Source organism: Stenotrophomonas sp. YJH_SMC_79, from assembly GCF_059367995.1.
The window spans coordinates 1-55,019 of the sequence record NZ_JCAFRK010000001.1 but is presented as its reverse complement, the minus strand read 5'-3'; the positions used below and the strand labels follow the sequence as shown (position 1 = coordinate 55,019).

61 protein-coding genes are annotated in these 55,019 nt (G+C 65.8%); 12 read left to right on the top strand and 49 right to left on the bottom strand.

The annotated features are described in order from the left end of the window. The first annotated feature begins 41 nt into the window (after positions 1–41). Positions 42–1,499 carry a T6SS phospholipase effector Tle1-like catalytic domain-containing protein gene (locus AC5P57_RS00305; protein ID WP_099551273.1) on the top strand — a complete coding sequence of 486 codons (1,458 nt, stop codon included), beginning with the start codon at positions 42–44 and terminating at the stop codon, positions 1,497–1,499. Positions 1,500–1,566: 67 nt separating this feature from the next. Here AC5P57_RS00305 and AC5P57_RS00300 read toward each other — a convergent pair whose 3' ends face one another. The 7 genes from AC5P57_RS00300 to AC5P57_RS00270 all read right to left on the bottom strand — a co-directional run bounded on the left by AC5P57_RS00300 (position 1,567) and on the right by AC5P57_RS00270 (position 10,210). Continuing rightward, entirely contained in the window at positions 1,567–2,391 is an 825-nt protein-coding gene (locus AC5P57_RS00300) for a ferritin-like domain-containing protein (protein ID WP_099551274.1), read from the bottom strand. 9 nt (positions 2,392–2,400) lie between these two features. After that, positions 2,401–3,867, bottom strand: coding sequence for an amidophosphoribosyltransferase (purF, locus tag AC5P57_RS00295; protein WP_005408246.1), 1,467 nt, complete (start codon positions 3,865–3,867; stop codon positions 2,401–2,403). Between the two features lie 30 nt (positions 3,868–3,897). Next, entirely contained in the window at positions 3,898–4,677 is a 780-nt protein-coding gene (locus AC5P57_RS00290; RefSeq protein WP_099551275.1) for a CvpA family protein, read from the bottom strand. A 46-nt stretch (positions 4,678–4,723) separates the two neighbouring features. After that, complete coding sequence (locus AC5P57_RS00285; protein WP_099551276.1) at positions 4,724–5,764, bottom strand: SPOR domain-containing protein; 1,041 nt, start codon at positions 5,762–5,764, stop codon at positions 4,724–4,726. Positions 5,765–5,845: 81 nt separating this feature from the next. Further along, positions 5,846–7,117: a bifunctional tetrahydrofolate synthase/dihydrofolate synthase gene (gene folC, locus AC5P57_RS00280; protein ID WP_099551277.1), complete on the bottom strand. Its 1,272-nt coding sequence runs from the start codon at positions 7,115–7,117 to the stop codon at positions 5,846–5,848. 40 nt (positions 7,118–7,157) lie between these two features. After that, positions 7,158–7,802 (bottom strand): histidine phosphatase family protein, encoded by a 645-nt coding sequence (locus tag AC5P57_RS00275; protein WP_010483945.1) that lies wholly within the window; start codon positions 7,800–7,802, stop codon positions 7,158–7,160. A 245-nt stretch (positions 7,803–8,047) separates the two neighbouring features. Continuing rightward, entirely contained in the window at positions 8,048–10,210 is a 2,163-nt protein-coding gene (locus AC5P57_RS00270) for a S46 family peptidase (protein ID WP_495219407.1), read from the bottom strand. A gap of 292 nt (positions 10,211–10,502) precedes the next feature. On the opposite strand from AC5P57_RS00270, the gene tdh reads away from it, so the two are divergent. Then, a complete protein-coding gene (tdh, locus tag AC5P57_RS00265) occupies positions 10,503–11,525 on the top strand; it encodes an L-threonine 3-dehydrogenase (protein ID WP_010483949.1) in 1,023 nt (340 codons plus the stop codon). 121 nt (positions 11,526–11,646) lie between these two features. Here the strand turns inward: tdh and AC5P57_RS00260 are convergent, their stop codons facing one another. Then, complete coding sequence (locus AC5P57_RS00260) at positions 11,647–12,342, bottom strand: TorF family putative porin (protein WP_099551279.1); 696 nt, start codon at positions 12,340–12,342, stop codon at positions 11,647–11,649. A 206-nt stretch (positions 12,343–12,548) separates the two neighbouring features. On the opposite strand from AC5P57_RS00260, the gene kbl reads away from it, so the two are divergent. After that, the gene (gene kbl / locus AC5P57_RS00255; protein WP_099551280.1) at positions 12,549–13,757 is read left to right on the top strand and encodes a glycine C-acetyltransferase; all 1,209 of its coding nucleotides are present in this window, start codon (positions 12,549–12,551) and stop codon (positions 13,755–13,757) included. An 88-nt stretch (positions 13,758–13,845) separates the two neighbouring features. On the opposite strand, the gene AC5P57_RS00250 is transcribed toward kbl, so the two are convergent. The 4 genes from AC5P57_RS00250 to AC5P57_RS00235 all read right to left on the bottom strand — a co-directional run bounded on the left by AC5P57_RS00250 (position 13,846) and on the right by AC5P57_RS00235 (position 16,924). Then, on the bottom strand, positions 13,846–14,181 hold the full coding sequence (locus AC5P57_RS00250; RefSeq protein ID WP_005412356.1) for a hypothetical protein: 336 nt from the start codon (positions 14,179–14,181) through the stop codon (positions 13,846–13,848). A gap of 85 nt (positions 14,182–14,266) precedes the next feature. Continuing rightward, on the bottom strand, positions 14,267–15,076 hold the full coding sequence (locus AC5P57_RS00245) for a pseudouridine synthase (RefSeq protein ID WP_142807330.1): 810 nt from the start codon (positions 15,074–15,076) through the stop codon (positions 14,267–14,269). Between the two features lie 20 nt (positions 15,077–15,096). Further along, positions 15,097–15,603, bottom strand: a complete 507-nt coding sequence (locus AC5P57_RS00240) for a hypothetical protein (RefSeq protein ID WP_010483956.1) — start codon at positions 15,601–15,603, stop codon at positions 15,097–15,099. A 220-nt stretch (positions 15,604–15,823) separates the two neighbouring features. Then, a complete protein-coding gene (locus tag AC5P57_RS00235; protein ID WP_005412354.1) occupies positions 15,824–16,924 on the bottom strand; it encodes an OmpA family protein in 1,101 nt (366 codons plus the stop codon). Positions 16,925–17,281: 357 nt separating this feature from the next. Between AC5P57_RS00235 and AC5P57_RS00230 the strand changes: the two genes are divergently transcribed. The 5 genes from AC5P57_RS00230 to AC5P57_RS00210 all read left to right on the top strand — a co-directional run bounded on the left by AC5P57_RS00230 (position 17,282) and on the right by AC5P57_RS00210 (position 22,841). Continuing rightward, a complete protein-coding gene (locus AC5P57_RS00230; protein WP_099551217.1) occupies positions 17,282–18,301 on the top strand; it encodes a zinc-binding alcohol dehydrogenase family protein in 1,020 nt (339 codons plus the stop codon). A 185-nt stretch (positions 18,302–18,486) separates the two neighbouring features. Further along, positions 18,487–19,119 (top strand): membrane protein YczE, encoded by a 633-nt coding sequence (gene yczE, locus AC5P57_RS00225; protein WP_495219406.1) that lies wholly within the window; start codon positions 18,487–18,489, stop codon positions 19,117–19,119. A gap of 238 nt (positions 19,120–19,357) precedes the next feature. After that, on the top strand, positions 19,358–21,388 hold the full coding sequence (locus AC5P57_RS00220) for an NADPH-dependent 2,4-dienoyl-CoA reductase (RefSeq protein ID WP_099551219.1): 2,031 nt from the start codon (positions 19,358–19,360) through the stop codon (positions 21,386–21,388). Between the two features lie 298 nt (positions 21,389–21,686). After that, on the top strand, positions 21,687–22,145 hold the full coding sequence (locus AC5P57_RS00215) for a cell wall hydrolase (protein ID WP_004154513.1): 459 nt from the start codon (positions 21,687–21,689) through the stop codon (positions 22,143–22,145). Between the two features lie 84 nt (positions 22,146–22,229). Beyond that, the gene (locus tag AC5P57_RS00210) at positions 22,230–22,841 is read left to right on the top strand and encodes a glutathione S-transferase N-terminal domain-containing protein (RefSeq protein WP_134529199.1); all 612 of its coding nucleotides are present in this window, start codon (positions 22,230–22,232) and stop codon (positions 22,839–22,841) included. Positions 22,842–22,908: 67 nt separating this feature from the next. Here the strand turns inward: AC5P57_RS00210 and AC5P57_RS00205 are convergent, their stop codons facing one another. From AC5P57_RS00205 to AC5P57_RS00180, 6 genes are all read right to left on the bottom strand, one after another. Then, entirely contained in the window at positions 22,909–23,964 is a 1,056-nt protein-coding gene (locus AC5P57_RS00205; protein ID WP_142807325.1) for a suppressor of fused domain protein, read from the bottom strand. A 46-nt stretch (positions 23,965–24,010) separates the two neighbouring features. Then, positions 24,011–24,514, bottom strand: coding sequence for a hypothetical protein (locus AC5P57_RS00200; protein WP_142807324.1), 504 nt, complete (start codon positions 24,512–24,514; stop codon positions 24,011–24,013). A gap of 215 nt (positions 24,515–24,729) precedes the next feature. Beyond that, positions 24,730–26,610 carry a propionate--CoA ligase gene (gene prpE / locus AC5P57_RS00195; protein WP_262235957.1) on the bottom strand — a complete coding sequence of 627 codons (1,881 nt, stop codon included), beginning with the start codon at positions 26,608–26,610 and terminating at the stop codon, positions 24,730–24,732. Positions 26,611–27,242: 632 nt separating this feature from the next. Next, entirely contained in the window at positions 27,243–27,857 is a 615-nt protein-coding gene (locus AC5P57_RS00190; RefSeq protein ID WP_099551224.1) for an RluA family pseudouridine synthase, read from the bottom strand. A gap of 122 nt (positions 27,858–27,979) precedes the next feature. Next, entirely contained in the window at positions 27,980–28,966 is a 987-nt protein-coding gene (locus AC5P57_RS00185) for a malate dehydrogenase (RefSeq protein WP_004153634.1), read from the bottom strand. Between the two features lie 118 nt (positions 28,967–29,084). After that, a complete protein-coding gene (locus tag AC5P57_RS00180) occupies positions 29,085–29,576 on the bottom strand; it encodes a peptidylprolyl isomerase (protein WP_005408225.1) in 492 nt (163 codons plus the stop codon). A gap of 273 nt (positions 29,577–29,849) precedes the next feature. Here AC5P57_RS00180 and typA point away from each other — a divergent pair, with 273 nt between their 5' ends. Genes typA through AC5P57_RS00165 form a run of 3 tightly spaced genes read left to right on the top strand, consistent with a single transcriptional unit; the run spans position 29,850 to position 33,840 of the window. Then, positions 29,850–31,697 (top strand): translational GTPase TypA, encoded by a 1,848-nt coding sequence (gene typA, locus AC5P57_RS00175; protein ID WP_032129766.1) that lies wholly within the window; start codon positions 29,850–29,852, stop codon positions 31,695–31,697. An 11-nt stretch (positions 31,698–31,708) separates the two neighbouring features. Continuing rightward, entirely contained in the window at positions 31,709–32,176 is a 468-nt protein-coding gene (locus AC5P57_RS00170; protein ID WP_005415426.1) for a DUF2127 domain-containing protein, read from the top strand. A 41-nt stretch (positions 32,177–32,217) separates the two neighbouring features. Beyond that, a complete protein-coding gene (locus AC5P57_RS00165; RefSeq protein ID WP_262235956.1) occupies positions 32,218–33,840 on the top strand; it encodes an amidase in 1,623 nt (540 codons plus the stop codon). Positions 33,841–33,896: 56 nt separating this feature from the next. Here AC5P57_RS00165 and AC5P57_RS00160 read toward each other — a convergent pair whose 3' ends face one another. Next, complete coding sequence (locus AC5P57_RS00160) at positions 33,897–35,039, bottom strand: mechanosensitive ion channel family protein (RefSeq protein WP_099551250.1); 1,143 nt, start codon at positions 35,037–35,039, stop codon at positions 33,897–33,899. A 652-nt stretch (positions 35,040–35,691) separates the two neighbouring features. Beyond that, positions 35,692–37,083, bottom strand: a complete 1,392-nt coding sequence (locus AC5P57_RS00155) for a class II 3-deoxy-7-phosphoheptulonate synthase (protein ID WP_099551227.1) — start codon at positions 37,081–37,083, stop codon at positions 35,692–35,694. A 221-nt stretch (positions 37,084–37,304) separates the two neighbouring features. On the opposite strand from AC5P57_RS00155, the gene AC5P57_RS00150 reads away from it, so the two are divergent. Further along, complete coding sequence (locus AC5P57_RS00150; protein ID WP_262235954.1) at positions 37,305–39,431, top strand: TonB-dependent receptor; 2,127 nt, start codon at positions 37,305–37,307, stop codon at positions 39,429–39,431. 64 nt (positions 39,432–39,495) lie between these two features. Here AC5P57_RS00150 and AC5P57_RS00145 read toward each other — a convergent pair whose 3' ends face one another. The 29 genes from AC5P57_RS00145 to AC5P57_RS00005 form a co-directional block, all read right to left on the bottom strand. Then, positions 39,496–40,002, bottom strand: a complete 507-nt coding sequence (locus tag AC5P57_RS00145) for a disulfide bond formation protein B (protein WP_010483974.1) — start codon at positions 40,000–40,002, stop codon at positions 39,496–39,498. A 232-nt stretch (positions 40,003–40,234) separates the two neighbouring features. Next, positions 40,235–40,618 (bottom strand): 50S ribosomal protein L17, encoded by a 384-nt coding sequence (gene rplQ / locus AC5P57_RS00140; protein WP_005408217.1) that lies wholly within the window; start codon positions 40,616–40,618, stop codon positions 40,235–40,237. A 191-nt stretch (positions 40,619–40,809) separates the two neighbouring features. Continuing rightward, complete coding sequence (locus tag AC5P57_RS00135) at positions 40,810–41,808, bottom strand: DNA-directed RNA polymerase subunit alpha (RefSeq protein WP_005408216.1); 999 nt, start codon at positions 41,806–41,808, stop codon at positions 40,810–40,812. Positions 41,809–41,863: 55 nt separating this feature from the next. Further along, positions 41,864–42,493, bottom strand: coding sequence for a 30S ribosomal protein S4 (gene rpsD, locus AC5P57_RS00130; protein ID WP_004145446.1), 630 nt, complete (start codon positions 42,491–42,493; stop codon positions 41,864–41,866). A 15-nt stretch (positions 42,494–42,508) separates the two neighbouring features. Continuing rightward, complete coding sequence (rpsK, locus tag AC5P57_RS00125) at positions 42,509–42,898, bottom strand: 30S ribosomal protein S11 (RefSeq protein WP_004145443.1); 390 nt, start codon at positions 42,896–42,898, stop codon at positions 42,509–42,511. Between the two features lie 11 nt (positions 42,899–42,909). Beyond that, on the bottom strand, positions 42,910–43,266 hold the full coding sequence (rpsM, locus tag AC5P57_RS00120; RefSeq protein WP_004154500.1) for a 30S ribosomal protein S13: 357 nt from the start codon (positions 43,264–43,266) through the stop codon (positions 42,910–42,912). Positions 43,267–43,613: 347 nt separating this feature from the next. After that, positions 43,614–44,981: a preprotein translocase subunit SecY gene (gene secY / locus AC5P57_RS00115; protein WP_049447091.1), complete on the bottom strand. Its 1,368-nt coding sequence runs from the start codon at positions 44,979–44,981 to the stop codon at positions 43,614–43,616. Positions 44,982–44,988: 7 nt separating this feature from the next. Next, positions 44,989–45,432: a 50S ribosomal protein L15 gene (gene rplO / locus AC5P57_RS00110; protein WP_004154498.1), complete on the bottom strand. Its 444-nt coding sequence runs from the start codon at positions 45,430–45,432 to the stop codon at positions 44,989–44,991. Between the two features lie 6 nt (positions 45,433–45,438). Next, entirely contained in the window at positions 45,439–45,630 is a 192-nt protein-coding gene (gene rpmD / locus AC5P57_RS00105; protein WP_004154497.1) for a 50S ribosomal protein L30, read from the bottom strand. Beyond that, positions 45,623–46,165: a 30S ribosomal protein S5 gene (gene rpsE, locus AC5P57_RS00100; RefSeq protein WP_004145411.1), complete on the bottom strand. Its 543-nt coding sequence runs from the start codon at positions 46,163–46,165 to the stop codon at positions 45,623–45,625. The genes rpmD and rpsE overlap by 8 nt, the downstream gene beginning before the upstream one ends. A gap of 161 nt (positions 46,166–46,326) precedes the next feature. Next, entirely contained in the window at positions 46,327–46,686 is a 360-nt protein-coding gene (gene rplR / locus AC5P57_RS00095; RefSeq protein ID WP_024957318.1) for a 50S ribosomal protein L18, read from the bottom strand. 80 nt (positions 46,687–46,766) lie between these two features. Then, positions 46,767–47,291, bottom strand: coding sequence for a 50S ribosomal protein L6 (gene rplF / locus AC5P57_RS00090; RefSeq protein WP_099551229.1), 525 nt, complete (start codon positions 47,289–47,291; stop codon positions 46,767–46,769). A gap of 18 nt (positions 47,292–47,309) precedes the next feature. Then, the gene (gene rpsH, locus AC5P57_RS00085; RefSeq protein WP_005408210.1) at positions 47,310–47,708 is read right to left on the bottom strand and encodes a 30S ribosomal protein S8; all 399 of its coding nucleotides are present in this window, start codon (positions 47,706–47,708) and stop codon (positions 47,310–47,312) included. A 257-nt stretch (positions 47,709–47,965) separates the two neighbouring features. Continuing rightward, the gene (rpsN, locus tag AC5P57_RS00080; protein ID WP_005408209.1) at positions 47,966–48,271 is read right to left on the bottom strand and encodes a 30S ribosomal protein S14; all 306 of its coding nucleotides are present in this window, start codon (positions 48,269–48,271) and stop codon (positions 47,966–47,968) included. A gap of 18 nt (positions 48,272–48,289) precedes the next feature. After that, positions 48,290–48,832: a 50S ribosomal protein L5 gene (rplE, locus tag AC5P57_RS00075; protein ID WP_004154491.1), complete on the bottom strand. Its 543-nt coding sequence runs from the start codon at positions 48,830–48,832 to the stop codon at positions 48,290–48,292. An 11-nt stretch (positions 48,833–48,843) separates the two neighbouring features. Next, a complete protein-coding gene (gene rplX / locus AC5P57_RS00070) occupies positions 48,844–49,161 on the bottom strand; it encodes a 50S ribosomal protein L24 (protein WP_004154490.1) in 318 nt (105 codons plus the stop codon). Positions 49,162–49,177: 16 nt separating this feature from the next. Continuing rightward, positions 49,178–49,546: a 50S ribosomal protein L14 gene (rplN, locus tag AC5P57_RS00065; protein WP_004145357.1), complete on the bottom strand. Its 369-nt coding sequence runs from the start codon at positions 49,544–49,546 to the stop codon at positions 49,178–49,180. Positions 49,547–49,558: 12 nt separating this feature from the next. Then, positions 49,559–49,828 carry a 30S ribosomal protein S17 gene (rpsQ, locus tag AC5P57_RS00060; protein ID WP_004154489.1) on the bottom strand — a complete coding sequence of 90 codons (270 nt, stop codon included), beginning with the start codon at positions 49,826–49,828 and terminating at the stop codon, positions 49,559–49,561. 11 nt (positions 49,829–49,839) lie between these two features. After that, positions 49,840–50,025, bottom strand: coding sequence for a 50S ribosomal protein L29 (rpmC, locus tag AC5P57_RS00055; protein ID WP_004154487.1), 186 nt, complete (start codon positions 50,023–50,025; stop codon positions 49,840–49,842). Beyond that, entirely contained in the window at positions 50,025–50,438 is a 414-nt protein-coding gene (gene rplP / locus AC5P57_RS00050) for a 50S ribosomal protein L16 (RefSeq protein ID WP_004154486.1), read from the bottom strand. The genes rpmC and rplP overlap by 1 nt, the downstream gene beginning before the upstream one ends. A 5-nt stretch (positions 50,439–50,443) precedes the next feature. Then, positions 50,444–51,178 (bottom strand): 30S ribosomal protein S3, encoded by a 735-nt coding sequence (gene rpsC, locus AC5P57_RS00045; protein WP_004145350.1) that lies wholly within the window; start codon positions 51,176–51,178, stop codon positions 50,444–50,446. A gap of 18 nt (positions 51,179–51,196) precedes the next feature. Further along, positions 51,197–51,532, bottom strand: a complete 336-nt coding sequence (gene rplV, locus AC5P57_RS00040) for a 50S ribosomal protein L22 (protein ID WP_004145348.1) — start codon at positions 51,530–51,532, stop codon at positions 51,197–51,199. 12 nt (positions 51,533–51,544) lie between these two features. Next, a complete protein-coding gene (rpsS, locus tag AC5P57_RS00035; RefSeq protein ID WP_004154485.1) occupies positions 51,545–51,814 on the bottom strand; it encodes a 30S ribosomal protein S19 in 270 nt (89 codons plus the stop codon). 6 nt (positions 51,815–51,820) lie between these two features. Beyond that, positions 51,821–52,648: a 50S ribosomal protein L2 gene (rplB, locus tag AC5P57_RS00030; RefSeq protein ID WP_004145339.1), complete on the bottom strand. Its 828-nt coding sequence runs from the start codon at positions 52,646–52,648 to the stop codon at positions 51,821–51,823. A gap of 10 nt (positions 52,649–52,658) precedes the next feature. Further along, complete coding sequence (gene rplW / locus AC5P57_RS00025) at positions 52,659–52,958, bottom strand: 50S ribosomal protein L23 (protein ID WP_004145338.1); 300 nt, start codon at positions 52,956–52,958, stop codon at positions 52,659–52,661. Next, complete coding sequence (gene rplD, locus AC5P57_RS00020; RefSeq protein WP_049432779.1) at positions 52,955–53,560, bottom strand: 50S ribosomal protein L4; 606 nt, start codon at positions 53,558–53,560, stop codon at positions 52,955–52,957. Before rplD ends, rplW begins: the two co-directional genes overlap by 4 nt. Positions 53,561–53,572: 12 nt before the next feature. Next, complete coding sequence (gene rplC / locus AC5P57_RS00015) at positions 53,573–54,223, bottom strand: 50S ribosomal protein L3 (RefSeq protein WP_004145336.1); 651 nt, start codon at positions 54,221–54,223, stop codon at positions 53,573–53,575. Between the two features lie 11 nt (positions 54,224–54,234). Continuing rightward, entirely contained in the window at positions 54,235–54,546 is a 312-nt protein-coding gene (gene rpsJ / locus AC5P57_RS00010) for a 30S ribosomal protein S10 (protein WP_005408208.1), read from the bottom strand. Between the two features lie 332 nt (positions 54,547–54,878). Continuing rightward, a partial coding sequence (locus AC5P57_RS00005; protein WP_487247787.1) for an EF-Tu C-terminal domain-related protein occupies positions 54,879–55,019 on the bottom strand: 141 nt, incomplete at its 5' end.

The following is a 55,019-nucleotide window of genomic DNA, read 5'->3' as shown; positions in this document are numbered from 1 at the left end:
GCTTTCGCGCTACCGTGACGTAGCCACGACGGGACATGCACATGGCACCATCGCAGGACACGGACGAAGATGTCGGCTTGCTGCGGATCGGCCTGTTCTTCGACGGCACCCGCAACAACGCGCACAACCTGGCGCGCGGTCGCCCGCAGGTCCCGCAGCCGCGGCCGGCGCAGCTGCGCGCGGATGATGATTCGACCTACCAGAGCCGGCTGACCAGCAGCTACGACAACGGCCTGACCAACATCGCGCGCCTGCAGCAGCTGTATCCGGACAGTCGCCGTAATGCGGTGGCCGCGCCCTCGCTGTCGATCTATATCGAAGGCGTGGGTACCCGCGATGATGCCGACGACGATCTGATCGGGCTGGCCTTCGGCATCGGTGCCAGCGGCGTTCGTGCGAAGGTCCAGCGCGCGCTGCAGGTGCTGCTGCCGGCGGCACTGGCCGAGCTGTCCGCACGCTGGCAGCGACCGCTGCAGGGTGTGCAGCTGGACCTGTTCGGTTATTCACGCGGTGCTGCTGCCGCACGTGACATCGCCCACCAGTTGCAGGGCTGGAACAGCGCGCGCTGGCGCCAGCTACTGCAGGGCGCCGGCCTGTCCTGTACCGCGAACTTCGCCCCCGCCACACCGGTGCTGCGCTTCATCGGACTGTTCGACACCGTGGTCGCAGTCAATGGCGGCCGCGCCGATGAGCAGCCGCAGCTGGCCCTGCACAGCGGCATCGCCGGTCGCGTCGTGCAGCTCACTGCACGCGATGAACATCGCCAGCACTATCCGCTGACCAGCGTGGCACCGCCGTTCACCGAGATCGCCCTGCCCGGCGTACACGCCAACATCGGTGGTGGTTACAACCAGCTGGAGGAAGGCCCAAAGCTGCTCAGTCGTCCACGCCGGCAACAGCTGCGTCGGCCAGCAGTGGCTGACTACCAGACGCCACCGCTGGCCCTGCTGCAGGCGACCACGGTCTACGCTGAAACACAGGCCGATGCCGAGCGCTGGCGGCAGCAGCTGGGCGTTGGGGAAAAAGAGATCTGGGTGGATGTCTGGCACCAGTGGCAGCAGCAGCGTCGTGCCGGCAGCCGCAGCGTGCTGCTGTCACCGGTGCTGTACGTGACCGCCGCAGTGGTACTGCGCAGACGCATCGACTGGCGCTACCAGCTGATCGCACTGCAGGTGATGCAGCAGCAGGCCATCGAGGCCGGCGTGCAATGGACCGCCAATGCCGCCGAAGTTCCCGGCTGGGAGCTGCCGTCGGCCCTGCAGCCGATCGCGCGGCGGCTGGTGGACGGACAGGCATTGACCCAGACCCAGGAAGCATTGCTGCGGCGGCGCTACCTGATGCAGTCGGCACACTGGAATTTCGATGCGTTGGGCGACACCGCACTGACCTACGCCGCCGATGCCGGCGTCAGCGAACTGCCGTACCGGCCGGGTCCCGGCTTGTTCTACATCAACCGGCCGACGGTGGATGGCAAGCGCGTGGTGTTGCCAAACGCCTGAAAAAGGGGACGGAGGGGATCAAGTGGTTTGTGCCACAAACGACTTAATCCCCTCCGTCCCCTTTTCTTCAACCGGCCTGCTCGACCAGGTTGGCGAGCTCATCCGCATCGAAACCGGCCAGCAGGCGCGCTTCCATGTTGAACGGCCCGTGCAGGTAGCCGCCGGCGTACTCCACCAGCAGTTCCTTGAAACGTGCGCGCGGCTCGACGCCGGCGCGGTCGCAGTACCAGCGGTACCAGCGCGAACCGGCAGCCACATGTGCCACTTCCTCGCGCAGGATCACTTCCAGCACATCGGCGGTCTCGCCATCACCGACGTTGCGCAGCTTCTCGATCATGCCCGGGGTGACGTCCAGGCCGCGCGCTTCCAGCACGCGCGGCACCAGTGCCATGCGTGCCAGGCCATCGTGCGCGGTCTTTTCGCACATTTCCCACAGGCCGTTGTGCGCGGGGAAATCGGCGTAATCGTGGCCGTGTGCCTGCAGGCGCTCGCGCAGCAGCATGAAGTGCCGCGATTCGTCGTCGGCACAGCTGACCCAGTCGGCATGGAACGCCGGCGGCAGGCCACGGAAGCGGTACACCGCATCCCAGGCCAGGTCGATCGCGTTGAGTTCGATGTGCGCGATGGCGTGGATGAAGGCAGCACGCCCTGCCACGCCCCCCAGCCCGCGCCGGGGTACTTCGCGCGGATGCACCAGCACCAGCTGCGCCGGACGGCCCGGCATGCAGATCGGCTCCGGCGGCGGCACATCGGCCGCGACCTTCAGGCGGCCGGCGCGGAACGCAGCAGCGTAGGCCTGGGTCAGCGCAACCTTGCGCAGCGGGTCGGCTTCAGCCAGGCACTGCTGCGCCGCGCGCAGCAGGTCGCCTCCAACGTCGGGCACGTCAACCACGCTTGGACCTCAGGCGCGGCGCTTGTGCTTGGCATCGTCCGAACGCAGCTGCTGGATGCGCTCGAAGTAGCCCGGCTCGATACCGGTCGGGTAGTGGCCGTTGAAGCACGACGAATCGAAGTTGCGCAGCGCCGGGTTGCCCTCGCTCACCGCCGCTTCCATGTCTTCCAGATCCTGGTAGATCAGCCAGTCGCAGCCCAGGTGGGCTTCGATCTCTTCCACGGTGCGGTTGTGCGCGACCAGTTCCTCGGCCGCCGGCATGTCGATGCCGTAGATGTTCGGGTAGCGCACCGGCGGCGCCGCGCTGGCCAGGTAGACCTTGCGCGCGCCCGCGTCACGGGCCATCTGCACGATCTGCTGGCTGGTGGTGCCACGCACGATCGAGTCGTCCACCAGCAGCACCACACGGTTGCGGAACTCCAGGTGGATCGGGTTGAGCTTGCGGCGCACCGACTTCACGCGTTCGCCCTGCCCCGGCATGATGAAGGTGCGGCCGATGTAGCGGTTCTTGATGAAGCCTTCGCGGTACTTCACGCCGAGCACGTTGGAGATCTCCAGCGCGGCATCGCGCGAGGTGTCCGGGATCGGGATGATGGTGTCGATGTCGTGATCCGGGCGCAGGCGCAGGATCTTCTCGCCCAGCTTGATGCCCATGCGCATGCGCGCCTTGTGCACCGAGACGTTGTCGATCATCGAATCCGGGCGCGCGAAGTACACGTACTCGAAGATGCACGGGGTGTGCTCGGCCGGCTCGGCGCAGATCTCCGAGAACAGCTCGCCACGCGCGGTGATCACCAGTGCTTCGCCCGGCTGCACGTCGCGCACGCGCTGGAAGCCCAGCACGTCCAGCGCGGCCGATTCGGAGGCCACGATGTACTCGTCGCCCTCGGCATGGCTGCGCTTGCCCAGCACCAGCGGACGGATGCCATGCGGGTCGCGGAAGGCAACCAGGCCCAGGCCCAGCACCACGCTGACCACCGCGTAGCCGCCCTTGCAGCGGCGGTGCACGCCGGCCACGGCACGGATGGCCGCTTCCGGGCTGAGCTGGCGCTGCTGTTCCAGTTCGTAGGCGAACACGTTCAGCAGCACTTCGCTGTCCGAATCGGTGTTGACGTTGCGGCGGTCCTGCTCGAACACCTGCTGGCGCAGCGCTTCGGTGTTGATCAGATTGCCGTTGTGGGCCAGCGCGATGCCGTACGGCGAATTGACGTAGAACGGCTGCGCCTCGTCCATGCCTTCCGAACCGGCGGTCGGGTAACGCACATGAGCGATGCCGACGCTGCCTTCCAGGGTGGACATGGTGCGGGCATCGAACACATCGCGGACCAGGCCGGTGGCCTTCTGCACGCGCAGGCGGCTGCCATTGGCGGTGGCGATGCCCGCCGCGTCCTGGCCACGGTGCTGGAGGACGGTCAAGCCGTCATACAACTGCCCGGCGACGTTCTGGTTGCCGACGATTCCGACGATGCCACACATGGTGCGAGGTCTCCGCTGGGCTGTGCCCAGTTACAAGGAAGGTGGCCGTGCCTGGCCGCGGTGGTCGCCGCGCCTGCGGTCGACATTGGCCGGATCGCCCGGCTCGATACTGTCCGGCAGTGCTGGGGCGTCCGGACGCACTTCGGCCGGATCGTAGGAATCGCCCTGTTCCGCTTTCGCAGGCCGCAGCCATCCGCTGCCTGCCACTACCTGGTTGAGGATGCCATTATCGCCTGCCGCGCCCGGCTTTCCCAACCCGGCGCCTGCGTTCTTGCCCAACTCCATCAATGCAGATGGGGACAGCGCGTCGGTCGGCAAGGCCTTGGGCAGCAGATCGGCCCCGGGAACCTCCCAGTGCGGCAGCTTGCTGTTCATCCAGGCAACGGTGGGGTTCAGCAGTGGGCGCACCGCCGAACGCTGCCAGGAAGGCTCGGCAGTCAGCGGGGTGAAACTGCCCAGCAGCAGCAGGATCGCGGCGATCAGGCCGCCACGGACCACGCCCAGCACGCCACCCAGCAGGCGGTCCAGGCTGGTCAGCATGCTGCGGTGGACCAAGGCCTTGATGACCATGCCGACCACGGCGACCACGATCATCACGCCGATGCCCACCCCCAGGTAGCCACCGACGAAGTGTTCGCCACCGGGGGCCGCCGGGGCAGCCCACCAATGGGCAGCATCATTGCCGAAGGCGAAGGCCGCCCACGCGGCCAGCAGCCACGACAGGGTGCCGATGACGATTCCCACGAAGCCGCGCAGCATCCCCAGCAAGGCCGAGGCGGCGATCACGATCAGCAGCACCACGTCGATCATGGCGCCCCGCTCCTTCGGCGGCGCTGGCAACGGGGCTGCGCGTGGGTCATGGGTGCGGTCGCACCATGCCGGCCACGCCGACCTTGGCGGCGACCTGGGCCTTCAGCTGCTCGGCATCGGCGCGGTTGGCCACCGGCCCGACGCGGACGCGATGCAGAGTGCCCTTTTCAGTGCGCACCTGCTCGACAAAGGCGCTGAAACCAGCGGCGCGCACCTTGTCGCGCAGGGCGTTGGCATCGTTGGCCTGGCCGAACGCGCCCAGCTGCACGGCAAAGCCGACGCCGCTGGCCGCCGGTGCTGCTGGCGTGGTCGGGGCCGTTGCCGGCTTGCTGGCGGCATCCGGCTTCGGCTCCGGCTTCGGGGTTTCGGGCTTCGGCGCCGGCTTCGGCGGCTCGGGCTTGGCAGCCGGAGCGGTCGTTGCGGTCGGCGTACTCGGCGGCAGGCTTTCGCTGCGCACCGGGTTGCTACCGGCCGACGGCGCGGTGGCTGCGGACGGGGTGCTGGCGCTTGGCGTGGCCGCTGCCGGGGTGGCGGCCACCGGGGCGCTGCTGGCCGCTGCGGCATCCAGGGTGATCACTTCAGCCTTCACATCGGCACGGATCTTCACCGCCTGCAGGCGGGCGGCCTCGGCCTGTGCGCGGTCGGCGTACGGCCCCACGCGCACGCGCCATGCCTGACGGCCATTGATGGTGGCCGTTTCAGCGAAGCCCGGCAGCTGCGAGCGCTTCAGGTAGGCGATCACTGCGTCGGCATCGGCCTTGCTGCCGTAGGCACCGAAGGTGACCGCATAGTTGCCGGCGGCAACCGCCGGCGAGGTGTCGACGGTCGGCGGTGTGGCAGGTGCCGCGGCATCCGCAAGCGGCTTGGCCTGGCCGGTCTGCAGCCCCGTGGCGCCGCCCGCAGGGGCCACCAGCGGCAGTTCACGGGTTTCGAACTGGCCATCGGCCGGTGCATCCGGCGCGGCGATCGGCACATTGGCGACGCCGCTGTCCGGTGCAGGTCCCTTGACCAGCATCGGCAGGAAAATCACGGCCAGTGCCACCAGCACGATGGCACCAATCAGACGCTGTTTCAGAGGCGTATCCACGTGAGGCAGGCAACTGTCCGGAGATTGCCATCGATTATACGGGTGCCGGACCGGACGGCGTCGGCGTTGGCTGAACGCGGATCAGGCATCGCCCTGCAGCATCTGCAGGGCCGCTGCGGCGGTATGGAAGGAGCCGAACACCAGCACGCGGTCGCCGCGCTCGGCCTGGGCCAGCACCTGCGCCAGTGCCTGTTCGACGGTATCGGCCAGCTGCGCCTTGGCCGCGGCCGTGCCGGCCAGGCGCGCCTGCAGCTGGGCGGCGCTCTGCCCACGCGGGCCATCCAGCCCAGCCAGGATCCATTCGCCCACCACATCCTGCAGCGCCTGCACCACGCCCACCGCGTCCTTGTCCTGCAGCGCGGCGTACACCGCCAGGGTGCGTCCGGCCGAGACCTCGGCCTTCAGCGTGCGCGCCAGCTGGCCCGCCGCCTGTGGGTTGTGGCCGACATCCACGCGGATCTGCACGCCCTCCCGCTCGAATGCCTGCATGCGGCCGGAAATGCGTGCTGCCGCGATACCGGCAGCCCAGGCCGCGCGCGGCACCGGCTTGTCCAGCGCACGCATCGCAGCGATGGCGGCACCCGCATTGGCCAGCTGGATCGGGCCGGCCAGCGCCGGGGTCGGCAGCTCCATGCGCAGGCCGACATCACGCCAGCGCCAGCGCTGGGCATCGATCGGTTCGTAGAAATAATCGCTGCCGCCGCGGATCGCGTTGGCACCCACCAGATAGGCACGCGCCAGCACGCTGGACGGCGGATCGGTCTCACCCAGGATCACCGGCTTCCAGCCGCGGATGATGCCGGCCTTCTCGGTGCCGATCGCTTCGCGGTCCTCGCCCAGCCACTCGGCATGGTCGATGTCCACGGTGGTGATCACCGCCACGTCGGCGTCGACGATATTGACCGCATCGAGGCGGCCGCCCAGGCCCACTTCCAGTACCGCCAGGTCCAGCCCGGCGTCGGCGAACAGCTGCAGCGCAGCCAGCGTGCCGTACTCGAAATAGGTCAGCGTGATTTCGCCACGCGCGGCCTCGATGGCGTTGAACGCGGCGACCAGCGCCGCATCGTCCACGTCCTGCCCGTCGATGCGCACGCGCTCGTTGTAGCGCAGCAGGTGCGGCGACGTGTAGGCACCGACCTTCCAACCGGCAGCACGGCCGATGGCCTCGATGAAGGCCACGGTGGAGCCCTTGCCGTTGGTGCCACCGACCACGATGGTGCGCGTGGCCGGCGCGCCCAGGCCCATCGCCGTGGCCACGGCGCGCACGCGCTCCAGGCCCATGTCGATGGTCGCCGGGTGCTGGCGTTCAATGTAGTCCAGCCAGTCGGCCAGGGTGGTCGGGGTGTTCGTCACGGCAGCGGTTCCAGCAGAAGCAGTTGATGCGGGGGATGGATCAGAGGGCGCGGTGCTTGGCTTCGCCGAAGAACGGCGTGTGGTGGGCGCAGTCGTTCAGGCGCACCACTTCCAGGCTGTCCAGGTCGGCGCCTTCGAGCAGGTTGAGCGTGGTCGGTGCCTGGCGGAAGGTCCACAGGCGGGAGATCGGCAGGCCCAGCACCTTGCACAGGATCACGCGGTTGACCGCGTCATGGGCGACCACCAGCAGGGTGTCGTGCTCGCCGAGGCCTTCGGTGGCGCGCGCCAGCCCACGCCAGCTGCGCTCCAGCACCAGGCGCAGCGATTCACCGCCGGGCATCAGCACGGTATCGGGTTCCTCGCGCCAGGCCTGCAGGCGCGACGGATCCTTTTCGTTGATTTCGCTGGCCAGCAGGCCCTCCCACTCGCCGTGGGCGATTTCCTGCAGCTCCGGCTCGGTCAGCAGCATGTCGGCACGGGCGGCACCGAGTGCCAGCTGCGCGGTGCGCTGCGCGCGCGACAGCGGCGAGGCGACGGCACGGGTGATGTCGACCGAGGCCAAGCGGGCACCCAGTGCCTGGGCCTGGGCTTCACCGATCGGCGAAAGCGGAATATCGATCTGGCCCTGGTAGCGGCCTTCGGCGTTCCACGGCGTTTCGCCGTGGCGGGCAAGCAGGATGCGCATGCGTGCAAGGGGTCCTGGGGGGAGGAGGTTTCCGCGTTTCGTTCACATCCTGTGAAGTACGCGGAACACGGATGATACCTGTTCGGCGCACCGGGCCGGGCCGGGCCGGGCATGAAAAAACCCCGCGACGTGGGTCGCGGGGTTTCAGGTTTCCTACGGATTCCGCCGGGCATGGCCCGGCGCTGCCGGAGGCGGCCAGTAGAGCCACGCCATGCGTGGATAGACCGCCAGCGACCGCAAACGGATCATTTCGCCAGGTTCAATTCCTTCAGCAGCTGCGGCGCCGGCGCCACTTCCTGCATGATCCACTGCATGTAGCGGCTGTCGACGGCGATCATGCGGGTCATCACCGGGTCGAACACCCAGTTGGAGCTGACCGATTCCCAGTTGCCGTCGAATGCCAGGCCGACCAGCTTGCCATTGGCGTCCAGCACCGGCGAACCCGAGTTGCCACCGGTGATGTCCAGGTTGGACAGGAAGTTCACCGGCACCGAACCAATGCGTTTGTCTTCCAGGCCGCCGTAACGCTTGGCCTTGACCGCATCGAGCAGCGCCTTCGGCGAATCGAACGGATCCTCACCGGTTTCCTTCGCCGCCACGCCTTCCAGGGTGGTGAACGGGGTGTACTTCACGCCGTCCTTGCCATAGCCCATGACGTTGCCGAAGGTGATGCGCAGCGACAGGTTGGCGTCCGGGTAGACGAACTCACCCTGGCTCTTCTTGTAGTCGGCCACGGCCTGCAGGTACAGCGGACGTGCGGTCAGCGATTCGCCTTCGCGGATCTTCTTCTGCTCTTCCTGCTTCAGCAGTGCCGGCATGACAGCCACGGCGTACTGGATGGCCGGATCGCTGCTGGCTTCAAACGCGGCACGGTCGGCCTTGAACCACTTCAGGCGGGTGTCCAGGCTGCCCAGTTCGGTACCGCCCAGCTTGGCCACCAGCGACTTCACCGCAGCAGCATCGCTGCCGGCCAGCCACTTGTTCAGCACTTCGTTGTCGCGCTGTGCGGCCGGCAGGGCCACGTACTGGTCCAGCCAGTAGGTCTGCAGCTGCTGGTCCATCTTCGCCACGTAGCGACGATCCATCTGCTTCAGGCCACCTTCGATGGTGGTCAGGTCGCGCTCCTGGTAACCGGCTTCGCGCTCGGCATCCGGCTTGCTGCGCTCGATCGACAGGCGGTACAGGGTGATCGCTGCGCCAACGGCCGAAGTGTTGTTGAACTGACCGACGAACAGGTCGCGTTCGCGGGTCGACTTGCTGGTATCCAGATGCTTGAGCAGCTGCGCGTGTGCAGCCAGGGCCGGCTTGCCGGCAGCGCCCTGCTTTTTCAGCCAGGCCAGCACGGCGGCTTCCTCAGCCTGCTTCTGGCCAGCGGCGTCGATGCGCTTGAAGCCTTCCAGCTGGCCCAGGTAGTTCTTGGCCACGTTGTTCATGCTGGCCGCGGTGGCGGCGTACTTCACCTTGACGTCGGCGTCGGCCTTGCCGGCATCGGCGATCATCTTCAGCACCGCGTTGTAGTGCTTGGCGATGGTCGGGTAGGTGAAGCTGGCGGTTTCGTTGAACTCACCAGCCAGGGCATAGCGGTTGGTGCGGCCCGGGTAGCCGGCCACCATCACGAAGTCGTCGGCGCCCAGCGGCTGGTCGGCGAACTTCAGGAAGTGCCTGGGCTGGTACGGCACGTTGTCGGCGGTGAAGGCGGCCGGCTTGCCGTCCTTGCCGACGTAGGCGCGGTAGAACGAGAAATCGCCGGTGTGGCGCGGCCACATCCAGTTGTCGACGTCGCCGCCGAACTTGCCGACGCTGCCCGGGGGCGCGTAGACCAGGCGCACGTCCTTGATTTCCATGTTGCGGAACAGGCGGTAGGTATTGCCGCCGGAGAAGCTGTACAGGCGGCAGCGGAAGCCGGCATCGGCTTCACAGGCGGCGACCTGGGCCTTGTCGAAGGCGTCCAGCGCGCGGCTGCGGGCCAGCGGGTCGTTGCCGGCGCCGGCGATGGCGGCCTTGGCCTGGGCGGTGACGTCGGTGATCTGGTCGAGCACGAACACGCGGGCGTTCGGGCCGGCACTCAGCTCGTCCTTCAGGGTCGGCGCGTTGAAGCCGTCCTTGATCAGGTTCTTCTGCGCGGTCGAATTCAGCTGGATGGCGCCATACGCGCAGTGGTGGTTGGTGACCACCAGGCCCTGCGGCGAGACGAAGCTGGCGGTGCAGCCGCCGAGGGCGACGACCGCGCCCATCGGGTCGCCGGTCAGGTTGGACAGCTGTTCCGGGGACAGCTTCAGGCCGGCCTTCTGCAGCGGGCCGGCGATTTCCGGCAGCTGCTGCGGCACCCACATGCCTTCAGCGGCATGGGCGACCTGGGCCAGCCCGAGGCTGGCGACGATGGAGAATGCAAGCAGGTTCGAGCGCATGGAGCGGCCCCTGGTAGTGGAACCCTCGATTGTAGCCCGCCGCCCTGCCCCGCCCCGAACCCCGGAAGTCATGGGCCGGGCGCACCGATGCCCCGGTAGCAGCCAACCTTGGTTGGCACCCGCGCATCCACCGGGCATGGCCCGACGAGCACAGCGGCCACGTTCGAAACGCCCGCCGGCGCACGCCTTTCGTTCCGCCACGGCACCCGCAGCGCAACATGGGAAATCCGCGCGGCACCCTATAATCCGCGCTTTCCCCCTGATGAGTTCCACCCCGATGGCGCAGCAAACGATGAAGGCCCTGGTCAAGCGCGAAGCGGCCAAGGGCATCTGGCTGGAAGAAGTTCCGGTTCCGACCCCGGGCCCGAACGAGGTCCTGATCAAGCTGGAGAAGACCGCGATCTGCGGCACCGACCTGCACATCTACCTGTGGGACGAGTGGAGCCAGCGCACCATCAAGCCGGGCCTGACCATCGGCCACGAGTTCGTCGGTCGCGTCGCCGCACTCGGCTCGGCAGTGACCGGCTACGAGATCGGCCAGCGCGTCTCGGCCGAAGGCCACATCGTCTGCGGCCACTGCCGCAACTGCCGTGGCGGCCGCCCGCACCTGTGCCCGAACACCGTCGGCATCGGCGTCAACGTCAACGGCGCCTTCGCCGAATACATGGTGATGCCGGCCAGCAACCTGTGGCCGATCCCGGACCAGATCCCGTCGGAGCTGGCTGCGTTCTTCGACCCCTACGGCAACGCCGCGCACTGTGCGCTGGAGTTCAACGTGATCGGCGAGGACGTGCTGATCACCGGTGCCGGCCCGATCGGCATCATCGCCGCCGGCATCTGCAAGCACATCGGTGCGCGCAACGTGGTGGTGACCGACGTCAATGATTTCCGCCTGAAGCTGGCCGCCGACATGGGCGCCACCCGCGTGGTCAACGTGGCCAACCAGTCGCTGAAGGACGTGATGAAGGAACTGCACATGGAGGGCTTCGACGTGGGCCTGGAAATGAGCGGCAACCCGCGTGCGTTCAACGACATGCTCGACTGCATGTACCACGGCGGCAAGATCGCCATGCTCGGCATCATGCCCAAGGGCGCCGGCTGCGACTGGGACAAGATCATCTTCAAGGGCCTGACCGTGCAGGGCATCTACGGCCGCAAGATGTACGAGACCTGGTACAAGATGACCCAGCTGGTGCTGTCCGGCTTCCCGCTCGGCAAGGTGATGACCCACCAGCTGCCGATCGACGACTTCCAGAAGGGCTTCGACCTGATGGAAGAAGGCAAGGCCGGCAAGGTGGTCCTCAGCTGGAATTGATCCGGCACACGGCGACGCCGGGCATGGCCCGGCGCTACCGAAACGAGAAAGGCGCCCATTGGGCGCCTTTTTCTTTGGTGTTGCCGGCCAGCGGCCGGCACTACCCGTAACGCCTGCGGCGTTATTTGCCGACGGCCACGCTCAGCATCACCCGGCTGTGGGCCAGCTTGCCGGAGTTGTCACGGCCGTTGCCGTCGGTGCCGTAGTAACCCAGGCCGACATTGAACAGGCCGAACTGGCGCGCGACGCCGACGTTCCAGTCGGTGTAATCCTTGGCGATGCCGTCCTCGAAGGTGCTGCGACCGACATTGGCATTCAGGGTGAAGTCCTTCGGCAGGCCCCAGCTGCCGCCCAGGCCGAAGTACCAGCCATCGGTGCTGCTGTTCCAGACATCGTTGGTGTAGGCCACCGTCAGCTTGTAGGTGTCATCCAGCGTGGTGGTGGTGATCAGCTCGTTGTAGTTCTGGTGGCTGGACTTCAGGTAGGTGTAGCGGTTCAACAGCACATCGACGTTGACGCGCTCGGTGACATCCACGCCATAGCCGATCAGGTAGTCGACCTCGGTCTTCGGGTCACCCGTACCAAAATCCACGCCCGAGCCCCACACGCCGGCATACAGGCCAACCGGGCTGGTGTAGGTGAAACCGGCCTGCAGGGTCGGATCCTCGTCGGTCTGCGACACACCACGGAACAGGTAATCGGAAACGGCGGTGACGTTCCAGCTGTACGGCGATTCGTTTTCCTGGGCGCTGGCGGCGAACGGGGCGGCCAGGGTCAGGGCAGCGGCAATGGCGAGGCAGGCACGGGCGTGCTTCATGAGCGTCTCCGGTGGGGGCGGTGGCGTGGAAGGCGGGGAGCGGGCGTAGCGGCCGGAGCGGGACAGCTCCGGTTCACGAATTTTTAACCAGTTTGCTATTGCGATGCAACATGTGCCGGCCGTGGCGATGCCCGGCCCGGGCCGGTCGGCAGGCGGCGATGCCCGGTAGAATCAACGGTTTCCCCGTTCAGAGCCGTGCCCACGCCATGACCGACGCCTCCTCCGCCCTGACCCGCCACTACGCCGAGGAACTGGACGCCATCCGCGCCCAGGGCCTGTTCAAGTCCGAGCGGATCATCACCAGCCCGCAGTCGGCCGAGATCACCCTCGACGACGGCCGCAAGGTGCTGAACTTCTGTGCCAACAACTACCTGGGCCTGGCCGACCACCCGGACCTGATCCAGGCCGCCAAGGATGCGCTGGATACGCACGGCTTCGGCATGGCCTCGGTGCGCTTCATCTGCGGTACCCAGGACCTGCACAAGCAGCTGGAGAAGCAGATCGCCGACTTCTTCGGCAAGCAGGACACCATCCTGTACGCCGCCTGCTTCGATGCCAACGGCGGCCTGTTCGAACCGCTGGTCGGCGAGAATGACGCGATCATTTCCGATGCACTGAACCACGCCTCGATCATCGACGGCGTGCGCCTGTGCAAGGCCAAGCGCTTCCGCTACGCCAACTGCGACATGGCCGACCTGGAAGCCCAGCTGCAGGCCGCCGATGCCGCCGGCTGCAAGACCAAGCTGATCACCACCGACGGCGTGTTCTCGATGGACGGCTTCATCGCCCCGCTGGACGAGATCACCGCGCTGGCGAAGAAGTACAACGCGCTGGTGCACATCGACGAATGCCACGCTACCGGCTTCCTGGGCGCCACCGGCCGTGGCTCGGCTGAAGTGAAGGGCGTGCTGGAGAAGATCGATATCATCACCGGCACCCTGGGCAAGGCCATGGGTGGTGCGCTGGGTGGCTTCACCTGCGCCAGCGCCGAGGTGATCGAACTGCTGCGCCAGCGTTCGCGTCCCTACCTGTTCTCCAACTCGCTGCCGCCGCACGTGGTCGCCGCCGGCATCAAGGCGTTCGAGATGCTGGCCGCCGCCGATGACCTGCGCGACACCCTGGTGGAGAACACCCGCCACTTCCGCGAGAAGATGGTCGCCGCCGGTTTCGACGTGAAGCCGGGCGTGCATCCGATCAGCCCGGTGATGCTGTACGACGCACCGCTGGCGCAGAAGTTCGCCGAGCGTCTTCTGGAAGAAGGCATCTACGCGATCGGCTTCTTCTTCCCGGTGGTGCCCAAGGGCCAGGCCCGCATCCGTACCCAGATCAGTGCCGCGCACACCCGCGAACAGCTGGACCGCGCAATCGATGCGTTCACCCGCATCGGTGTCGAGCTGGGCGTGATCAAGGGTTGATCATGGCCGGGGTCGGATCCCTTTCCTGCGGAAAGGGCTCTGACCCCACCGGTCAAGGCGTGTCGACCAAGGTCGACACCCACAGGCATCACTTCTTTTTCTTCTTGCCCTTCGGCTCGTCCTTGCTGGCCACCACCACCGGCTTGGCGGCAGCGTCCTGGCCGTTGCCCTTGGCAACGCGGATGCCGTTGGCCTTCATCCAGGCATCAAATTCATCGGCGGTCATCTTCTTGTCGCCGTTGCTCATCAGGAAGCGGTAGCTGCCGCGACCATCCAGTTCCGGCGTCTTCACTTCCACCACCGGGGTTTCGGCCGGCGTTTCCGCCTTGGCCACCTTCTTGTGGCCACCACAGGCGGTCAGCAGCACCATCGGCAGCAGCAGGCCTGCGCAGCGCAGGGTTTGGTTGAGGGTCGGGTGGTACATGGGCAGGCTCCGTTCGGGAAATTCAGCAACCAGGCGCCCCCTACGCCTGGAACGGTGGCCGGCAGCTGCCGGCCGCGGGCGATGATCAGCCCGGTGCAGCGGCCCCCAGCCGCTGCTGGTCACTGACCTCCAGCACCCGCCACTGCCCCTTGCCGAGATCGCCGAGCTGCAGCCCACCGATCGCGACCCGAACCAGGCGCAGCACCTGCAGGTCGAAGGCCGCCAACAGGCGGCGGATGTGGCGATTGCGGCCCTCGTCGAGGACCACCTCCAGCCACGCGGTCTTGTCGCCGCTGCGCAGCACGCGCACGGCCTGGGCGACGAGGAACTCGCCCTCGTCCTCGACACCGGCGCGCAGCGCAGCCAGGGTGTCCTCGTCGGGCAGGCGGTCCACCTGCACGTGGTAGGTCTTCTGCGGACCCGTTTCCGGATCGGTCAGGCGCGCGGCCCACTGCGGATCGTTGCTGAACAGCAACAGCCCCTCGCTGGCCTTGTCCAGACGCCCGACCGGCGCGATCCACGGCAGCCCTGCACCATCGAAGCAGCGGTAGACGGTGTCGCGGCCACGCTCGTCCTGCGCGGTGGTCACCACCCCGCGCGGCTTGTTGAGCATCAGGTACAGGCGCTGCGGCGCGCCCATCGGCTGGCCATCGACCTCGATCGGCGGCGCCGGCTGGCCAATCGGGAACTCTGGATCCCGCACGATGCGGCCGGAGACGCGTACGCGGCCCTCGGCGATCCAGCGCGCGGCCTCGCTGCGCGAGCACACGCCGGCCTTGGACAGCACGCGCGCCAGGCCATGACGGACACCGGCGGCTGTGGCACCGGGAGTCGCACGCCCACGCGATGCGTGGGAGCGGGCGGCGGGGGCGGCAGGCGGGCGGCGCGTGCGCAAGCCTCTGCTCCCCGCGGCGCTTACTTCTTGTCGACCGGCTTGGTCTCAGCCGGTGCTTCAGCCGGTGCCGGCGTGGCGGCCGGAGCCGGACGCGCCTTGACCACGCGCACGCCGCGCGCCTTCATCCAGGCGTCGAACTCTTCGGCGGTCATGCGCTTGCCGTTCTGGCTCATGTCGAAGCGCCAGGGCGTGTTGTCGAATTCGGTCTGCGGCTTGTAGGCCGCCGGATCGTTCGGCTTCACCGCCGGTGCGCTCGGAATGGCCTTGGCGATGTTCTGGCAGCCGTCGATGCGCAGGCGCTGCAGCACCTGGTCCAGCGACTGCGACGGATCATAGTTGCTGCTCAGCACACCGGCCGGCATGCCCAGCTGGTTGCCACGGATGTAGAGCTCGTCGGCCACCGGCGCGATGGTCGTGGCCGGCAACGGCAGCGGCGAGGCGCTGGTGTTGACCGAGCAATCGACCGCAGCGTGGGCGGCGGGAACCAAGGCCAGCGCCAGGAAGGCAGCCGATGCAGAGCGCAGCATGAGGAGCATCCACGAAAGGAAGTGACGCGGCGAGTTTAGCAATGCCGCGACAGCTTTCAAGCGCCACTTTCAATGAATACGGCAACTCATTGGTTTTACGAGCAAAAACCCGACGAACGGTTGTTCCCGGATCAACAGATGCCTGGATTCCGGACCTCAGAAACAACAAGACCCGGCCGAAGCCGGGTCCTGCTGTGTCTTGCGGGCAGAGCGTCAGAACTTAGTTCTGGACGTTCAGCTCGGTACGACGGTTCTTGGCGCGACCTTCCGGGTTGTCCGAACCATCCGGGTTGGTGTTCGGAGCAATCGGACGGCTCTCGCCGTAGCCGATCGGGCCGACCAGGCGACCGGCGTCAACGCCGTTCTTGGTCAGGTAGTTGTACACGGCGGTAGCACGACGCTCCGACAGCTTCTGGTTGTAAGCGTCGGTACCCTTCGAGTCGGTGTGACCGGCGACTTCAACGCGCAGATCCGGGTAACGCTTCAGGATCTCGGTGGCTTCGCTCAGGATCGCCACGGCGTCCGGACGCAGGTTCGACTTGTCGAAGTCGAAGTTGACGCCCTTCAGGTCGATGGAGACCGGCACCGGGCAACCGTCCGGACCGATGGTCTGACCCGGCTGCGAGTTCGGGCACTTGTCGTCGCAGTTGTTGACGCCGTCACCGTCGTCATCCAGGTCGGCGCAGCTCGGGGCAACCGGAGCCGGGGCCGGAGCAGCCGCGACCGGAGCCGGGCCCAGCGGGATCACGACGCCGACCGAAGCCAGCACGTCGCCGAACCAGCTTTCATCGTTGCCGGCACGCTTCGGGTTCACGCTCTGGTCGTCGAAATCAGCGCGGTAGGCGACTTCGGCGCGGACAGCAACGCGCTTCTCGAAGGTGGTCTGCAGACCGACGCCGACCTTGGCGGCAAAGTTGCCGTCCTTGCGGTCAGCCAGGCCACCGCCGATCGGGTTGTACTCTTCTTCCGACTTCTGGTAGCCCAGGCCGGCCAGCAGGTACGGGTTCCAGCCGCGGCCTTCCTTGATGAAGTGGCGACGCAGGTCCAGCGAGACGCCGTACTGCGACCAGTTCATGTCCTTGTTGGCGTCGAAGTTCGGGTTCTGGTAGTTCAGCTCACCGTCCAGCGACCAGTTCGGGCTGATGAACTTGCCCAGGCCCAGGGTGACGAACGGAGCGTCATTGGTCAGGCGGTCGCTGTCCTGGAAGTTGAAGCCGGCCGAACCGGTCAGGTACCAGCGGTCATCGAACTCCTGCGCGGACGCAGCCTGGGCGAAAGCCAGACCACCCAGCAGCGCGGCAGTAAGGATCTTCTTGTTCATTGAGTACAGCTCCTATTTCGGGGGTATGAAACCGGTAGAGGCATGGGCCAGCACTAGTGCGTCGATGTTCGACAGCCGATTCAGCACGCCACCGCCGCGAACATTATGCTCAGGCGGGTGAAGGTCATGTTAACAGTCCCGTAACATGTGAAGTGTTGTGCCCGACCCTCCACCGGTCCGACGTTGAAACCCTATACAGGATGATGAAAATCCGCAAGACCCTCACGCTGCAAGGGTTTGACGGGGTTTAGGTGCGGAATACGACATATTGCTCAACAGGTTGCTCCACGCGATTCAGCGCATCTGCTGAAACGTGAGGAACTCTATGATGGAGCCACGAACCCAGCCGGAGCCGAGATGAAAGCCGTCGCCCTGAGTCGTGAATCCGCCCCCGCCCTCTGCGATATCCACCTGCCCCCGCCGCTGCCTCCGGGTGGCCGCGACCTGTTGATCCGGGTCGAGGCCGTCTCGGTAAACCCGGTCGACGGCAAGCAGCGGGCGGCCACCGATCCGGCCACGCTCGACGCACCCCGCGTACTCGGGTGGGACGCCGCCGGCGTGGTCGAAGCGATCGGCGAGGACGCCAGCCTGTTCGCGTCCGGCGACGAGGTCTACTACGCCGGTGATGTCACCCGCCCGGGCTGCAATGCGCAGTTCCATCTTGTGGACGAACGCCTGGTAGCGCGCAAGCCGACCACGCTCGACTTCGCCGAAGCGGCCGCACTGCCATTGACCACGCTCACCGCGTGGGAACTGCTGTTCCAGCGCATGCCATTGCAGCTGGATGATCGCCGCCATGCCGGCCAGCACCTGCTGGTCATCGGCGGAGCAGGCGGCGTTGGATCGATGGCGATCCAGTTGGGCCGGCACGCCGGATTCGAGGTGATCGCCACCGCCTCGCGTGAGTCGTCGATCGACTGGTGCCGGCAGATGGGTGCCCAGCATGTGATCGACCACCGGCAGCCGCTGCTGCCCCAGCTGCAGGCATTGGGCATCGACGCAGTACAGGTCGCCCTCAACCTGGCCGACACCGACCAGTACTGGGATGCGTTGGGCCAGCTGCTGGCGCCACAGGGCCATGTCGGCCTCATCGTCGAACCACGCGGCGCGCTGCGCATCGGTGATCCCTACAAGGCAAAGTGCATCAGCATCCACTGGGAGTTCATGTTCGCGCGTTCGCGCTTCGCCACTGCGGACCGCATCGAACAGCACCGCATCCTCAGCCGCGCGGCCAGCATGATCGATGCTGGCCAGCTGCGCGGCACCCTCAGCGAGACGCTGGGCACGATCAATGCGGCGAATCTGGACATCGCGCATCAGCGCCTGGCCAGCGGACGCACGGTGGGCAAGCTGGCGCTGGCGGGCTGGGGCGATTGAGCCAGGCTGGAACGCCGATGTAGAGCCGAGCCCATGCTCGGCTGACGGGGCCAGGCAAAGCAGCCGAGCATGGGCTCGGCTACGGATTCTGCCTGTGGCGGCGGATTGGCCCGCATCTGTATCTATGGCGGCGGATGAATCGGGAATACGGTGGAAACAGATCCCCCCTCTCCCCGAGCGCCGCCATGCCCACCGCCCTGCCCCTGCGCCTGCTGCAACTGATCACCGGCCTGTTCCTGTATGGCTTCGGCGCATCGCTGATGATCCGTGCCGCCATCGGCGTGGCGCCCTGGGACGTGCTGTCGCAGGGCATCGCCGCGCAGACGCCGCTGTCGTTCGGGCTGGCCACCAACGTGATCGGCGCGCTGGTGCTGCTGCTGTGGTGGCCGCTGCGGCAGAAGCCGGGTGTCGGCACCGTGCTCAACGTGATGCTGATCGGCCCCTCCGCGCAGTTCGGGCTGTGGCTGCTGCCGCCAGCGGTCGGCCTTGGCTGGCAGCTGGCGATGTTCTGCGCCGGCATGCTGCTGGTCGCGCTGGCCACCGGCCTGTACATCGGTGCCAAGCTGGGCCCTGGCCCGCGCGACGGCCTGATGACCGGCCTGCACGCCCGCACCGGCTGGCCGATCTGGAAGGTACGCAGCCTGATCGAGGGCAGCGTGCTGCTGCTGGGCTGGTGGCTCGGCGGCAATGTCGGTGTCGGCACCCTCGCCTTCGCCCTGCTGATCGGCCCCCTGTGCGGGGTAACGCTGGGCTGGTTCGGGATTGGCCGGCCGCTGCCGGTAGTGCCGGCCGCTGGCCGGCAACCGCAGTCGCCCTGAGCTGACTGGAATGCCGGCCAGCGGCCGGCACTACCGCCCCCGGAGTTCGGGGGCAGCGCCGCAGGCGCGGGGGTTGGAGGCCGGTAAGTGGGGCCCGCGGTTCGCGCAGCGAAATGCGGGAGCGACAGCACGCATGTGCCGAGCGTACCCGGCCAGCGGCCGGCACTACCCCCGCGCCCCTTGCCCCGGCCGCCGTTTCCCGGCACGCTTCGCGCTTCCGTACGCAAGCGTATCGACCATGTCGCCAGCCAACGAAAGCGCCTATCCCCACCTGTTCGCCCCGCTGGACCTGGGCTTCACCCAGCTGCGCAATCGCGTGCTGATGGGTTCGATGCACACCGGCCTGGAAGATCGCGCCCGCGACTTCCCGCGCCTGGCCGCCTATTTCGCCGAGCGCGCCGAGGGCGGTGTCGGCCTGATCGTCACCGGCGGCTTCGCACCGAACGTGGTGGGCTGGTTGAAGCCGTTCGGCGGCAAGCTGTCCTGGCCCTGGGAAGTGCGCCCGCACCGGCAGCTCACCGCCGCCGCACACCAGCATGGCGCGAAGATCTGCCTGCAGCTGCTGCATGCCGGCCGCTATGCCTACCACCCCCTGTCGGTGGCACCGTCGAAGCTGAAGGCGCCGATCAATCCGTTCACCCCGCGTGCGTTGTCGGCCAGCGGCGTCGAGCGGCATATCGCCGACTACGCACGCAGCGCAAAGCTGGCCCGCGAAGCCGGCTACGACGGCGTCGAAGTGATGGGCTCGGAGGGCTACCTCATCAACGAGTTCATCGCCCCGCGCACCAACAAGCGCTCCGACCGCTGGGGTGGCGACGCCAACCAGCGCATGCGTTTTGCGGTCGAGATCGTGCGCCGCATCCGCGAAGCCTGCGGGCCCGACTTCATCATCATCTACCGCCTGTCGCTGGTGGACCTGGTGGAAGACGGCAGCAACTGGGAAGAGATCGTGCAGCAGGCCCAGGCCATCGAGGCCGCCGGCGCGACGATCATCAATTCCGGCATCGGCTGGCACGAGGCGCGTATCCCGACCATCGCCACCTCGGTGCCGCGCGCGGCCTTTGCCGGTGTCACCGCCAAGCTCAAGCCGCATGTGAAGGTGCCGCTGGTGGCAACCAACCGCATCAACATGCCCGAGGTCGCCGAGCGCATCCTGGCCGATGGCGGCGCCGACATGGTGTCGCTGGCGCGCCCGCTGCTGGCCGACCCGCAGTGGCCGAACAAGGCGCGCGCCGGCCGCCCCGAGGCGATCAACACCTGCATCGCCTGCAACCAGGCCTGCCTGGACCACGTATTCGAGAACAAGCTGGCCAGCTGCCTGGTCAATCCGCGTGCCGCACACGAGACCGAGCTGGTCTACCGTCCAGCTGCCACGCCGAAAAAGGTCGCAGTGGTCGGCGCCGGCCCTGCCGGCCTGGCCTGCGCCACGGTGGCCGCCGAGCGCGGCCACCAGGTCACCCTGTTCGATGCCAACGACGAAATCGGCGGCCAGTTCAACGTGGCCAAGCGCATCCCCGGCAAGGAAGAGTTCCACGAGACCCTGCGCTACTTCCGCCACAAGCTGGCTGAAACCGGCGTGCAGGTGCGCCTTGGCACGCGAGCCGATGCAGCCAGCCTGGCTGGCTTCGACGAGGTGGTGCTGGCAACCGGCATCACCCCGCGCAAGGTCGACTTCCCCGGCGCCGACCACGCCAAGGTGGTCAGCTACCTGGACGTTCTCCTGGGCCGGGTCACGGTGGGCGCCAATGCGGCGATCATCGGCGCCGGCGGCATCGGCTTCGATGTCGGCGAGTTCCTCAGCCACGCCGGTGAGTCTCCCTCGCTGGACCCGCAGCGCTGGATGGCCGAATGGGGCGTCGATGCCAGCTTCGAATCACGAGGCTCCCTGGCCCGGGCGCAGGCCGAGGCCTCGCCGCGCCGGCTGTGGCTGCTGCAGCGCAGCCCGGGCAAGCCCGGTGCGCGGCTGGGCAAGACCACCGGCTGGATCCATCGCGCAACGCTGAAGGCCAAGGGCGTGCGCATGCTCGGCGGCGTCGAGTACCTGGGCGTGGACGACGAGGGCCTGCGCATCCGTGTTGAAGGCAGCGAACAGCTGCTGCCGGTCGATCAGGTGGTGATCTGCGCCGGGCAGGAACCGAACCGCGCATTGCAGGCCGAACTGCAGGCCGCCGGCATCAACGCGCAGCTGATCGGCGGTGCCGATGTAGCCGCCGAACTGGATGCGAAGCGGGCGATCGACCAGGGCAGCCGGGTCGCCGCCGCGCTCTGATGAGCGCCTGAATGGGGGGCGGAATGTGATTTCCGTCACCCCGCCCGAACCTGAATGTCAAGCCGGGTGGTTCACGATGCGTTCGGCTATCCCCCCCTACCTTGCGCCATCTTCCGCTCACCAGCCAGTTTCCGGTGAGCCGGTGCGGCCCCCTCGATCGGTACTGATCGTTTCTTTTGGGGCCGCCCACGGGGCGGCCCCGATGGCCGCCTCCCCATGACGCCAAGTCGTACCCCGCGTCCTGTCGCCCCCCGCGACCGGAGGTGGAGAGTGCGGCCCATACGGAGCAAGGAGTTATATGAAACTGGCCTGGATTCTCTGGCTGTCGCAGTTGTTGCCGCAGCCGGCCGCTGATTCATTGTGTTTGAGCACCACCGTTTACCTGGAAGCCCGCGACCAGACCCTGCGCGGCCAGCAGGCCGTTGCCGAGGTCGCCCTGCGCCGTCTCGACAGCGGCCTGTGGGGCGACTCGATGTGCCAGGTGGTCACCGCGCGCAAGCAGTTCGCACCGACGATCGTCTCCCCCGGCACCCAGCTGGGCAACGACGCTGCCTGGAGCGAGGCGATGAACGTCGCCTTCGACGCCGAGCGCAACTGGGCGCTGCCGGCCGGCGAGCGCCGCGAGATCGTGCCCGGTGCCAGCCACTTCGCCGCGTTGTCCATCGCCAGCCCGAACTGGCGCAACGCCTACCAGGTGGCCACCATCGGCGATCACACCTTCTATAAGGTGCAGAACCTCAAGCCGCGGCAGTCGTAACAATCCGTGCTGGCGGCAGCGTTGCCGCCCGCCGGCAGGCTCTGGGATAGTGGGCGTTTCCCGCCCGCATCACCTGGAGTTCCCATGAAGCTGTACAGCAAGCCCGGTGCCTGTTCCACCGCCGACCACATCGCCCTGCAGTGGACCGGCCAGTCGTTCGAGGTCGAACTGCTGAACAAGGACACCCTGAAGGGTCCGGAATTCCTCAAGATCAATCCGGCCGGCGCCGTACCCGCGCTGGTCGACGGCGACTTCGTGCTGCTGCAGAACGCCGCGATCATGGGCTATATCGCCGACACCTGCCCGCAGGCCGGCCTCGGCGGTGACGGCAGCCCGCGACAGCGCGCCGAAGCCACCCGCTGGCTGGCCTTCGTCAATTCCGACGTGCATCCGGCCTTCTCGCCGCTGTTCGCACCGGGCAAGTTCATCGCCGACGAAAGCCAGTTCGATGCGATCCGTGCCGCCGCGCACAAGCGCCTGCGCAGCCTGTTCGAGACCGCCGACAAGCAGCTTGCCGACAAGCCGTGGCTGGCCGGCTTCCGCAGCTTCGCCGACCCGTACTTCTACATCACCCTGCGCTGGGCTGCCGGCACCAAGGTCGACCTGTCCGGCCTGGACAACCTGGCCGCCTACAAGGCACGCATGGACGCCGATGCCGGCGTGCAGGCCGTGCTGAAGGCCGAGGGCCTGGCCTGAGGATGACCCGGGGTCGGATCCGTCTGCACAACAGGCGGCTCCGACCCCATCGGTTTCATCGGTGCAGTCAACCGATCTGGCGGATCACTTCACCGTTGGCGTCGCGCAGGTAGGTCGGCACCACCTCGATACGCAGCGTTCCCGCCACCGGGTAGATGCCACGTTCGGCACGCACGCCAGCCAGGGTCTCCAGACCCGTCTCGTCCAACGCCCAGCGCGCGCTGTCGGCCGACACGTCGCCCACGTCACCACGCCCGGCTGGAATGAACTCCCACTGCCGCTCGCGGCTGGCCAGTTCCAGCGACTTTCCGTGGCGCAGGCGCAGCGGCAGCAGTTCGCAGACGCTCGCGACCTGGCCCGCGCCGAGCACCAGTGTGGTGACGCCAGCCTCCTGCCTCCAGTCCAACGTCTCGATGAACAGCATGCCGGTGCTGGAGCCCTCGCGCTCGCTGCCGGCCTGCACCTGGGCTGCCAGTGCCGGATCGTCCAACAGGTTGCGGCGGTGCAGATCACTGATCCACAGCGGCATCGCCGGCTGCAGCGCCTGCAGCACGCCGCGCGTCGACCAGCGCTTGACCGCCTCCATCTCTTCGTCGGTCAGCCCGACCAGCTGCAGGAACTGCAGGTGGCCATTGGCGGTGTCGCGCGCCGGCAACTGCGGATCGGCAATGAAGGCCAGGTGGCACAGGCGCGTGCCGGTCTCCAGCGCGATCGGACCGTTGGCATTCAGATGGTGACCATCCTCGAACACGTTGCCGCTGCCAAACACGTAGCGCGCCAGGTTCTGCAGCAGGTTCATCGGCCACACCGGTGGCGTGCTGCCGGCGTGCTCACCGGCTTCGGCAGCGAGGCGGAAGGTCAGCTCGAAACCATAACCGCTGGCGGCGGCATCGCTGCTCTCCTTGGTGTACAGCTCGGAGAAGCCGTAGGTGATGTAGTGCCAATGCGGTACCGGCGCATCCACCCAGTACACGCTGATGCCATCCAGCGGATCCCGGCCACCGAGCGTGTAAGGCAGTGCGGTGCCGAAATGACGCGGCTCCTGCCCGGCATACAGGGGCGCCAGCGCCGCATTGATCGCATCCCAGCCGGGGGTATCGGTGTCGTCGTGGTCGTCCTGCACGCGGGACTCCTTGTGGGGAAGTGAACCGATCACTTTACGTGGTGATTCAGGCCTGCACGACCTCATTGCCAGCGCTCACCACGGCCGCCTGGGTTTCCTGCCACCAGCGCTGCGCCAGCGCCGGGCTGCGCGCCTTTCCCACCGCGGCCAGCAGCTCCGGGCACAGGCGCTCCAACGCCAGTGCATCGGTGCAGCGTTCAATCTTCAACTGCATGAAATAGCCCTTCAGGCCGAGGTGGCGTCGCACCGCCTCGCTCATCGCGTCGTACAACTGCTGGTACAACGCCGGATCCCGTTCGCGGCCGGTGCTGATGCCACGTACCGGTGCCACCTCGGCATTGCCACCGACCACTTCGATCAGGCCCTGCGCTTCCAGCTGCTCCAGCGCATCGGCCGGTGCGCGCAGGCCCTCGAACAGGCCGCGCAGTTCAGTGTCATCGCGATGGCCGTCGACCATCAGCAGGATCGAACGCAGTGCCGCCGGCAGGCGCCGGCCACGGTCTTCGATTTCCTGACGGCCAGCGGCCGTCTTGGCGTGCAGCAATGCCATTGCATCCCCCTCCCTTGATGCGCCATGCCAGCGTGCCCTGGTGGGCACGCTCCCCTGTGTGCCATCCCCAAGCGGCACGCGCGTTCCCCGGCGCGCGCCGCGTGTTGCAGGTCAATGACAGGCCGAGCTTAGCGCATGTACCGCGGGTAGTGCCGGCCGCTGGCCGGCAACCTCCGGATTGACGGGATTGCCGGCCAGCGGCCGGCACTCTCGGGTCAGCGCCCCAGCGCCCGGCGGATCTCCTCCAGCGCGCTGGGATCATCCAGCGTCGACAGGTCGCCCGGGTCGCGCTGTTCGGCCAGCGCCTGCAGCGAGCGCCGCAGCAACTTGCCCGAACGGGTCTTGGGCAGTGCGTTGACCACATGCACGTGCGCCGGGCGCGCGACCGCGCCGAGCGAGGTGGTCACCGTGGCCATCATCTCCGCCACCACCGGTGCCGGGTCCTCACCGTTGAGCCCCTGCTTGAGGGTAACGAACACCAGCGGCACCTGCCCCTTCAGCTCGTCCTTGACCCCGATCACCGCCGCCTCGGCCACGCGCGGATGGCTGGAAACGGCTTCCTCGATCTCACGCGTACCGAGGCGATGCCCGGCCACGTTGATCACATCATCGGTGCGCCCCAGGATGAAGGTATAGCCATCGTCGTCGCGGATCGCCCAGTCCAGCGAGCTGTACAACAGTTCCTTGAAGTGGCTGAAGTAGCTCTGCAGGAAGCGGCTGTCATCATTCCACACGGTGCTCATGCAACCCGGCGGCAACGGTGGCGACACCACCAGTACGCCCTTCTGCCCCGGCGCGACCTCCTCGCCGGTGTTCTCGTCGATCACCTTCATCCGGTAACCGAGATTGGGGAAGCCGGGCGAACCGAAGCGCACCGGCTTCATTTCCAGGCCTGGCAGCAGGGTCAGCGCCGGCCAGCCGGTTTCGGTCTGCCAATAGTTGTCGATGATCGGCTTGCCCAGCGCTTCGCTGATCCAGTGCGCGGTGGGTTCGTCCAGTGGCTCGCCGGCCAGGAACAGGTACTTCAGCGCGCCCAGGTCATGGCGATGGATGAAGTCCGCGTCGTGCTTCTTCAGCACGCGGATGGCGGTCGGCGAAGAGAACATCGTACGCACGTTGTACTGCTCGCACAGCGCCCACCAGATGCCCGGGTCCGGATTGGTCGGCAGCCCTTCGTACAGCAGCGAGGTGCAGCCACCAATCAGCGGGCCGTAGACGTTGTAGGAATGGCCGACGGCCCAGCCGACATCGGAGGTGGAAAACATCACCTGCCCCGGCTTGCAGTCGAACACGGTCTCCATCGACTGCGCCATCGCCACCGCATAGCCACCGACATCACGCTGCACGCCCTTCGGCTTGCCGGTGGTGCCGGAGGTATACAGCAGGTAACTCGGCTCGCTCGCTTCCAGCCACTGCACCGGCACATCGACCTCACCGATCTGCGCGCGCAGCGTGGCGTACTCCACGTCACGGCCCGGCACGCGCGGTTCGGCCGCGTCCAGTCCGCGCGACACGATCAGCACGTGCGGCGGCGGCGAGGCCGCTTCGGCGCAGGCGGCGTCGACCATGGGCTTGTAGGGAATCCGCTTGCCACCGCGCATGCCGGCATCGGCAGCGATCAGCAGCTTGGGCCTGGCGTCGTCGATGCGCAGCGCCAGGTTGTGCGCGGCGAAGCCACCGAACACCACCGAGTGCACCGCACCGATGCGCGCGCAGGCCAGCATGGCGAACACGGCCTCGGCCATGTTCGGCATGTAGATCACCACGCGGTCGCCGTGGCCGACACCGAGGTGCTTGAGCACCGCGGCGAAGTCGTTCACTTCGCGGTACAGCTGGCGATAGGTGATCTCGCGTGTGCTGTTGGTCTCGGTGGAGATGGCGATCAGCGCGAGCTGGTCGGCGCGCTCGGCCAGGTGGCGGTCGACGGCGTTGTAGCAGAGATTGGTTTCGCCGCCGACGAACCAGCGCCGGAACGGCGGGTTGCTGTAGTCGAGCACCTGCTGCGGCGGTTTATGCCAATGGATGCGCTTGGCTTCCTCGCCCCAGAAGGCCTCCGGCTCGTCGATCGAGCGACGGTAGGTTTCCTCGTAGTTCATGACGCAGCCCTCCCAGACAAAGTCATGGGTTCGAGGATAGTCCGGCGCTGGCGCGCGGGCCGCCCTACCTTGGTAGGGGGTGGGTTTGTTCTGCAGGGCTTGCAGCCCTGCACCTGCCCAAGCCGAAGCAACAGCAGAAGCTGGCTTACTGGGAGATGGCGGGGTGGGTCCGATTGCGGGGGACGCCGTGAATCCGTCCATGTAAGCTCGGTCGCCGCATCCATGCGGCTCACGCCCCCGCAACCGGACCCACCCCGCCTTCGACAGTTTTCTGCGATCTGTTGGAACGACGTTATGCCTTGGTGGGTGTCGACCTTGGTCGACGCGGTAGATCCACGCCATGCGTGGATGATTCATTCGATATCTGACAGAAAAATCGTGTCGACCAAGGTCGACACCTACCAACAGCTGCGCGGAACAACGGCCAGCGTTACCAACAGCCGAGTGAACCTGTCGAAGGTGGGGCGGTGTCGGAGTGCGGGGCGTCAGCCGCATGGATGCGGCTGCCAAGCCTACAGGGACGTACTTGCGGCGTCCCCGCACTCCGACACCGTCCCGCCAACTCACGTATAGCCCGCTTTTGACGTTGACGTTGATTCTGCGGGTGCAGGGCTGCAAGCCCTGCCGAACCCCTAGAACGGAGTCGCGGACTCGAACGCGAGCGCCTCGCCCGTCAGCGGGTGGGTGAACCGCAGGTTGCGCGCATGCAGATGCACACGCTGCGCCGGTGCGGCGCCATACAGCACGTCACCGACGATGGGATGGCCAAGACTGGCCATGTGCAGGCGCAGCTGATGGCTGCGGCCAGTGATCGGTTCCAACGCCACCCGGGTGTGCTGCGCCTCAACATCACGGGCCAGTACGCGCCAGCGGGTCAACGCCGGCTTGCCACGCTCATGGTCGACCATCTGCTTCGGCCGGTTCGGCCAGTCCACGATCAACGGCAGGTCCACTTCGCCGGCATCGCCTTCCATCACGCCCTGCACCACGGCTTCGTAGCACTTGCCAACCTGGCGCTGCTCGAACTGCATCGACAACGCCGCCTGCATGTCCTTGCCGCGCGCATGCAGCAGCAGGCCGGAGGTCACCTGGTCCAGGCGGTGCACGGTCAACGCGTCCGGGTACAGCGCCTGCAGGCGCGCGACCACGCAGTCCTGGTTCTCGGCGCTGCGGCCAGGCACGGACAGCAGGCCGGCCGGCTTCTCGGCCACCAGCAGCGCGTCGTCGATGTAATGCAGGTGGATCATGCGGTTCCAGGAATTCCAAATGAAAACGGGGAAGCCGAAGCCCCCCCGTTTTCTGCGTACCGACCAACGGTCGGTACCTGCCTTGATGGAAGACGTACCGGCTCGCACCGGTACCGCCTGCATCAGCCCAGCAGGTGGGCGACGCCGGCGCGCTCTTCTTCCAGCTCGGCCAGGGTCTTGTCGATGTACTTCTGGCTGAAGTCGTCGATCGGCAGATCCTTGACCAGGGTGTACTTGCCGTTCTCGGTGGTCACCGCAAAGCCGAAGATCACGCCTTCCGGAATGCCGTAGGAACCGTCGGACGGCACGCCCATGGTGACCCACTTGCCGTTGCTGCCCAGCACCCAGTCACGCACGTGGTCGATCGCTGCGTTGGCGGCCGAAGCAGCCGAGGACGAGCCACGGGCTTCGATGATCGCCGCGCCGCGCTTGCCGACGGTCGGGATGAAGGTGTTGGCGTTCCACTCCTGGTCGTTGATCGCATCAGCGATCGACGCACCATCGGCGGTGGCGAAACGGTAGTCCGGGTACATGGTCGGGCTGTGGTTGCCCCACACGACCAGCTTCTCCATGCCACCGACCGGCTTGCCGAGCTTGGTCGACAGCTGGCTCAGCGCGCGGTTGTGGTCCAGGCGCAGCATGGCGGTGAAGTTTTCCGGCTTCAGGTCCGGCGCCGACTTCATGGCGATGTAGGCATTGGTGTTGGCCGGGTTGCCGACCACCAGCACCTTCACGTCACGGCTGGCGACCTTGTTCAGCGCCGCACCCTGGGCGGTGAAGATCTTGGCGTTTTCCAGCAGCAGGTCCTTGCGCTCCATGCCCGGGCCGCGCGGACGCGCGCCGACCAGCAGGGCGATGTCGGCGTCCTTGAACGCGACTTCGGCGTCATCGGTGCCGACCATGCCGGCCAGCAGCGGGAAGGCGCAGTCTTCCAGCTCCATCATCACGCCCTTCAGGGCGGCCTGGGCCTTGTCGACCGGCAGTTCCAGCAGCTGCAGGATGACCGGCTGGTCCTTGCCCAGCATTTCGCCGGAGGCGATGCGGAACAGCAGGGCATAACCGATCTGGCCGGCGGCGCCGGTCACGGCAACACGAACGGGTGCTTTCATGGGGGTTTCCTCTTGCTTGCAAGCGTTTGATGGGACGCCGCGGGCGGAGCCACGCAGGCCTGGCGGGCGGCGGGGAACAGGGAAACGGCCACCCGTGGGTGGCCGTTTCGAAGGGGGATCAGGCGGCGAGGTGCTTGTTCCACTCGGCGACGCGGTCGGCCTGGGCGGCCAGCACGGCGTCGACGTCGCCTTCCAGGGTGATCGAATGGATCACGTCACCCTGCTTGACCGAATCGACGATGGCCTGGCCTTCCAGGACCTTGCCGAAGACGGTGTGGCGGCCGTCCAGCCAGTCGGTCTTGATGTGGGTGATGAAGAACTGGCTGCCGTTGGTGTTCGGGCCGGCGTTGGCCATCGACAGCGAGCCGACCTCGTGCTTCACGCCATTCTTCTCGTCTTCGAACTTGTAGCCCGGGCCGCCGGTGCCACGACCCTGCGGGCAGCCGCCCTGGATCATGAAGTCGGCGATCACGCGGTGGAAGATCAGGCCGTCATAGAAGCCGTGCTTGACCAGGTTCACGAAGTTGGCCACGGTCAGCGGCGCCTTGTCGGCGAACAGCTCGACCTTGATCGGGCCCTGGGTGGTGTCGAAAGTGGCGATGAGGGACATGAAGATCCTTGATGCAGAGGGGAACGCGTCTAGCCACCTAGTTTACACCTGCCTCGTGGCGGCGGCGGCTTCGACCATCGGTGAAGAACCCGGCTTCAGCCCGCGGATGGGAAGCCCCGTCTCCCGGCCCTGGCCGCCCCGGCAGAGGCAGCGGACAGCCACCTGAATGGGTCCCGCGACGGGTGTGAAATCCACCTTTTCGCGAATCGTCAAGTTCGACGTATAATGTTGGACTTCTTTTTCCAAATCCGGCGCCGACTGGCCCCCTTTCGTATGTCCATCGAAAATCTTCGCAACATCGCCATCGTCGCCCACGTCGACCATGGCAAGACCACCCTGGTCGACCAGCTGCTGAAGCAGTCCGGCACCCTGTCCGAGCGCACCGTCCTCGCCGAGCGCGTGATGGACAGCAACGACCAGGAAAAGGAACGCGGCATCACCATCCTGGCCAAGAACACCGCCATTACCTGGGAAGACAAGAAGACCGGCATCAAGAACCGGATCAACATCGTCGACACCCCCGGCCACGCCGACTTCGGTGGTGAGGTCGAGCGCGTGCTGTCGATGGTCGACACCGTGCTGATCCTGGTCGATGCGATGGACGGCCCGATGCCGCAGACCCGCTTCGTGACCCAGAAGGCCTTCGCGATGGGCTTCAAGCCGATCGTCGTGGTCAACAAGGTCGATCGTCCGGGCGCCCGTCCGGAATGGGTGATCGACCAGGTCTTCGACCTGTTCGACAAGCTCGGCGCCACCAACGAGCAGCTGGACTTCCCGATCGTCTACGCCTCGGGCCTGAACGGCTACGCCGGCCTGGAAGACACCGTGCGCGACGGCGACATGACCCCGCTGTACGAAGCGATCATGCAGCACGCGCCGCGTCCGGAAGTTGACCCGGAAGGCCCGTTCCAGATGCGCATCAGCCAGCTGGACTACAACAACTTCGTGGGCGTGATCGGCATCGGCCGCATCCAGCGCGGCACCCTGAAGAAGAACATGCAGGTCGCGGTCATCGACCGTGAAGGCAAGAAGCGCAACGGCAAGGTGCTGCAGGTGCTGGGCTTCATGGGCCTGGAGCGCATCGAGCAGGATACCGCCGAGGCCGGCGACATCGTGGCCATCTCCGGCATCCAGGAGCTGACCATCTCCGACACCATCTGCGCCCCGGACACCCCGGAAGCCCTGCCGGCGCTGACCGTCGACGAGCCGACCATCTCGATGACCTTCCAGGTCAACAACTCGCCGTTCGCCGGCAACAAGGACCTGTCCGGTGGCAAGTTCCTGACCAGCCGCCAGATCAAGGACCGCCTGGACCGTGAAAAGGTCCACAACGTGGCCCTGAAGGTCGAGCAGCTGGAAGACGCCGACAAGTTCCTGGTCTCCGGCCGTGGCGAACTGCACCTGTCGGTGCTGATCGAGAACATGCGTCGCGAAGGCTACGAGCTGGCCGTGTCGCGCCCGGAAGTGATCATCAAGGAAATCGACGGCCAGATGATGGAGCCGATCGAGCAGCTGGTGGTGGACATCGAAGAAATCCACCAGGGCGGCGTGATGGAAAAGCTGGGCACCCGCAAGGGCCAGCTGAAGAACATGGAATCGGACGGCAAGGGCCGCGTGCGCCTGGAATACTCGATCCCGGCCCGTGGCCTGATCGGCTTCCAGAACGAGTTCAAGACCCTGACCCAGGGTTCGGGCCTGCTGTTCCACGTGTTCGACCACTACGGTCCGAAGGAACAGGGCGCGATCGCCAAGCGCATCAACGGCGTGATGATCGCCAATGCGCCGGGCACCACGCCGGCCTACTCGCTGGGCCCGCTGCAGGAGCGCGGCAAGCTGTTCGCTGCTGAAGGCGACAACGTGTATGAAGGTCAGCTGGTCGGTATCCACTCCAAGGACAACGACCTGACCGTCAACGCGATCAAGACCAAGCCGCTGACCAACATGCGCGCTTCGGGCAAGGACGATGCGATCCAGCTGACCCCGGCGATCAAGTACTCGCTGGAACAGGCCCTGGACTTCATTGAAGACGACGAGCTGGTCGAGATCACCCCGAAGGAGATCCGTCTGCGCAAGAAGTTCCTGACCGAAAGCGACCGCAAGAAGGCTTCGCGCGGCGGCTGAGCCAGCACCCCGTGAACCAGAGCGGCTACAACCCGGATCCACACCGGCATCCGGGTCTCCATGTCATCGCCCTGCTCGAAGCGAGCAAGGCGATGCTGGCGCTGTTGGCCGCCACCGGGCTGGAAGTGCTCGGACCGCAGCCGCTGCGGCACGGCATCATGGTCCTGATCCGGCGTTTCAGCCTGGATCCGGACCATGGCACCCTGCCCTCGCTGCTGCACATGATCAGCCCCGACGCGGTGCACCTGGCCGCGGCGGGGATGATCGGCTACGGCCTGCTGCACCTGGTCGAAGCCTGGGGCCTGTGGCGGGCCAAGGCCTGGGCCTCCTGGCTGGGTTGCCTGACCGCCTCGCTGTACCTGCCCTTCGATATCTTCGCGATCATCCGTCATCCCGGCTGGCCGTCCTGGACGATCCTGGCGATCAACCTGATCGTGGTCTACGTCCTCGCCCGCGACCTGCGCAAGCGCCACCGCTGAGCAGCGGCTACACTGGGGATTGGAGCCGACCAAGCCGCCCCATGCGCCCGTCCTTGCCGCCTCTGCTGACCTGCCTGCTCGCCGCGCTGCCTGCGCTGCTTTCGGCTGGCTGCAGCCCGGCCACGCCCAGCGCGCATGCGGCCGAACCTGCGAGCCGCAACGTGCCGTTCCCGTACGCCGAAACCGATGTCGCCGACCTGCAGGCGCGGATGACCGCCGGTGAGCTGGACAGCACCACCCTGACCCAGGCCTACCTGCAGCGTATCGCCGCGCTGGACCGCACCGGGCCACGCCTGCGCGCGGTGATCGAACTCAACCCCGATGCCCTGAAGGAAGCCGCCGCCCGCGACCGCGAGCGCCGCGAAGGCCGCCTGCGCGGCCCGCTGCATGGCATCCCGCTGCTGCTCAAGGACAACATCAACGCCGCGCCGATGGCCACCAGTGCCGGCTCGCTGGCGCTGCAGGGCTTCCGCCCGGACGATGCCTACCTGGTGCGGCGCCTGCGCGAGGCCGGCGCCGTGGTGCTGGGCAAGACCAACCTCAGCGAGTGGGCCAACTTCCGCGGCAACGATTCGATTTCCGGCTGGAGTGCCCGCGGCGGCCAGACCCGCAACCCCTATCGCCTCAGCCACTCGCCCTGCGGCTCCAGCAGCGGCAGTGCGGTGGCGGTGGCCGCCAACCTCGCCAGCGTGGCGATCGGCACCGAGACCGACGGCAGCATCGTCTGCCCGGCCGCGATCAACGGTGTGGTCGGCCTGAAGCCGACTGTCGGGCTGGTCAGCCGCGATGGCATCGTGCCGATCTCCTTCAGCCAGGACACCGCCGGGCCGATGACCCGCAGCGTCGCCGATGCTGCTGCCGTGCTGACCGCGATCGCCGGCCGCGATGACGCCGATCCGGCCACCGCGACCATGCCCGGCCGTGCGGTCTACGACTACACCGCGCGCCTGGACCCGCAGGGCCTGCGCGGCAAACGCATCGGCCTGCTGCAGACGCCGCTGCTGAAGTACCGTGGCATGCCGCCGCTGATCGATCAGGCGGCGACCGAACTGCGCCGCGCCGGCGCCGTGGTGGTGCCGGTAGAGCTGCCCAATCAGGGCGCCTGGGCCGAGGCCGAGCGCACGCTGCTGCTGTACGAATTCAAGGCCGGGCTGGAGCGCTACTTCAGCACCCACCGCGCACCACTGCGCACCCTGGCCGACCTGATCGCCTTCAACCAGGCGCACAGCAAGCAGGAACTGGGCCTGTTCGGCCAGGAGCTGCTGGTGGAGGCCGATGCCACCGCCGGCCTGGCCGATCCCGCTTACATCCGCGCGCGCAGCGATGCGCGCCGCCTGGCCGGCCCGGAAGGCATCGACGCCGCCCTCGCCGCCCATCAACTCGATGCGCTGGTGGCACCGACCACCGGCGTCGCATGGGCGATCCGCAGCGAAGGCGACGACTTCCCCGGCGAGAGCTACAGCGCCGCTGCCGTGGCCGGTTACCCCAGCCTGACCGTGCCGATGGGCCAGATCGACGGCCTGCCGGTCGGCCTGCTGTTCATGGGCACCGCCTGGAGCGAACCGAAGCTGATCGAAATGGCCTACGCGTACGAACAGCGCACGCGCGCACGGCGCCCGCCGCACTTCGATACCGATGCGCTGATCGACGCCGGCGAGCCCTGATCCGGTAGTGCCGGCCGCTGGCCGGCAGATCCGGGGTCGCCGGCCAGCGGCCGGCGCTACCGTTCGGGCTCCAGCTCCACCGGCACGATCGCAGCCTCACCATCTTCAGCACCTGGCGAACGCACATCCGCGGTACGCGCACGTGGACCACGCGGCATATCCAGCTCATCTTCGTGTTGCAGCCGCGCACGTACCTGCGGCAACGACTGCGGATGTTCACGTGCGAGGAAATCAAGCATGCGCTCGCGCACCAGGCAGCGCAGGTCGAAGGCATCGCCGGAACTGCGCGCGCTGACCAGCAGTCGCACCTGGATCGCACGCTCGCTGGTCTCGGTCACCTGGGTCACGCAGACCCGGCCATCCCACAGCGCTTCGCCACGACAGATGCGCTCCAGCTCGGCGCGGATCGCCGCGATCGGCGCACGGTAGTCCAACCACAGGAACGCGGTGCCGAGCAGGTCGGCGCTGCGCCGCGTCCAGTTCTGGAACGGGTTCTCGATGAACCAGGTCAGCGGCACCACCATCCGCCGCTCGTCCCAGATGCGCACCACCACGTAGCTGCTGCCGATCTCCTCGATACGCCCCCACTCACCTTCAACGATCACCACGTCATCCAGCCGGATTGGCTGCGTCACCGCGATCTGCAGGCCGGCGATGAGGTTGCCGAACACCGGCTTGGCCGCGATACCGGCCACCAGGCCGATCAGGCCCGCTGAGGCCAACAGGGCGGTACCGATCTTCTGCACCATCGGGAAGGTCAGCAGCACCAGCGATGCGCCCAGCACGATGATGCCGCCCATCAGCACACGGCTGAGCACCCGCGTCTGAGTCTGGATGCGGCGCGCTTCCAGGTTGTCGGAGACATCGATGGGATGGCTGCGCAGGATCGCGCGCTCGCCCGCCGCCACCACGCGTACCAGCAGCCAGATGAAGCATGCGGTCAGCGCGATGTGCAGCACATGCTGCAGATTACCCAGTACAGGATCCTGCAGCGGCGTGGCCTGCAACGCGGGGATCAACAGCAGCAGTGGCCACGCGGTGGCCATCGGCAGCCCGAGCACGCGACCGATGCGGGCGCGCCGGCGATCACGCCCTTTCAATCGATGATAGATCCACAGGATCAGCCACGCGCCGATGCCGCCCACTACTGCTGCCAATCCCAACGGCCATGCGTAGGCCTGTGCGCTTTGCCAGTGCACCGTTGCCACCTCCACTCGAACAGCAAGCGGACAGCCTCGCGCATGCCGCATGAGCGTCACGTCAGTCGTTCGTAAGAAGGGTGTTGGTCGGCAGGGCTTGCAGCCCTGCACCTGCTGCGTGCTGGAGCAACAGCAACAGCAACAGCAACAGCCGAAGCAGAAGCGGGTTTCCTGTGGGATGGCGGGGTGGGTCCGGTTGCGGGAGACGCCGTAAACCCGTCCTTGGGGGCTTGGCCGCGGCATCCATGCCGCGGACACTCCCACAACCGGACCCACCCCGCCTTCGACAGATTCCCGCGATCTGCAGTAGATCCACGCCATGCGTGGATGAATCTCCATCGGAATCGAATATTTCGAATTGGAATCCCAAAGCATCCACGCATGGCGTGGATCTACCGTGTCGACCAAGGTCGACACCCACCAACAGCCGCGGGAATCTGTCAAAGGTGGGGCGGTGTCGGAGTGCGGGGTGTCAGCCGCATGGATGCGGCTGCCAAGCTTACAGGGACGTACTTGCAGCGCCCCCGCACTCCGACACCGCCCCGCCATCCCACGGAATCCATGCTGTTGCCGTTGCTTCGGCCGTTGCCGTTGCTTCGGCCGTTGCCGTTGCGTCCGCAGGTGCAGGGCTGCAAGCCCTGCCGCAACACACTTACCGCACTTGCTCCTGCTTGCGCACGATCGCCATCGCAATCTCCAGCGACTGCTCGTAATTCAACCGCGGATCCACCGTCGAACGATACGCACGTTCCAGGTCACGCTCGGTCAGCTCGCGTGCGCCACCGGTGCACTCGGTCACGTCCTCGCCGGTCAGCTCCAGGTGCACGCCACCCAGGCGCGTGCCTGCGGCCGCATGCAGATCGAACGACATCTCCACCTCACCGCGCACGTTGTCGAAGCGACGTGTCTTGAAACCGTTGGCGGTGCTCTCGGTATTGCCATGCATCGCATCGCATACCCACAGCACGCGACGACCATCGCGCTTGACCGCGTCCAGCAGCGGCGGCAGCTTCTCGGCAATCTGCGCTGCGCCCATGCGGTGGATGAAGCTCAGGCGGCCCGGCTCGTCATGCGGGTTGAGCACGTCAATCAGGCGCAGCAGCTGGTCCGGCGTCACCGACGGGCCCACCTTGATCGCAATCGGATTGCGCACGCCACGCAGGTATTCCACGTGCGCGCCATCCAGCGCAGCGGTGCGCATGCCGATCCACGGGTAGTGCGTGCTCAGGTTCAACCAGCCCTGCTGGCGCGGCACCTGCCGGGTCAACGCCTGCTCGTAGGGCAGCAGCAGTGCTTCATGCGAGGTGTAGAAATCGATCCGGTTGAGGTTGTGCACGCGAGCCCCGGCGAGGGTCTCCATGAAGTGCACTGCATCGCCGATCGAGGCCACCATCTTCTGGTACTCGGCCGCCAGCGGCGAATGCCGCACCCACTCCAGGTTCCAGTACTCGGGGTGGTGCAGGTCGGCGAAACCACCGTCGATCAGCGCGCGCACGAAGTTCATCGTCATCGCCGAATGTGCGTGTGCCTGCAGCATCCGCTTCGGGTCCGGCAGGCGTGCCGCTTCGGTGAAGGCCGGCGCGTTGATCACATCGCCGCGATAGCTGGGCAGGGTCACGCCGTCGCGGGTCTCGGTGTCGGCCGAGCGCGGCTTGGCGTACTGGCCGGCGAAGCGGCCAACACGGATCACCGGCTGGCGCAGGCCGTGCACCAGCACCAGGCTCATCTGCAGCAGCACCTTCAGCCGGTTGGAGATGGTGCCCGATTCACAGTCGCTGAAATTCTCGGCGCAGTCGCCGCCCTGCAGCAGGAAGCGCTTGCCTTCCTGGGCCTCGGCCAGCTGCTGCTTCAGCGCCAGGATCTCCCATGAGGTGACCAGCGGCGGCAACCGCTTCAGCTCGTGCAGGGCCGCGTCCAGTGCCACCGGGTCGGGGTAGGTCGGCATCTGCAGCGCGGTCTTGCCACGCCAGCTCTCCGGCGACCAGGCAGCGCCGGCGACGGTCGCGGCGGGATCGGGGACGGGCGGAACGGCGGACAGGCTCATTGCAGACTTCCGGGATGGGGGGCGGTCATGGTCGCAGAGCCAGCCGCTGACGCAAAGGGCCGATCCGGCCGGCCTGCTCGCCTGAACGGCAGGGAAAGGCCGACGCCAGCGGCCAGATCCTGCATGGTCAGCCGCCCGGGACAGGCGCATGCTTTGTTACGGAGTAACACTTCTACGTCATGGACCGGCCCCTTCCACATCCAGCCGCCACCTCTCCCACCATGAAGCCCTCGCCCCTCGCTACCGGCATCACCTTCGCCCTGGCCCTGGCCAGCCTGCCCGCCTTCGCCTCGGCAGCCGACGACACCCCTTCGTCCGTCAGGGACCTGGACGCAGTCACCGTCCACGCCCAGCTCGACCAGGCGCGCAACACGCTGTCGCCGGACATCGGCAGCAGCCAGTACCAGATCACCGCCGAGGACATCCAGAAGCAGCCACTGGGCGCCTCCGCGCCGCTCAGCCAGGTACTGCTGCAGGCCCCGGGCGTGGTCCAGGATTCCTACGGCGGCGTGCACGTCCGCGGCGACCACGCCAATCTGCAGTACCGCATCAACGGCGTACTGCTGCCGGAATCGATCTCCGGCTTCGGCCAGACCCTGGACGCGCGCACCATCAAGAGCATCCGCCTGATGGACGGCGCACTGCCGGCGCAGTTCGGCGAGCGCACCGCCGCGGTGGTCGACATCACCACCCGCAACGGTGCCGAACTGGGCAACGGCGGCAGCGCGGGGCTGACCACCGGCTCGTTCGGCAAGGTCAATCCGGACGCCTCCTGGTGGGGCAACCAGGGGCGCTGGAGCTGGTTCCTGACCGGCAACTACGACCAGAACGACGTCGGCCTGGAGAACCCCACCAGCACGCGCAAGCCGTTGCACGACGACACCCACCAGGGCAAGGCATTCGCCGACCTCACCTACCTGGTCAATGAGAACACCCGCCTGAGCGTGTTCGCCGGCTTCGCCAACAACCGCTTCCAGATTCCGGTCAATCCGGGCCAGGCACCGCAGTTCGGCTACCTCGACACCACGACCTTCGACTCAAGCCAACTGGATGAGACCCAGCGCGAGACCACGCGCTTCGGCATGCTGGTGCTGCAGGGCACGCTCGGCAGCACCGCCTACCAGCTGTCGGCCGGGCAGCGCTACAGCGATGTGGCGTTCAACCCGGATGTCATCGGCGACCTGGTGTTCAGTGGCGTCGCCTCGCAGGTCCAGCGCAGCAACCGCGCCAACACCCTGCAGGCCGACTTCTCAACGCCGTTGGGCAACGACCACACGCTGCGCTATGGCCTGTACGGCAATTACGAGAACGCGCGGGCGAACAGCAACAGCTGGGTGTTCCCGGTTGATGACGGCGGCCAGCAGTCCAGCACCACACCGCTGTTGATCCCCGACCGCAGCGCCTTCCATGCCAGCACGCTGGCACTGTACGTACAGGACGAATGGAAGATCGGCGACGACTGGACCGTCAACTACGGCCTGCGTGGCGACCGCTACAGGGCCTTCGGCCGCACCGAGGGCCAGCTCAGCCCGCGCGTGGGCGTGGTCTGGAATGCCAGCGACAGCACCACCGTGCATGCCGGCTACTCGCGCTACTTCACGCCACCGGCCAGCGAGCTGATCGCCAGCGGCGACATCGCCCTGTACGACGGCACCACCAACCAGCAGCCCAGCGGCGGCAACAACACACCGCTGGCCGAGCGCAGCGACTACTACGACATCGGCGTCTCGCAGCAACTGGGCGAACACCTGACCCTGGGCCTGGATGCGTACGATCGTCGCGTCGCGCGGCTGCAGGACGAAGGCCAGTTCGGCGCCGCCTACATCTATTCGACCTTCAACTACCGCCGTGGTCACATCCGTGGCCTGGAGTTCAGCGCCGACTACAGCAACGGTCCGTTCAGTGCCTACTTCAACGCCGCGCTGAACAAGGCCATCGGTACCGACGTCATCACCAGCCAGTACAACCTCGACCCGGAAGCGCTGGCCTATGTGGCCAACCACTGGATCCACCTCGACCACGACCAGAAGCTGACGTCGTCCGGTGGGCTCAGCTACGCCTTCGCCGGGCACAACCGGATCGGCGCCAACTACGTGTTCGGCAGCGGCCTGCGTTCGGACATCGAAGGCGTGCCCAATGGCGGCGAGCTGCCGTCGTACCTGCAGGTGAACCTCAGCGCCGGGCACGACTTCAACGCCGACAGTGGGCATCCGCTGCACGTGCAGCTGGCGGTGATCAACGCGCTGGACCGCAGCTACCAGCTGCGCGACGGTGGCGGTGTTGGCGTGTTCGCGCCGCAGTGGGGGCCGCGCCGTGGTGCTTACCTGAGCCTGCAGCAGGACTTCTGAGGTAGTGCCGGCCGCTGGCCGGCATTGCCACGGTGTGCCGGCCAGCGGCCGGCACTCCCCTGCTTCAGCGCTTGACCTTGCGCAGCGACACCACCAGCGCCCACAGCGCCAGCAGCACGAACCACACACCCGACCACATCGGCATGGTCAGGCCCAGGAAGGTCCAGTCGATGTTGCCGCAGTTGCCGGTACCGGTCAGCACCGTGCGGAACACTTCCAGCGGCCCCATGGTCTCGCTCAGGAAGGCCAGCGGCGGGCCACAGGTGGAACCCATTTCTGGCGGCAGCATCTGCACGTAGACGTGGCGCGCGGCGATGCCGACGCCTACTGCCGCGGCGATGAAGGCCAGAACGCCATAGGTCGCCCGGCCGGGGCGGTTGGACGGTCCGTGCAGCGCACCGATCAGGAACAGCAGGCCCAGCGCAGCGAACGCCAGGCGCTGGAAGATGCACAACGGACACGGTTCCAGGCCCATCTTCAGCTGCAGGAAGATGGCGTAGCCGAGCAGGCCTGCGCAGATCAGGAAGCCCAGGAAGAACTGGGCACGGAAGGGCCAGCGCAGTGGATTCATCGTCAACGCTCGAATGGATCAAGACGCCAAGCGTAACCGAGAGCGCGCGCCATTCGAACCGCCACAGGTGACGCCTGTCGGAACGGTGTGGGTCAGAGCCTGCTGCGGGTAGCGCCGGGCCATGCCCGGCGGGCGCAGCAGAAACGGAAACGCCGGGCATGGCCCGGCGCTACCAGAACGCAAAAGCCCGGCAGAGGCCGGGCTTTCGCTGTGTCGCGTTGGAGCGGTCCGATTACTCGGCCACTTCCTCGGCCACGACCGGACGGTCAACCAGCTCGACGTAGGCCATCGGCGCGTTGTCGCCCGCGCGGAAGCCGCACTTCAGCAGGCGCAGGTAGCCGCCCGGACGGTTCGCGTAGCGCGGGCCCAGGATGGTGAACAGGTTGCCCACGGCTTCGTTGTCGCGCAGGCGGGCGAAGGCCAGACGGCGGTTGGCGACCGAGTCGACCTTGGCCAGGGTGATCAGCGGCTCGGCAACGCGGCGCAGTTCCTTGGCCTTCGGCAGGGTGGTCTTGATCAGCTCGTGCTTGAACAGCGAGGCAGCCATGTTCTTGAACATCGCTTCGCGGTGGGCGCTGGTGCGGCTGAACTTACGGCCAGACTTCTGGTGACGCATGGTGATATTCCTTGGTTAATGATGGGGCTGTGTGGATCGTTGTCGCCATCCTGGCGTTGCTGCGTGGACTGCGGATGGTCCTGGCCGCCCATCCTGGACGACCTGCCGCGCGAACCTGGGGTTCGTCGTGGCGTGTTGTGTTGCGTTGAAGGCTCCACCGTTGCCGGTGGAGCCTCCAGGCATTACCGATATCAGCCCAGCATGCCGTGGCTGGCGACGCCGGCCGGCGGCCAGTTCTCCAGCTTCATGCCGAGCGACAGGCCGCGCTGAGCCAGCACTTCCTTGATCTCGGTGAGCGACTTCTTGCCCAGGTTCGGGGTCTTCAGCAGCTCCACTTCGGTCTTCTGGATCAGATCGCCGATGTAGTAGATGCTTTCAGCCTTCAGGCAGTTGGCCGAACGCACGGTCAGCTCCAGATCGTCGATCGGGCGCAGCAGCACCGGATCCACGCCGTTGTTGGCCGGCTTCGCCGCACCGCGGTCGCGGTGGGTGAAGTCACCGAACACCGACAGCTGGTCGCTGAGGATGTCGGCGGCGGTGCGCACGGCTTCCTCGGCATCGATGGTGCCGTTGGTCTCGATATCGATGACCAGCTTGTCCAGGTCGGTACGCTGTTCGACGCGGGCCGCTTCCACGGCATAGGCGACGCGGCGGACCGGCGAGAACGAGGCATCCAGGACCAGGCGGCCGATGGCACGGGTTTCTTCGTCCGGACGACGACGCGCGGCAGCCGGCTGGTAGCCGAAACCACGTTCGATCTTCAGACGCATGTTGATTGCCGTGTCCTTGGTCAGGTGGCAGATAACATGGTCGCCGTTCAGGATCTCCACATTGTGGTCGACCTTGATGTCGGCAGCGGTGACAACGCCCGGACCCTGCTTGGACAGGGACAGGGTGGCGCTGTCGCCGGAGTGCATACGGATGGCCACGTCCTTGAGGTTCAGCAGGACTTCGAGCACGTCCTCCTGCAGACCTTCGACCGTGGTGTACTCATGCAACACGCCGTCGATTTCGACTTCCGTGATGGCGAAGCCCGGGATGGACGACAGCAGCACGCGACGCAGGGCATTACCCAGCGTATGCCCGTAACCCCGCTCCAAAGGTTCGATAACGACCTTTGCACGGGTGTCGGTAAGGCGTTCGATCTGCGGACCGCGAGGACGCAGAACCTGGTTGGCGGTAACCGTCATGTTGCGGGTTCTCCTAGTGAACCCCCGGCCGTCGCCGGGGGCTCTCCAATGTGAATTACTTCGAATACAGCTCGACGATCAGCGCTTCGTTGATGTCCGCAGGCAGATCCGAACGATCCGGAACAGCCTTGAAGATGCCGGTGAACTTGCCGGAATCCACTTCAACCCACGACGGGCTCAGGTCATGCTGGGCGGCGACGGTCAGGGCTTCCTGGACGCGCAGCTGCTTGGCAGCCTTTTCAGACAGGGCGATGGCGTCGCCAGCCTTGACCTGGTACGAAGCCAGGTTGACCGACTTGCCATTCACGGTGACGCCGCGGTGCGACACCAGCTGACGGGCAGCCGGACGGGTCACGGCGAAGCCCATGCGGTAGACGACGTTGTCCAGGCGGGTTTCCAGCAGCTGCAGCAGGTTCTCGCCGGTGTTGCCCTTCTTGGTCGAGGCCTTCTTGTAGTAGTTGCGGAACTGACGCTCCAGCAGGCCGTAGATACGCTTGACCTTCTGCTTTTCACGCAGCTGGGTGGCGTAGTCGGACAGCTTGCCCTTGCGGGCAGTGGCGCCGTGCTGGCCGGGCTTCTGCTCCAGCTTGCACTTGGAGTCCAGCGCACGCGCCGGGCTCTTCAGGGACAGGTCGGCGCCTTCGCGACGGGCGAGCTTACAGGTAGGACCGATATAACGAGCCATTTCTTATCGCTCCCTTTAGACGCGACGCTTCTTCGGCGGACGGCACCCGTTGTGCGGGATAGGCGTCACGTCGATGATGTTGGTGATCTTGTAGCCGACGTTGTTCAACGAACGCACGGCCGACTCACGGCCCGGACCCGGGCCCTTGATGCGGACTTCCAGCGACTTCACGCCGTAGTCCAGCGCAGCACGACCGGCCTTTTCAGCAGCCACCTGGGCAGCGAACGGGGTCGACTTGCGCGAACCACGGAAGCCAGCGCCACCGGAGGTCGCCCACGACAGAGCGTTGCCCTGGCGGTCGGTGATGGTGACGATGGTGTTGTTGAACGAAGCGTGGACGTGGGCAACGCCGTCGGTGACGACGCGCTTGATCTTCTTCTTGGTCTTAGCAGCGGGCTTAGCCATTTCTCAGTCCCTTACTTCTTGATCGCCTTGCGCGGACCCTTGCGGGTGCGGGCGTTGGTACGGGTGCGCTGGCCACGCAGCGGGAGGCCACGACGGTGACGCAGGCCGCGGTAGCAGCCCAGGTCCATCAGGCGCTTGATCGCGATGCCGATCTCACGGCGCAGATCGCCTTCCACGATGTACTTGCCGACTTCGGCGCGCAGGCGCTCGATTTCCGGCTCCGACAGATCGCGGATCTTGGTGGTCGAAGCAACGCCTGCGACTTCGCAGACCTTCTTCGAACGGGTACGGCCGATGCCGTAAATGCTTTGCAACCCGACCCAGACGTGCTTCTGGGCTGGCAGGTTGACGCCTGCAATACGCGCCATGACGCGGTTCTCCAGCTGAGTGATGGCCGACAGCGCGCCTCGGGCACGCCAATCCGGCAGGATGGATCAAAAAAGTGAACTAGCGATACTAACAAGGTTCCGGTTTACATGGAAGCCCGTGAAACCATTGGTTTCATGAACCCGGCCTGGGGAGTGTGCCCAGGCTCCGGCGCCGGATGGGGTTGGACCTGGGGTTTCCCCCGGGGCCGCCCGCGCTACTCCAGCGCGGGACCACCTCATCACACCCCCACCCGGAACCGCTGCGGGGGCCGCCCTTCGTTTGTGTGGCCGGAGTCCGCGAAGCGGAGGGACCATCACGTCAGGAAGACGAAAGTATAACAGGCCAATCAGCCGCGGGCAAAACCGCCGCGGTTGCCACCCTTCAGGTTGGCCTTCTTCAGCAGGCTCTCGTACTGGTGGGACATCAGGTGCGCCTGCACCTGGGCGATGAAGTCCATCACCACCACCACCACGATCAGCAGCGAAGTACCGCCGAAGTAGAACGAGGCGTTCAGCTGCGTGCGCATCAGTTCCGGCAGCAGGCAGACGATCACCAGGTAGGCCGAGCCGGCTGCGGTCAGGCGGGTCAGCACGCCGTCGATGTAGTCGGCGGTTGCCTTGCCCGGACGGATGCCCGGAATCAGCGCGCCCGACTTCTTCAGGTTGTCGGCGGTTTCCTGCGAGTTGAACACCAGCGCGGTATAGAAGAACGCGAAACCGGTGATCAGCGCGGCGAAGACGATCATGTGCAGCGGCTCGCCCGGGCCCAGGGCATTGGCGACCTTCTGCAGGATCTGGCCCATGCTGCTCTGGTTGGCAGCCTGGCCGGACCACATGGCCAGGGTGGCCGGGAAGGCCAGCAGGCTCGAGGCGAAGATCGCCGGGATGACGCCGGCCATGTTGAGCTTCAGCGGCAGGAACGAGGTCTGGTTCATGTACGCGTTGCGACCGCCCTGGCGGCGCGCGTAGTTCACCGTGATCCGGCGCTGGCCGCGCTCGACGAACACCACGAAGAAGGTGAAGGCGAGCACGACAATGGCGATCAGCAGCAGCTGGATGAACTGGATGTTGCCGTCGCGGTAGGCGTCGAAGGTGTGGATGACCGCACCCGGCAGGCCGGCGACGATACCGGCAAAGATGATCAGCGACACGCCGTTGCCGATGCCGCGCTCGGTGACCTGCTCACCGACCCACATCAGGAACATGGTGCCGGCGGTCAGCGCGACCACGGCGGTGAGCACGAAGCCCATGCCCGGCGCATACACCACCGGAGCGCCCGACGGCGAGACCTGGCCCTGCAGGGCCAGTGCGATCGAGCCGCCCTGCACCACTGCCAGCAGCACGGCGCCGATGCGCGAATACTGGGTGATCTTGCGGCGGCCGGACTCACCTTCCTTCTGCATCGCCTTCAGGGCGGGGAAGATGTGCACGGCCAGCTGCATCACGATCGATGCCGAGATGTACGGCATCACGTTCAGCGCGAAGATGCTGAAACGGTGCAGGGCGCCGCCCGAGAACATGTTGAACATGTCCACGATGCCGCCGCCCTGCTGTTGCATCATGGCAAGCATGGCATCGGGATTGACGCCCGGCACCGGCACGTAGCAGCCGATGCGATAGACGATCAAAGCCCCGACGACGAACAGCAAACGTTGGCGAAGTTCAGTGAACTTGCCCATTCCGCCCGCGAGGTTACCGATGCCAGCTTGCGCCATGATTTTCTTACTCCGTTACGCTGCCGCCGGCAGCTTCGATCGCGGCCTTGGCACCAGCCGTGGCAGCAATACCCTTCAGGGTGAACGCCTTGGTCACTTCGCCCTTGACGACGACCTTGGCCTTCTTGGCAGTGCTCGGGACCAGCTTGGCAGCACGCAGGGCGGCGAAGTCGATCTCACCGGCCGGCAGCTTGTCCAGCGCGTACAGCAGCACTTCAGCGGTGTCCTTGGCGATCGGCGAACGGAAGCCGATCTTCGGCAGACGACGCTGCATGGGGGTCTGGCCGCCTTCGAAGCCAGCCTTGATCTTGCCGCCACCCTTGCGGGCGAACGAACCCTTGTGGCCGCGGCCGGCAGTCTTGCCCAGGCCCGAGCCGATACCGCGACCGACGCGGGTGCGCTCGGTGCGGGCGCCCGGTGCCGGGCTCAGTTCATTGAGACGCAGAGTCATGATCGATTACTCCTCAACCTTGACGAGGTAGTGAACGGTGTTGATCAGACCGCGAACCTGCGGGCTGTCCTTCAGTTCACGCACATCGTTGAGCTTGTTCAGGCCCAGGGCACGCACCGACAGGCGGTGACGCGACTGGGTACCACGCAGGCCACGCACCAGGCGCACCTTCACAGTCTTGTTGGACTCATTAGCCATGGTTGAGTTCCTCCACCTTCTTGCCGCGCTTGGCCGCGATGCGAGCCGGCGACTGCGCAGCAGACAGGCCCTTCACGGTGGCACGCACCAGGTTGATCGGGTTGCGCGAACCGGTGGCCTTGGCCAGCACGTTCTTCACGCCAACCGCTTCCAGCACGGCGCGCATGGCACCGCCGGCGATGACGCCGGTACCTTCGGAAGCCGGCTGCATGAACACGCGGGCTGCGCCGTGACCATCCTTGATGGTGTGCCACAGGGTGCCGTTGTTCAGGTCAACGCTGACCAGGTTCTTGCGGGCCTGTTCCATCGACTTCTGGATGGCGACCGGCACTTCGCGGGCCTTGCCATAGCCGAAACCGACCTTGCCTTCGCCGTCGCCGACAACGGTCAGGGCGGTGAAGGTGAACTGGCGGCCACCCTTGACGGTCTTGCTGACGCGGTTGACCGCGACCAGCTTTTCGATCATGCCGTCGTCGACTTTCTCTTCGCGGTTACGGTCGCGATCGCGACCCCGCTGCTGACGCTCTTCTGCCATTTTGATTCCTTGGTAGTTTGGGTATGTACGGCTCGGGGCCGCTTATGGTTGTGGAATGTCGCGTTGTTCCGGTGGGCCACTGCAGAAGAGTGGCGCCGTCCAGCCTCACTCAGGCTGGCGAGCAGGCGGGCAGGAGACCACAGGTCCCCTGCCCTTATCCCTTAGAACTGCAGGCCGGCTTCGCGGGCGGCTTCTGCCAGGGCCTTGATGCGGCCGTGGTAGCGGTAGCCCGAACGATCGAAGGCAACCTTCTCGACGCCGGCGGCCTTGGCGCGCTCAGCGACGATGCGGCCGACCTTGGCGGCGGCGTCGGCGTTCTTGCCGTTCTTCAGGCCTTCCATGACGTCGGTCTGGGTGGTGTTGGCGGCAGCCAGCACCTTGGAACCGTCGGCGGTGAAGACCTGGGCGTACAGGTGCTGGCCGGTGCGCAGCACCGACAGGCGGGCGACGCCGAGCTCACGGATGTGGGCGCGGGTCGACTTGGCGCGACGCAGGCGGGCGATGTTCTTGTTCATTTTGATTATTCCTTGAAAGCTGAAGGATGGGCTTTTCCCTGAGGAGTCCGCACAGGGATGTGCAGGCTCTTGCGAGGGACTCGCGCTTACGCCTTCTTGGCTTCCTTACGGATGATGACTTCGTCGGAGTACTTCACGCCCTTGCCCTTGTACGGCTCCGGCTTGCGGAACGCGCGGATCTTGGCGGCAACTTCACCGACGACCTGCTTGTCAGCGCCCTGGACCAGGATCTCGGTCTGGGTCGGGGTGGTGATGGTGATGCCTTCCGGCGCCACGAACACGACCGGGTGCGAGAAGCCCAGCGACAGGCTCAGGTCCTTGCCCTGCATGGCAGCGCGGTAACCCACGCCGACCAGCTCCAGCTTGCGCTCGAAGCCTTCGGACACGCCCTTGACCATGTTGGACAGGATCGCACGCACGGTGCCGGTCAGTGCGACCAGGTCGGCGTTCTCGGTGCTCAGGGTGGCAACGCCGTTGTCGACGTTGATGGCAATACCGGCCGGCTTGGCCAGCGACAGGGTGCCCTTCGGGCCCTTGGCGGTGACGCTGTCCGACTGGACGTTCAGTTCAACCTTACCCAGGTCGATCGGCTTCTTGGCTACGCGGGACATAGTTCTACTCCTTTCGCCTTAGGCCACGAAGCACAGGACTTCGCCGCCGACGCCCAGCTGGCGCGCCTGCGCATCAGTCATGATGCCCTTGGAGGTGGAAATGATGGAGATACCCAGGCCGTTCATGACCTTCGGCAGCTCGCTCTTGCCGCGGTACTGGCGCAGGCCCGAACGCGAGAAGCGCTTCAGGGTCGCGATGACCGGCTTGCCTTCGAAATACTTCAGCACGATTTCCAGCTCGGACTTGTTGTTTTCCAGCTGGGTCACGCGCAGGTCGGTGATGTAACCCTCGTCCTTCAGGACCTGGGCGATCGCAACCTTGATCTTGGACGACGGGGCTTTCACCGTCTGCTTGCCAACCGCAGCCGCATTCTTGATGCGGACCAGCAGGTCGGCGATGGGATCAGTCATGCTCATATGAGTACCTTTGAGTGCACCGATATCCGCTTTCGCGAAAATCTGTTGTCTCCTGGAAACGGGCCAGGTCCCTTGATGCAGCGGGCCGGAAGCCCACTCCTACAACCCCGTTTGCACAGGGCAAGACGCGGGAGTATACGCCAAAAGAGCCCGGCTTGCGCCGGGCTCTTCGGTTTTTTTGCGTCGGGAAGGCTGAATGCCTCCCCTGCCCGGCTCAGGAACCCCGGTGGGGCTCCCGATCGCAGGGCCGGCTGGGATTACCAGCTGGCCTTGCGCAGACCCGGGACGTCGCCACGCATGGTGGCTTCACGCAGCTTGTTACGGCCCAGGCCGAACTTGCTGTAGACGCCACGCGGACGACCCGACAGCTCGCAACGGTTGCGCTGGCGGCTCGGCGACGAATCGCGCGGCAGCTTGGCCAGCTTGGTTGCGGCGTCGATCTTCTCTTCGTAGGTCGCGTCCACGGAGGACACGATCTTCTTCAGAGCTGCACGCTTTTCAGCGTACTTCTTTGCCAGCTTTTCCCGCTTGATGTCGCGGTTGACCATGGAGGTCTTTGCCATTTCGGTTTCCTCGACAGATCAGTTACGGAACGGGAACTTGAACGCTGCCAGCAGCGCCTTCGCTTCCGCGTCGGTCTTCGCAGTGGTGGTGATGGCGATATCCATACCGCGGATCGCGTCGACGGCGTCGAAGTCGATTTCCGGGAAGATGATCTGCTCCTTCACACCCATGTTGAAGTTGCCGCGGCCGTCGAAGGAACGACCGGAAACACCACGGAAGTCGCGCACGCGCGGCAGCGAGATGTTGATCAGGCGATCCAGGAACTCGTACATCTTGTGGCGACGCAGCGTGGTCTTGCAGCCGATCGGCCAACCATCGCGGATCTTGAACGACGCAACCGACACACGCGACTTGGTGACAACCGGCTTCTGGCCGGAAATCTTGGTCATGTCGCCGACGGCGTTTTCCAGGATCTTCTTGTTGGTGGCCGCTTCGCCGACACCCATGTTCAGGGTGACCTTGACCAGCTTCGGCACTTCCATCGGATTGGTGTAGCCGAACTGCTTCATCAGCGCCGGCACCACTTCGTCCTTGTAGAACTTTTCGAGACGGGAACTCATCTTCTCATTCCTCAGGCGTCGAGCGCCTCACCGCTGGAGCGGAACACACGCAGTTTGCGTCCATCCTCCAGCACCTTGAAGCCAACGCGCTCGCCCTTGCCCGAAGCCGGGTTCAGAACATTCACGTTGGAGATATGGATCGAAGCTTCGCGCTCGACCACGCCGCCGGCAACACCTGCCTGCGGGTTCGGCTTGGTGTGGCGCTTGACGATGTTCACGTTGGCGACGACCACACGGTCGCCGTCGACGCGGACGACTTCGCCCTGCTTGCCCTTGTCCTTGCCAGCGTTGACGACAACCTGGTCGCCCTTCTTGATACGGTTAGCCATGATTATCTCCTGTCGCTCACAGCACTTCGGGAGCGAGCGAGACGATCTTCATGAACTTCTCCGAACGAAGTTCACGGGTCACCGGCCCGAAGATACGGGTACCGATCGGCTCCTGCTTGCTGTTCAGCAGAACGGCAGCGTTGCCGTCGAAGCGGATCAGCGAGCCGTCGGCGCGACGCACACCCTTGCGGGTACGCACCACGACGGCGTCATACACTTCACCCTTCTTGACCTTGCCGCGCGGAATCGCATCCTTCACGGTGACCTTGATGATGTCGCCGATGCCGGCGTAACGGCGCTTGGAACCACCCAGCACCTTGAAGCACATCACCTGCTTGGCACCCGAATTGTCCGCGACGTCAAGGTAGCTCTGCATCTGGATCATGATTCAGACTCCTTATTCAGCCGCACGCGTGATGACTTCCACCACGCGCCAGTTCTTGGTCTTGGACATCGGAGCAATCTCGGTCACGCGGACGACGTCGCCTTCCTTGCAGGCGTTGTCGGCATCGTGGGCGTGCAGCTTGGTCGAGCGCTTGATGTACTTGCCGTACAGCGCGTGCTTGACCTGACGCTCAACCAGGACGGTAACCGTCTTGTCCATCTTGTTGCTGACGACACGGCCTTCGACCGTGCGCAGCGTCTTCTTTTCAGTATTGTCGCTCATAGCGGCCATCCTTACTTCGTGCTGCCGAGCAGGGTCTTGACGCGAGCAATCTCGCGACGGACCCGGCGAATGTCGTGGGTCTTCGGCAGCTGGCCGGTGACCTGCTGCATACGGACAGAGAACTGTTCCTTACGCAGGTCGATCAGGTGGGCCTTGAGTTCGTCAGCCGACTTTTCACGGAGAGTTTTGATATCCATCAGCGCACCGTACGGGTCACGAAAGTGGTGGTGACCGAGAGCTTGGCGGCGGCCAGGCGGAACGCCTCGCGAGCCACTTCCTCGGAAACACCCTCGATTTCATAGATCATGCGGCCGGGCTGGATCTGGGCCACCCAGTATTCCACGTTACCCTTACCAGAACCCATTCGGACTTCGATGGGCTTCTTGGTGATGGGCTTGTCGGGGAACACGCGGATCCACATCTTGCCGCCGCGCTTGACGTAGCGGCTGATCGAGCGGCGGGCCGCTTCGATCTGACGCGCGGTCAGCTGACCGTGTGCGGTTGCCTTCAGGCCGTATTCGCCGAAGCTGACAGCGTTGGCGCTCCAGCTCAGGCCATCGTTACGGCCCTTGTGTACCTTGCGGTACTTGGTTCGCTTGGGTTGCAACATTGTCGTTACCTCGCTTCACGGGCCGGGCGCTGACGGTCACCACGGTCGCCGCGATCGTGACGATCGTTGCGCGACGGGGTGTCGTCCTGCTTTTCCTGGCCAACCTGGGAGAAATCGAAGACCTCGCCCTTGTAGATCCAGACCTTGATGCCGATGATGCCGTAGGTCGTCTTGGCTTCAGCGAAGCCATAGTCGATGTCGGCACGCAGGGTGTGCAGCGGCACGCGGCCTTCGCGGTACCACTCCGAACGGGCGATTTCTGCACCGTTGAGGCGGCCACCCACGTTGACCTTGATGCCCAGGGCACCCAGGCGCATCGCGTTGCCGACCGAGCGCTTCATTGCGCGGCGGAACATGATGCGACGCTCCAGCTGCTGGGCGATCGACTCGGCAACGAGCTGCGCGTCCAGTTCCGGCTTGCGCACTTCGGTGACGTTGATGTGCGCCGGGACGCCCATCATCTCGCTCACTTCCTTGCGCAGCTTCTCGATGTCCTCACCGCGCTTGCCGATCACCACGCCCGGACGGGCGGTGTGGATCGTCACGCGAGCGGTCTTGGCCGGACGCTCGATCAGGATCTTGCTGATGCCGGCCTGAGCCAGCTTCTTGCGCAGCATTTCGCGCACTTTCAGGTCGGCTGCCAGGTAACCAGCGAACTCGGCCTTGTTGGCGTACCACTTGGAGTTCCAGTCCTTGGAAATGCCGAGGCGGATACCAATCGGATGAACTTTATGACCCATGGTCTTTTCCTTATCCGCTTACTTGGCGGCGCCCACAACCACAGTGATGTGGCTGGTGCGCTTGAGGATGCGGGTACCGCGGCCTTTCGCCCGCGCCATGAAACGCTTCAGGGTCGGACCTTCATCAACCATGATGGTCTGAACCTTCAGCTCGTCGACGTCGGCGCCCTGGTTGTTCTCGGCATTTGCAATAGCCGACTCCACCACCTTCTTGATCAGGTGGGCAGCCTTCTTGTCCGAGAACTTCAGCAGGTTGACCGCACGCTCGGCCGGCAGACCGCGCACCTGGTCAGCGACCAGACGAGCCTTCTGCGGGGAGATGCGCGCAGTGCGCAGGATGGCTTTCGCTTCCATTGTCATCTCTCCTTACTTGCCCGACTTCTTGTCACCACCGTGACCCTTGAAGGTCCGGGTGATGGCAAATTCGCCGAGCTTGTGGCCGACCATGTTCTCGTTGACGAGAACCGGGATGTGGTTCTTGCCGTTATGCACGGCAATGGTGACGCCTACCATGTCAGGCAGGATCATCGAACGGCGCGACCAGGTCTTGATCGGCTTCTTGCTGCCCGCAGCGGCCTCCACCTTCTTGACGAGGTGGTGATCGACGAACGGGCCCTTCTTGAGTGAACGTGCCATGGTCGATTAGCCCCTACGATCGCGGACGATGAACTGCTGAGTGCGCTTGTTATGGCGCGTCTTGTAACCCTTGGTCGGGACACCCCACGGGGTGACCGGATGCGGATTACCCTGGCCGGCCTTCGCCTCACCACCACCGTGCGGGTGGTCAACCGGGTTCATGGCTGCACCACGAACGGTCGGGCGGACGCCGCGCCAACGCTTGGCACCGGCCTTGCCCAGCTTTTCCAGGCTGTGCTCGTCGTTGCCGACTTCGCCGATGGTGGCGCAGCACTCGACCGGAACCTTGCGCATTTCACCCGAGCGCAGGCGCAGGGTGGCGTAGATGCCTTCGCGAGCCACCAGCTGCACGGCCGCACCAGCGGCGCGAGCGATCTGAGCGCCCTTGCCCGGCTTCAGTTCGATGCAGTGGATGGTGGTGCCGACCGGGATGTTGCGCAGCGGCAGGGTGTTGCCGGCCTTGATCGGGGCATCCGAACCAGCGATCACCTGATCACCAGCCTTCAGGCCCTTCGGGGCGATGATGTAGCGACGCTCACCGTCGACGTAGCACAGCAGAGCGATGTGGGCGGTGCGGTTCGGATCGTATTCGATGCGTTCCACGCGCGCCGGGATGCCCAGCTTGTTGCGCTTGAAGTCGATGATGCGGTAGTGCTGCTTGGCACCACCACCGACGTGACGCACGGTGATGCGGCCATGGTGGTTACGACCACCCGAGCGGCTCTGCGACTCGACCAGCGCAGCGTGCGGAGCACCCTTGTGCAGGTCGGGAGTGACCACGCGCACGGCCGAACGGCGGCCGGGGGAAGTGGGCTTGAATTTCATCAATGGCATGGGATGTACCTCAGGCCTTGGCCGTTACATCGATCGACTGGCCATCGGCCAGGCGAACGTACGCCTTGCGCCAATCGCCGCGGCGGCCAGCACGGTTACGGAAGGACTTGTTCTTGCCCTTGACGTTGACCACGTTGACGGCTTCGACCTTGACGTCGAACAGCTGCTCAACCGCGGCCTTTACATCGGCCTTGGTGGCTTCGTTCGAAACTTCGAAGACATACTGGTTGGAGAGTTCCTGCAGGCGCGCGGTCTTTTCGGAGACACGCGGGGCACGCAGCACGCTGAAGATTTTTTCGTTGCTGTTCATGCCAGCCACTCCTCGACCTTCTTGACCGCGTCAGCGGTGATGACGACCGTGTCGGCACCCACCAGCGAGACCGGATCCAGACCCTGGACGTCACGCACCTGCACGTACGGCAGATTGCGGGCGGACAGGTACAGGTGCTCGGACGCTTCTTCGGTGACGATCAGCGGGCGCTTGCCCACTTCCAGGCCGGCCAGCTTGGCGATCAGACCCTTCGTGTTGGTCACTTCGACGTCGAAGGACTCCACGATGGTCAGACGGCCCTGACGGTTCAGCTCGGACAGGATCGCGCACATGGCGGCACGGTACTGCTTGCGATTGACCTTCTGCTCGAAGCTGCGCGGCTTGGCCGCGAAGGTGACACCGCCGCCGACGAAGATCGGAGCCGTCAGTGCGCCATGACGCGCGCCGCCGCCCTTCTGCTTCTTCGACTTCTTGGTGGTACCAGCCACTTCAGAGCGAGTCTTCTGTGCCTTGGTGCCGGCGCGACCGGCGTTGCGATAGGCAACGACGACCTGGTGGACCAGATCTTCGCTGAAATCGCGACCGAACACGGCTTCGGAGACCGAGACCTTGTTGTTGCTACCCGTGATAACGAGTTCCATCGTCATCTCTCCTTATGCCTTGCTCGCCGGACGGACGATCACATCGCCACCCGCCGCGCCCGGAACGGCGCCGCGAACCGCGATCAGACCGCGCTCGACGTCGACCTTGACCACTTCCAGGTTCTGGGTGCTCTGCTGCACCGCGCCCATGTGGCCCGACATCTTCTTGCCCGGGAAAACACGACCCGGGGTCTGGCGCTGACCCAGCGAACCCGGCGCGCGATGCGACAGCGAGTTACCGTGGGTTGCATCGCCCATACGGAAGTTGTGGCGCTTGATGGTGCCCTGGAAGCCCTTACCCTTGGTGACACCCTGGACGTCGACGATCTGGCCGACTTCGAAGATGTCCGCCTTGACTTCGCCGCCAACGGCGAAATCGCCGAGCTGCGCGTCTTCAACGCGGAATTCCCACAGGCCACGACCCGCTTCCACCTTCGCCTTGGCGAAGTGGCCGGCTTCCGGCTTGTTGACCAGGGCAGCGCGACGCGCGCCGACGGTCACCTGCACGGCGCTGTAGCCGTCGGTTTCGACGGTCTTGATCTGCGCGATGCGGTTCGGGGTTGCTTCGATCAGGGTCACCGGGATGGAGCGGCCATCTTCAGTGAACACGCGGCTCATGCCAGCCTTGCGGCCCACGAAGCCCAACGAATACTTCTTCGTCATGGTCGTAGTCCTCAGGTCAGCTTGATCTGAACGTCGACGCCGGCAGCCAGTTCGAGCTTCATCAGCGCGTCCACGGTCTTGTCATTCGGGTCAACGATATCGAGCACGCGCTTGTGCGTGCGGGTCTCGTACTGGTCACGCGCGTCCTTGTCGACGTGCGGGGAAACGAGAACGGTGTAACGCTCGATCTTGGTCGGCAGCGGGATCGGGCCACGCACTTGCGCGCCGGTCCGCTTTGCCGTTTCAACGATCTCGCTGGCCGAACGGTCGATCAGACGATGATCGAACGCTTTCAGCCGGATCCGGATCTTTTGGTCCGCCATGGCGGTAGGTTCCTTCGTTAAAAGAGCGACAGACAAAGCCTCTGGGTTGCTTTGTCCCATGAAATTCCTGAATACGGACGGCCCACAGTCCTGCAGGCCGCCAAGGTCACTCCATAGACCTCAAAAACGTAGGCAGACCAGTTACCCGGCCTGCCCAGACGTAGAAGCATAATGGCACGCAAGGCAGCTGTCAACAGTCGCCTGTTGACGCCGCCTGAATGGCATTGACCCTTCCTGGCCCGGGGAACACAAGGCACATCCTGTGCCTGCTTTCCCATTTGATACGCCCCGATGCCCTACCCAGGCAACATCGGGGCGCAGATACTACCAGATTACTCGATGATCTTCGAGACCACGCCGGCGCCGACGGTACGGCCGCCTTCGCGGATGGCGAAGCGCAGGCCTTCGTCCATTGCCACCGGGTTGATCAGGGTGACGACCATCTTGACGTTGTCACCCGGCATCACCATTTC

Coding starts and splice junctions, on each gene's coding strand:
- AC5P57_RS00305 (WP_099551273.1), top strand. CDS start 42: ATGGCACCATCGCAGGACACGGACGAAGATGTCGGCTTGCTGCGGATC.
- purF (WP_005408246.1), bottom strand. CDS start 3,867: ATGTGTGGCATCGTCGGAATCGTCGGCAACCAGAACGTCGCCGGGCAG.
- AC5P57_RS00290 (WP_099551275.1), bottom strand. CDS start 4,677: ATGATCGACGTGGTGCTGCTGATCGTGATCGCCGCCTCGGCCTTGCTG.
- AC5P57_RS00275 (WP_010483945.1), bottom strand. CDS start 7,802: ATGCGCATCCTGCTTGCCCGCCACGGCGAAACGCCGTGGAACGCCGAA.
- AC5P57_RS00270 (WP_495219407.1), bottom strand. CDS start 10,210: ATGCGCTCGAACCTGCTTGCATTCTCCATCGTCGCCAGCCTCGGGCTG.
- tdh (WP_010483949.1), top strand. CDS start 10,503: ATGAAGGCCCTGGTCAAGCGCGAAGCGGCCAAGGGCATCTGGCTGGAA.
- AC5P57_RS00260 (WP_099551279.1), bottom strand. CDS start 12,342: ATGAAGCACGCCCGTGCCTGCCTCGCCATTGCCGCTGCCCTGACCCTG.
- kbl (WP_099551280.1), top strand. CDS start 12,549: ATGACCGACGCCTCCTCCGCCCTGACCCGCCACTACGCCGAGGAACTG.
- AC5P57_RS00250 (WP_005412356.1), bottom strand. CDS start 14,181: ATGTACCACCCGACCCTCAACCAAACCCTGCGCTGCGCAGGCCTGCTG.
- AC5P57_RS00240 (WP_010483956.1), bottom strand. CDS start 15,603: ATGCTGCGCTCTGCATCGGCTGCCTTCCTGGCGCTGGCCTTGGTTCCC.
- AC5P57_RS00235 (WP_005412354.1), bottom strand. CDS start 16,924: ATGAACAAGAAGATCCTTACTGCCGCGCTGCTGGGTGGTCTGGCTTTC.
- AC5P57_RS00230 (WP_099551217.1), top strand. CDS start 17,282: ATGAAAGCCGTCGCCCTGAGTCGTGAATCCGCCCCCGCCCTCTGCGAT.
- yczE (WP_495219406.1), top strand. CDS start 18,487: ATGCCCACCGCCCTGCCCCTGCGCCTGCTGCAACTGATCACCGGCCTG.
- AC5P57_RS00220 (WP_099551219.1), top strand. CDS start 19,358: ATGTCGCCAGCCAACGAAAGCGCCTATCCCCACCTGTTCGCCCCGCTG.
- AC5P57_RS00215 (WP_004154513.1), top strand. CDS start 21,687: ATGAAACTGGCCTGGATTCTCTGGCTGTCGCAGTTGTTGCCGCAGCCG.
- AC5P57_RS00210 (WP_134529199.1), top strand. CDS start 22,230: ATGAAGCTGTACAGCAAGCCCGGTGCCTGTTCCACCGCCGACCACATC.
- AC5P57_RS00200 (WP_142807324.1), bottom strand. CDS start 24,514: ATGGCATTGCTGCACGCCAAGACGGCCGCTGGCCGTCAGGAAATCGAA.
- prpE (WP_262235957.1), bottom strand. CDS start 26,610: ATGAACTACGAGGAAACCTACCGTCGCTCGATCGACGAGCCGGAGGCC.
- AC5P57_RS00190 (WP_099551224.1), bottom strand. CDS start 27,857: ATGATCCACCTGCATTACATCGACGACGCGCTGCTGGTGGCCGAGAAG.
- AC5P57_RS00185 (WP_004153634.1), bottom strand. CDS start 28,966: ATGAAAGCACCCGTTCGTGTTGCCGTGACCGGCGCCGCCGGCCAGATC.
- AC5P57_RS00180 (WP_005408225.1), bottom strand. CDS start 29,576: ATGTCCCTCATCGCCACTTTCGACACCACCCAGGGCCCGATCAAGGTC.
- typA (WP_032129766.1), top strand. CDS start 29,850: ATGTCCATCGAAAATCTTCGCAACATCGCCATCGTCGCCCACGTCGAC.
- AC5P57_RS00165 (WP_262235956.1), top strand. CDS start 32,218: ATGCGCCCGTCCTTGCCGCCTCTGCTGACCTGCCTGCTCGCCGCGCTG.
- AC5P57_RS00155 (WP_099551227.1), bottom strand. CDS start 37,083: ATGAGCCTGTCCGCCGTTCCGCCCGTCCCCGATCCCGCCGCGACCGTC.
- AC5P57_RS00150 (WP_262235954.1), top strand. CDS start 37,305: ATGAAGCCCTCGCCCCTCGCTACCGGCATCACCTTCGCCCTGGCCCTG.
- AC5P57_RS00145 (WP_010483974.1), bottom strand. CDS start 40,002: ATGAATCCACTGCGCTGGCCCTTCCGTGCCCAGTTCTTCCTGGGCTTC.
- rplQ (WP_005408217.1), bottom strand. CDS start 40,618: ATGCGTCACCAGAAGTCTGGCCGTAAGTTCAGCCGCACCAGCGCCCAC.
- AC5P57_RS00135 (WP_005408216.1), bottom strand. CDS start 41,808: ATGACGGTTACCGCCAACCAGGTTCTGCGTCCTCGCGGTCCGCAGATC.
- rpsD (WP_004145446.1), bottom strand. CDS start 42,493: ATGGCTCGTTATATCGGTCCTACCTGTAAGCTCGCCCGTCGCGAAGGC.
- rpsK (WP_004145443.1), bottom strand. CDS start 42,898: ATGGCTAAGCCCGCTGCTAAGACCAAGAAGAAGATCAAGCGCGTCGTC.
- rpsM (WP_004154500.1), bottom strand. CDS start 43,266: ATGGCGCGTATTGCAGGCGTCAACCTGCCAGCCCAGAAGCACGTCTGG.
- secY (WP_049447091.1), bottom strand. CDS start 44,981: ATGGCGCAAGCTGGCATCGGTAACCTCGCGGGCGGAATGGGCAAGTTC.
- rplO (WP_004154498.1), bottom strand. CDS start 45,432: ATGACTCTGCGTCTCAATGAACTGAGCCCGGCACCGGGCGCCCGCACC.
- rpmD (WP_004154497.1), bottom strand. CDS start 45,630: ATGGCTAATGAGTCCAACAAGACTGTGAAGGTGCGCCTGGTGCGTGGC.
- rpsE (WP_004145411.1), bottom strand. CDS start 46,165: ATGGCAGAAGAGCGTCAGCAGCGGGGTCGCGATCGCGACCGTAACCGC.
- rplF (WP_099551229.1), bottom strand. CDS start 47,291: ATGTCCCGCGTAGCCAAGAAGCCGATCGACCTGGGTAAGGTTGAACTG.
- rpsH (WP_005408210.1), bottom strand. CDS start 47,708: ATGAGCATGACTGATCCCATCGCCGACCTGCTGGTCCGCATCAAGAAT.
- rpsN (WP_005408209.1), bottom strand. CDS start 48,271: ATGGCAAAGACCTCCATGGTCAACCGCGACATCAAGCGGGAAAAGCTG.
- rplE (WP_004154491.1), bottom strand. CDS start 48,832: ATGAGTTCCCGTCTCGAAAAGTTCTACAAGGACGAAGTGGTGCCGGCG.
- rplX (WP_004154490.1), bottom strand. CDS start 49,161: ATGGCTAACCGTATCAAGAAGGGCGACCAGGTTGTCGTCAACGCTGGC.
- rplN (WP_004145357.1), bottom strand. CDS start 49,546: ATGATCCAGATGCAGAGCTACCTTGACGTCGCGGACAATTCGGGTGCC.
- rpsQ (WP_004154489.1), bottom strand. CDS start 49,828: ATGAGCGACAATACTGAAAAGAAGACGCTGCGCACGGTCGAAGGCCGT.
- rpmC (WP_004154487.1), bottom strand. CDS start 50,025: ATGGATATCAAAACTCTCCGTGAAAAGTCGGCTGACGAACTCAAGGCC.
- rplP (WP_004154486.1), bottom strand. CDS start 50,438: ATGTTGCAACCCAAGCGAACCAAGTACCGCAAGGTACACAAGGGCCGT.
- rpsC (WP_004145350.1), bottom strand. CDS start 51,178: ATGGGTCATAAAGTTCATCCGATTGGTATCCGCCTCGGCATTTCCAAG.
- rplV (WP_004145348.1), bottom strand. CDS start 51,532: ATGGAAGCGAAAGCCATCCTGCGCACTGCGCGCATCTCCCCGCAGAAG.
- rpsS (WP_004154485.1), bottom strand. CDS start 51,814: ATGGCACGTTCACTCAAGAAGGGCCCGTTCGTCGATCACCACCTCGTC.
- rplB (WP_004145339.1), bottom strand. CDS start 52,648: ATGCCATTGATGAAATTCAAGCCCACTTCCCCCGGCCGCCGTTCGGCC.
- rplW (WP_004145338.1), bottom strand. CDS start 52,958: ATGAACAGCAACGAAAAAATCTTCAGCGTGCTGCGTGCCCCGCGTGTC.
- rplD (WP_049432779.1), bottom strand. CDS start 53,560: ATGGAACTCGTTATCACGGGTAGCAACAACAAGGTCTCGGTCTCCGAA.
- rplC (WP_004145336.1), bottom strand. CDS start 54,223: ATGACGAAGAAGTATTCGTTGGGCTTCGTGGGCCGCAAGGCTGGCATG.
- rpsJ (WP_005408208.1), bottom strand. CDS start 54,546: ATGGCGGACCAAAAGATCCGGATCCGGCTGAAAGCGTTCGATCATCGT.